Source organism: Streptomyces sp. LUP30, assembly GCF_001746365.1.
In the GTDB taxonomy this organism is placed as follows: Bacteria; Actinomycetota; Actinomycetes; order Streptomycetales; family Streptomycetaceae; genus Streptomyces.
Window position 1 is genome coordinate 113,641 of record NZ_MJAJ01000010.1, and the last position, 52,833, is coordinate 166,473.

At 72.2% G+C, this 52,833-nt stretch carries 36 protein-coding genes, 3 pseudogenes and 1 riboswitch (1 of these 40 only partly in view); of the genes and pseudogenes, 19 read left to right on the top strand and 20 right to left on the bottom strand.

Going from position 1 to position 52,833, the window contains the following annotated elements:
• Together BG482_RS11725 and BG482_RS43870 are read right to left on the bottom strand one after the other, a co-directional pair.
• On the bottom strand, positions 1-669 hold the 5' portion of the coding sequence (locus tag BG482_RS11725; protein ID WP_069768905.1) for an amino acid ABC transporter permease. The gene continues 312 nt to the left of window position 1, outside the view; the window shows 669 of its 981 coding nt (coding positions 1-669); the start codon lies at positions 667-669; its stop codon lies off the left edge, out of view.
• 162 nt (positions 670-831) lie between these two features.
• Positions 832-981: a hypothetical protein gene (locus BG482_RS43870; protein ID WP_176741355.1), complete on the bottom strand. Its 150-nt coding sequence runs from the start codon at positions 979-981 to the stop codon at positions 832-834.
• A 30-nt stretch (positions 982-1,011) separates the two neighbouring features.
• A riboswitch (SAM riboswitch) is annotated at positions 1,012-1,120 on the bottom strand.
• Between the two features lie 403 nt (positions 1,121-1,523).
• Here BG482_RS43870 and BG482_RS11730 point away from each other — a divergent pair.
• On the top strand, positions 1,524-1,991 hold the full coding sequence (locus BG482_RS11730; protein ID WP_069768906.1) for a cupin domain-containing protein: 468 nt from the start codon (positions 1,524-1,526) through the stop codon (positions 1,989-1,991).
• 293 nt (positions 1,992-2,284) lie between these two features.
• Positions 2,285-2,701 carry an FKBP-type peptidyl-prolyl cis-trans isomerase gene (locus BG482_RS11735; RefSeq protein WP_069768907.1) on the top strand — a complete coding sequence of 139 codons (417 nt, stop codon included), beginning with the start codon at positions 2,285-2,287 and terminating at the stop codon, positions 2,699-2,701.
• Between the two features lie 100 nt (positions 2,702-2,801).
• Here BG482_RS11735 and uvrA read toward each other — a convergent pair whose 3' ends face one another.
• The 3 genes and pseudogenes from uvrA to BG482_RS42515 form a co-directional block, all read right to left on the bottom strand.
• Positions 2,802-5,270: an excinuclease ABC subunit UvrA gene (gene uvrA, locus BG482_RS11740; RefSeq protein ID WP_069768908.1), complete on the bottom strand. Its 2,469-nt coding sequence runs from the start codon at positions 5,268-5,270 to the stop codon at positions 2,802-2,804.
• Between the two features lie 270 nt (positions 5,271-5,540).
• A pseudogene (locus BG482_RS11745) lies at positions 5,541-6,553 on the bottom strand (NADP-dependent oxidoreductase).
• Between the two features lie 13 nt (positions 6,554-6,566).
• Positions 6,567-6,755 (bottom strand): hypothetical protein, encoded by a 189-nt coding sequence (locus BG482_RS42515; protein ID WP_069768909.1) that lies wholly within the window; start codon positions 6,753-6,755, stop codon positions 6,567-6,569.
• Positions 6,756-6,875: 120 nt separating this feature from the next.
• Here BG482_RS42515 and BG482_RS11755 point away from each other — a divergent pair, with 120 nt between their 5' ends.
• The gene (locus BG482_RS11755; protein WP_069768910.1) at positions 6,876-7,385 is read left to right on the top strand and encodes a helix-turn-helix domain-containing protein; all 510 of its coding nucleotides are present in this window, start codon (positions 6,876-6,878) and stop codon (positions 7,383-7,385) included.
• A 249-nt stretch (positions 7,386-7,634) separates the two neighbouring features.
• Here the strand turns inward: BG482_RS11755 and BG482_RS11760 are convergent, their stop codons facing one another.
• The 5 genes from BG482_RS11760 to BG482_RS11780 all read right to left on the bottom strand — a co-directional run bounded on the left by BG482_RS11760 (position 7,635) and on the right by BG482_RS11780 (position 11,984).
• Positions 7,635-8,696: an LLM class flavin-dependent oxidoreductase gene (locus BG482_RS11760; RefSeq protein WP_069768911.1), complete on the bottom strand. Its 1,062-nt coding sequence runs from the start codon at positions 8,694-8,696 to the stop codon at positions 7,635-7,637.
• Positions 8,696-9,229: an SRPBCC family protein gene (locus BG482_RS11765; protein ID WP_069768912.1), complete on the bottom strand. Its 534-nt coding sequence runs from the start codon at positions 9,227-9,229 to the stop codon at positions 8,696-8,698. The genes BG482_RS11760 and BG482_RS11765 overlap by 1 nt, the downstream gene beginning before the upstream one ends.
• A gap of 114 nt (positions 9,230-9,343) precedes the next feature.
• Positions 9,344-9,841, bottom strand: a complete 498-nt coding sequence (locus tag BG482_RS11770; RefSeq protein WP_069768944.1) for a helix-turn-helix domain-containing protein — start codon at positions 9,839-9,841, stop codon at positions 9,344-9,346.
• Positions 9,842-9,993: 152 nt separating this feature from the next.
• Complete coding sequence (locus BG482_RS11775; RefSeq protein ID WP_069768913.1) at positions 9,994-10,563, bottom strand: TetR/AcrR family transcriptional regulator; 570 nt, start codon at positions 10,561-10,563, stop codon at positions 9,994-9,996.
• A gap of 101 nt (positions 10,564-10,664) precedes the next feature.
• Entirely contained in the window at positions 10,665-11,984 is a 1,320-nt protein-coding gene (locus BG482_RS11780) for an MFS transporter (RefSeq protein WP_069768914.1), read from the bottom strand.
• Positions 11,985-12,302: 318 nt separating this feature from the next.
• On the opposite strand from BG482_RS11780, the gene BG482_RS11785 reads away from it, so the two are divergent.
• The 4 genes from BG482_RS11785 (at position 12,303) to BG482_RS11800 (ending at position 15,655) form a co-directional block, all read left to right on the top strand.
• Positions 12,303-13,004, top strand: a complete 702-nt coding sequence (locus tag BG482_RS11785) for an SDR family oxidoreductase (protein WP_069768915.1) — start codon at positions 12,303-12,305, stop codon at positions 13,002-13,004.
• Between the two features lie 24 nt (positions 13,005-13,028).
• On the top strand, positions 13,029-13,907 hold the full coding sequence (locus BG482_RS11790; RefSeq protein WP_069768916.1) for an alpha/beta fold hydrolase: 879 nt from the start codon (positions 13,029-13,031) through the stop codon (positions 13,905-13,907).
• A 322-nt stretch (positions 13,908-14,229) separates the two neighbouring features.
• Positions 14,230-14,625, top strand: a complete 396-nt coding sequence (locus BG482_RS11795) for a MerR family transcriptional regulator (RefSeq protein WP_069768917.1) — start codon at positions 14,230-14,232, stop codon at positions 14,623-14,625.
• Between the two features lie 106 nt (positions 14,626-14,731).
• Entirely contained in the window at positions 14,732-15,655 is a 924-nt protein-coding gene (locus tag BG482_RS11800; RefSeq protein WP_107450493.1) for an NADP-dependent oxidoreductase, read from the top strand.
• A gap of 182 nt (positions 15,656-15,837) precedes the next feature.
• On the opposite strand, the pseudogene BG482_RS45115 reads toward BG482_RS11800, so the two are convergent.
• Positions 15,838-16,035 (bottom strand): annotated as a pseudogene (locus BG482_RS45115) (oxidoreductase); the annotation flags it as partial.
• A 196-nt stretch (positions 16,036-16,231) separates the two neighbouring features.
• On the opposite strand from BG482_RS45115, the gene BG482_RS11805 reads away from it, so the two are divergent.
• From BG482_RS11805 to BG482_RS11815, 3 genes are all read left to right on the top strand, one after another.
• Positions 16,232-16,672 (top strand): DUF5707 domain-containing protein, encoded by a 441-nt coding sequence (locus BG482_RS11805; RefSeq protein WP_256096331.1) that lies wholly within the window; start codon positions 16,232-16,234, stop codon positions 16,670-16,672.
• Between the two features lie 345 nt (positions 16,673-17,017).
• On the top strand, positions 17,018-29,770 hold the full coding sequence (locus BG482_RS11810) for a hybrid non-ribosomal peptide synthetase/type I polyketide synthase (protein WP_069768919.1): 12,753 nt from the start codon (positions 17,018-17,020) through the stop codon (positions 29,768-29,770).
• 312 nt (positions 29,771-30,082) lie between these two features.
• Positions 30,083-30,949 carry a hypothetical protein gene (locus BG482_RS11815; RefSeq protein ID WP_256096332.1) on the top strand — a complete coding sequence of 289 codons (867 nt, stop codon included), beginning with the start codon at positions 30,083-30,085 and terminating at the stop codon, positions 30,947-30,949.
• 168 nt (positions 30,950-31,117) lie between these two features.
• On the opposite strand, the gene BG482_RS11820 is transcribed toward BG482_RS11815, so the two are convergent.
• Positions 31,118-31,873, bottom strand: coding sequence for a hypothetical protein (locus tag BG482_RS11820; protein WP_069768921.1), 756 nt, complete (start codon positions 31,871-31,873; stop codon positions 31,118-31,120).
• Between the two features lie 836 nt (positions 31,874-32,709).
• Between BG482_RS11820 and BG482_RS11830 the strand changes: the two genes are divergently transcribed.
• From BG482_RS11830 to BG482_RS11840, 3 genes are all read left to right on the top strand, one after another.
• The gene (locus BG482_RS11830) at positions 32,710-33,906 is read left to right on the top strand and encodes a M4 family metallopeptidase (RefSeq protein WP_069768923.1); all 1,197 of its coding nucleotides are present in this window, start codon (positions 32,710-32,712) and stop codon (positions 33,904-33,906) included.
• A 54-nt stretch (positions 33,907-33,960) separates the two neighbouring features.
• Positions 33,961-34,278 (top strand): protealysin inhibitor emfourin, encoded by a 318-nt coding sequence (locus BG482_RS11835; protein ID WP_069768924.1) that lies wholly within the window; start codon positions 33,961-33,963, stop codon positions 34,276-34,278.
• Between the two features lie 357 nt (positions 34,279-34,635).
• Positions 34,636-36,045 (top strand): MFS transporter, encoded by a 1,410-nt coding sequence (locus BG482_RS11840; RefSeq protein ID WP_069768925.1) that lies wholly within the window; start codon positions 34,636-34,638, stop codon positions 36,043-36,045.
• A gap of 154 nt (positions 36,046-36,199) precedes the next feature.
• Here the strand turns inward: BG482_RS11840 and BG482_RS11845 are convergent, their stop codons facing one another.
• From BG482_RS11845 to lnt, 4 genes are all read right to left on the bottom strand, one after another.
• Positions 36,200-38,131, bottom strand: a complete 1,932-nt coding sequence (locus BG482_RS11845) for a GAF domain-containing protein (RefSeq protein WP_069768926.1) — start codon at positions 38,129-38,131, stop codon at positions 36,200-36,202.
• 76 nt (positions 38,132-38,207) lie between these two features.
• Positions 38,208-39,011, bottom strand: coding sequence for a 3-hydroxybutyrate dehydrogenase (locus BG482_RS11850; RefSeq protein WP_069768927.1), 804 nt, complete (start codon positions 39,009-39,011; stop codon positions 38,208-38,210).
• Positions 39,012-39,065: 54 nt separating this feature from the next.
• Positions 39,066-39,545: an NUDIX domain-containing protein gene (locus tag BG482_RS11855; protein ID WP_069768928.1), complete on the bottom strand. Its 480-nt coding sequence runs from the start codon at positions 39,543-39,545 to the stop codon at positions 39,066-39,068.
• A 26-nt stretch (positions 39,546-39,571) separates the two neighbouring features.
• Positions 39,572-41,182, bottom strand: coding sequence for an apolipoprotein N-acyltransferase (gene lnt, locus BG482_RS11860; protein WP_069768929.1), 1,611 nt, complete (start codon positions 41,180-41,182; stop codon positions 39,572-39,574).
• A 327-nt stretch (positions 41,183-41,509) separates the two neighbouring features.
• Here lnt and BG482_RS11865 point away from each other — a divergent pair, with 327 nt between their 5' ends.
• On the top strand, positions 41,510-42,589 hold the full coding sequence (locus BG482_RS11865) for an O-antigen ligase (protein ID WP_069768930.1): 1,080 nt from the start codon (positions 41,510-41,512) through the stop codon (positions 42,587-42,589).
• A 24-nt stretch (positions 42,590-42,613) separates the two neighbouring features.
• On the opposite strand, the gene BG482_RS11870 is transcribed toward BG482_RS11865, so the two are convergent.
• Complete coding sequence (locus tag BG482_RS11870; RefSeq protein ID WP_069768931.1) at positions 42,614-43,189, bottom strand: hypothetical protein; 576 nt, start codon at positions 43,187-43,189, stop codon at positions 42,614-42,616.
• An 87-nt stretch (positions 43,190-43,276) separates the two neighbouring features.
• Complete coding sequence (locus tag BG482_RS11875) at positions 43,277-44,062, bottom strand: glutamate racemase (RefSeq protein ID WP_069768932.1); 786 nt, start codon at positions 44,060-44,062, stop codon at positions 43,277-43,279.
• Positions 44,063-44,119: 57 nt separating this feature from the next.
• On the opposite strand from BG482_RS11875, the gene BG482_RS11880 reads away from it, so the two are divergent.
• On the top strand, positions 44,120-45,295 hold the full coding sequence (locus tag BG482_RS11880) for a glycosyltransferase (RefSeq protein WP_176741356.1): 1,176 nt from the start codon (positions 44,120-44,122) through the stop codon (positions 45,293-45,295).
• Positions 45,296-45,314: 19 nt separating this feature from the next.
• Here BG482_RS11880 and BG482_RS11885 read toward each other — a convergent pair whose 3' ends face one another.
• Positions 45,315-46,631 (bottom strand): TerD family protein, encoded by a 1,317-nt coding sequence (locus tag BG482_RS11885; RefSeq protein ID WP_256096335.1) that lies wholly within the window; start codon positions 46,629-46,631, stop codon positions 45,315-45,317.
• Positions 46,632-46,927: 296 nt separating this feature from the next.
• Between BG482_RS11885 and BG482_RS11890 the strand changes: the two genes are divergently transcribed.
• The 4 genes from BG482_RS11890 to BG482_RS11905 all read left to right on the top strand — a co-directional run bounded on the left by BG482_RS11890 (position 46,928) and on the right by BG482_RS11905 (position 51,579).
• Entirely contained in the window at positions 46,928-47,368 is a 441-nt protein-coding gene (locus tag BG482_RS11890; RefSeq protein ID WP_069768934.1) for a DUF6643 family protein, read from the top strand.
• A gap of 43 nt (positions 47,369-47,411) precedes the next feature.
• On the top strand, positions 47,412-48,236 hold the full coding sequence (locus tag BG482_RS11895; protein ID WP_069768935.1) for an MOSC domain-containing protein: 825 nt from the start codon (positions 47,412-47,414) through the stop codon (positions 48,234-48,236).
• A 182-nt stretch (positions 48,237-48,418) separates the two neighbouring features.
• Positions 48,419-49,024: a hypothetical protein gene (locus tag BG482_RS11900; protein WP_069768947.1), complete on the top strand. Its 606-nt coding sequence runs from the start codon at positions 48,419-48,421 to the stop codon at positions 49,022-49,024.
• A 107-nt stretch (positions 49,025-49,131) separates the two neighbouring features.
• On the top strand, positions 49,132-51,579 hold the full coding sequence (locus tag BG482_RS11905; RefSeq protein ID WP_069768936.1) for a right-handed parallel beta-helix repeat-containing protein: 2,448 nt from the start codon (positions 49,132-49,134) through the stop codon (positions 51,577-51,579).
• Positions 51,580-51,598: 19 nt separating this feature from the next.
• Here BG482_RS11905 and BG482_RS11910 read toward each other — a convergent pair.
• Positions 51,599-52,833 (bottom strand): annotated as a pseudogene (locus tag BG482_RS11910) (lipase family protein); the annotation flags it as partial.

Sequence of the window (52,833 nt, forward strand, 5' to 3'; positions counted from 1 at the left end):
GATCGACCTGAGGGCCTGCGGGAAGACGATCCTGCGGAACTGGTAGCCCTTGGGCAGGCCGAGCGCGGCGGCTGCCTCGTGCTGGCCCTGGTCCACGGAGAGAATGCCGCCGCGGACCACCTCGGCCGCGTAGGCGGCCTCGTTGAGGCTGAGGCCGATGACGGCGATCACCATGTCGGTCGCGAGTTTCGACTCGTCGAAGGAGAAGAAGGCCGGCCCGAACGGGACTCCGACGCTCAACGTCTCGTACAGGGCACTGAAGTTGTAGAGGAAGAGCAGCACCACGATGAGCGGGACCGAGCGCAGCGTCCAGACGTACGTCCAGCTGACCGCGCGCAGCACCGGACTCTTCGACAGCCGTGCCAGAGCGAGCAGGACGCCGCCGACCAGGCCCAACACGGCGCTGTAGGCGGTGACTTCGAGGGTGATCATCAGGCCGTCGAGGATGGTGGGGCGCAGGAACCAGTAGCCCCAGCGGTCCCACTGGTAGAAGGGGTTGGAGACCAGCCCGTGCACGAACTGGGCGACCAGGACCACCACGACCGCGGTGGCGATCCAGCGCCCTGGCCGCCTCAACGGCAGAACTCTCTGGGCAGTGAGGGCTTTCGGCGGTTTGTCGGCGGTCGGCGCTTCGGGAAGGGTGACGGTGGCACCAGGGGGTTCACTCATAGTGGGCTCCGGCTGGGTGGGTACACCCCGGAGGCGCGGCGGCATGCGGCGGCGCACACGACGGCGAGGTACCGGGGGCAGGGAGGGCAACGGCACACCGCGGGCGCGGTGTTCGTCAGGAAGTGCGGGGGCTGCGGGGGCTGCGGGGGCTGCGGGGAAGTGTCAGCCCCGACAGCGGGCACGGCCCGGTGCGGTACACAGTGCGCTGCTCACGCGGAGCAGGTCGACGGCCCGGTCGGCGACGAACACGTTCGCGTACGACGGCACGCAGCCCTGGGAGCGGCGTGCGGCCGTCCTCGGAGCTGCGTACATGGCGTCACCGTCTCTGTTCCGGCCCCAGGGGCCTCGCGCTTACCGAAACTTCATCGGCCGGGTCGTCACCTGGGGCACCCCACCGCGGTGGGAGGGTTGCCGGTCAGCAAGCCAGGGCTTGTCGCTGACGCTCATGACCTTTCTGGGCGGTAGTTAAGACAACGGCCCGAACATTTGTCAACGCCGGTCCAGCAGGTGGCGGGCGAGTCGGGCGGCCGGGCCCGGCGTTGTGTGACGACAAGCGACCCATCCCTCCCCAGCGCGTGGTCTGCCACGGACAACTCGTCCGTGGATAAGTACGGCCTTCATCCGGGCTGTGGTTCACGCGATGCTTGATCAGCCGAACAACAGGAATGAGGATCACATGACGCTCTGGACCCCGACTGCTGTCGGCGTCGCCGGCATCCAGGCCGGACTGCGCACATGACCCGGCGGTTGCCGCGTTCTCAACGGCGCAGCTCACAAGGCTGCCTTGCCCAGGCCCCTCTCACTGCCCGCCTTGCGTGGGTGCACCGCACCCTGGGAGTGCACAGGGCCGAGTCATGACGATGGCCTATCTGGCGCAGCCCGAGCAGCAGCAAAGACTCGAATGGCTCGACGGGGGAACGTTCTCCGTGCTGCTCGACAAGGAAGCCACCGAGGGCAAGCTGACCGTGGGCCGCTTCGAGGTCGCCAAGGGCGAAGCCCCGCCGTTCCACCTGCACACCCGCGAGGACGAGGTGTTCATGCTCATCAAGGGCACGGCCCTGGTCTGGTCGGGCGAGGAGGAACACGAACTTCGCGAAGGCGGGATCGTGTATCTGCCCCGCAACGTCCCGCACGCCTACCGCATCACCTCCGACCGCGCAGACCTCCTGATGATCGCCACACCCGGCGGCATCGAGGGCATGTTCCGTCACGCCGGACGCGACCTCACCACCCCGCGCCCCCGCGGCTTCGAGATCCCCAAGTCCCTCCTGGCGGAAGCATCCGAACTCTACGGCGGCGCCATCCTCGGCCCGCCGCGCTGAATCCGAGGACCCACGGCGCCCTCGTCGCCCTCGTTTGCCCTCGTTGAAGGATCCCGGCGGGTGGCTGAGTCCTGGCGTCGGCGGCGCGCTGATGGGCCCGCACCGCGGTGGAGTCCACCGACACGTCCCGGTCGATCCGACCCGCGGCGCCCTCGGCGCTATCTGACACATCGTCAGGCCGGTCGGGAAGCGAAAGCGCGGACAGGCGCTCTCGATAGCCTGACCATCTGCCGCATAAGTGCCCAGGTGTCCGGCCGGTCCGACGGCTTCCGACGGAAAGTGACAAGGCTGCAATGAGTGAACTGACAAAGCCCGAGGTCGACGTTCCGGAGGGCGACGCCCCTACCGAGCTGACCATCCGGGACCTGATCGTCGGTGACGGGGTTGAGGTCAAGCCGGGCATGGTGGTCAGGGTCCACTATGTCGGGGTGACTTTCGAGTCAGGGAAGGAGTTCGATGCGTCCTGGGACCGAGGCGAGCCGTTCAAGTTCGCCTTGGGCAGTGGCAAGGTCATCAGGGGCTGGGACCGCGGGGTGAGAGGGATGAACGTCGGCGGCCGGCGCGAGATCATCGTTCCTCCGCGTCTTGGATACGGCGGTCAGTCCCCCTCGCCGTTGATCCCGCCGGGTTCGACCCTGATCTTCGTGGTGGACCTGCTGGACGCGTATTCCAGCGCAACCGGGTGGAGCAGCGCCCAGCGGGGGCACTGAGTCGTCCCGGAGCGGGTGGAACGCTGGTGCTTGGGCGAAGACCAGGCGGGCTCAACGCGACTCAAGATCGATAAGTGCCGAGTGCTACGAGCTGCCGTCGTCAGGAGCGCGCGAGCCGCGCCGCGAGATAGGGCGCTGTGGCGCTGCGGCGAGCCCTCGCCACCTTGGCCGGCGGACCCGCCACGACCACCCGCCCGCCTGCGTCGCCGCCGCCCGGCCCGAGGTCGATGACCCAGTCGGCGGTGGCGATCGTGTCCAGGTCGTGCTCGACGAGGACGACCGTGTTGCCGGCGTCGACGAGCCGGTGCAGCTGTCGCAGCAGCAGCGCGATGTCCGAGGGGTGCAGCCCCGCCGTCGGCTCGTCGAGCAGGTAGAGCGCGTGCCCGCGGCGGGCTCGCTGCATCTCGGTGGCCAGTTTGATGCGTTGCGCCTCACCGCCGCTGAGTTCCGTCGCGGGCTGGCCCAGCCGCAGGTACCCCAGTCCCACCTCGCGCAACGTCTCCAGGCTGCGGGAGGCGGCCGGGACGGCGGACAGGAACTCGGCGGCGGTGTCGACGGACAGCGCCAGCACGTCCGCGATGTTCTTGCCGCGGTAGGTGACTTCCAGCGTCTCGGCGTTGTACCGGGCGCCCTCGCAGGCCGGGCACGGCGCGTAGGTGCCGGGCAGGAACAGCAGTTCCACCGCGACGAATCCTTCGCCCTGGCAGGTCTCGCACCGCCCCTCGGGCACGTTGAAGGAGAACCGGCCGGCCGAGTAGCCACGCGCCCTGGCCTCGTCCGTCGCCGCGTACAGCTTGCGCACCGCGTCGAACATCCCCGTGTACGTGGCCAGGTTGGACCGGGGAGTCCGGCCGATGGGCCGTTGGTCGACCCGGACCAGCCGGTCGAACGACTCGATCCCCGACGCGTCCTGGACGTCGACCTCCAGCTGCGCCTCGTCGGGCTCCTCGGGTACGAGTCCGAGGTGGCCGCGGACGACCTCGGCGAGCACCTGCGTCACCAGCGTCGACTTTCCGGAACCGGACACGCCCGTCACCGCCGTCAGTACGCAGAGCGGTACGTCGACGGACACGTCGTGCAGATTGTGGCGGGAGACGCCACGCAGGCGCAGCCAGCCGTGCGCTGTGCGCGGGCGGTGATCGAGCGGCCGGGCGCGCCCGAACAGATACCGGCTCGTGGCCGACTCCCCCGCCCGCTCAAGACCGGCGACCGGGCCGCTGTACAGCACGCGTCCGCCGCCCTCGCCCGCGCCGGGGCCGATGTCGACCACCCAGTCCGCCCGGCGTACGACGTCCATGTCGTGCTCCACGACGAACAGCGAGTTGCCGGCCGCCTTGAGACGGTCCAGCACGTCCAGCAGCGGTTCCGCGTCGGCCGGGTGCAGGCCCGCGGAGGGCTCGTCGAGGACGTAGACGACGCCGAACAGCCCCGAGCGCAGCTGGGTGGCGATCCGCAGGCGCTGCGCCTCGCCGGGCGACAGGGTCGTCGAGCGGCGCCCGAGGCTGAGATATCCGAGACCGAGGTCGAGCAGTACCTCGACGCGCGCGACCAGATCGCCGCAGATCCGGACAGCGACCTCGGTCGTCTCCCCGGAGCGGGCGGTCGACGTGGTGGCGTCGGCCTCGGACCGGCCCGCGACGGGCCGCAGCAACGCCACGACCTCGGCGAGCGGCATCGCGTTGATCTCGGCGATGGAACGTCCGGCGAAGGTCACGGCGAGCGCCTCGGGTCGCAGTCCGCTGCCGTGACACTCCGGGCAGGGCACACTCCTGACGAACCGGAGCGCCCGTTCGCGCATCTTCTCGCTCTTGGAGTCGGCGAGGACGTGCATGACGTGTTTGCGGGCGCTCCAGAACTTGCCCTGGTAGCCGTAGTCGACGCGGTCCTCCTCCGGCTCGATGTACACGGAGGGCTGCTCGTCCGTGTACAGCAGCCAGTCCCGGTCCTTCTTCCTGAGCCTGCGCCACGGTCGGTCGATGTCGATCCCCAGGCCGCTCACGACGCTGCGCAGGTTGGCGCCCTGCCAGGCGCCTGGCCAGGCGGCGATCGCTCCCTCGCGGATGCTCAGCGAGGGGTCCGGGACGAGCAGGTCCTCGGCGACGTCGTGCACGACGCCCAGTCCGTGGCACTCCGGGCAGGCGCCGGCCGCGGTGTTGGGTGAGAACGACTCGGCCTCCAGCCGTGTGGCCCCGGGCGGATAGGTGCCGGCGCGGGAGTACAGCATGCGCAGCAGATTGGACAGCGTGGTGAGGGTGCCGACCGTCGAGCGCGAGCTGGGCGACCCGCGTCGCTGCTGCAGGGACACGGCCGGTGGCAGTCCGGTGATTTCCTGCACGTGCGGTGCGCCGACCTGCTGCAACAGCCTTCGGGCGTACGGTGCGACGGACTCGAAGTAGCGCCGCTGGGCCTCCGCGTAGAGCGTGCCGAACGCGAGCGAGGACTTGCCCGAACCGGAGACGCCGGTGAAGGCGACCATCGCGTCCCGCGGAACGTCGACATCGATGTTCCGCAGGTTGTTCTCACCGGCGCCCCGGACATGCACGAAGGCGTCGGTCGCGTCCTTCTTCACCCTTCCTGATTACCTGATGCCGCCGGAAACCGCGCGACAGGCGTCGTCACCGAGCATGCTCAGACGAGCGGGACGACGCCTCGGCGTTCGAGCACCTGGACCGGGTGCCAGGGGGGCTCCTTCGAGGGGCGGGCGAGACCTCGGATGCGGCGCCTGGCAGGAGGCGTACGACCGGGCGGGACAGGAACCGGTCCGCCCCAGGGGTCCGACGTCGCAGGATGGCTTCGTCGCCTCACAGGTCGTCGCCGGGCGGCGGCCGACCCGGCACTCTCACTCGCTGTCGGGCTCCATCGACACCACGACCTTGCCGGCCTTGGTGCGGCCCTGCTCGACGTACGCCATCGCCTCCAGCGTCCGGTCGAACGGGAAGGTCCGGTCGATGACCGGGCGGAGCTTCCCACTGTCGTAGAGAGCGGCGAGCGTGCGCAGTTGTGAGCCGTTGGCCTGCATGAACAAGAACCGGTAGCGGACGCCCAGCGACTTGGCCTGCTTGCGGACCTTGCGACTGAGGATGTTCATGATCAAGCCCATGAACGAGGGGGCGCCGAGCTGCTCGGCGAACCCGGCGTCCGGCGGACCGACGACACTGACGGCCAGGCCGCCGGGCTTCAGCACGGTCAACGACTTCTCCAGGTTCGCTCCGCCCACGGAGTCCAGCACCAGGTCGTAGCCGGACAGCACCTTCGAGAAGTCCTCCCTGGTGTAGTCGACGACCACGTCGGCGCCGAGGTCCCTCACCAACTTCTCGGAATCCGTGCCGGCGGTCGTCGCCACGGTGGCGCCGAGGTGCTTGGCGAGTTGGATGGCCGTGGATCCGAGGCCGCCGGCACCGGCGTGGATGAGCACTTTCTGGCCCGGCTTCACCGCGGCGCGGTCGACGAGAACCTGCCAGGCGGCCAGGGCCACCAGCGGCACCGCGGCCGCCTCCTGAAGGGTGAGCGAGGCCGGTTTGGGCGCGACGTCGCCCTGGTCGATCGCGATGAACTCCGCGAAGCCTCCGATCCGCAGGTCGCGCGGACGGGCGTAGACCTCGTCGCCGACCTCGAAGCCGCGGACGGCGGAGCCGACCCGTGTCACGACCCCGCCACGTCGTGGCCGAGCACGAACGGAGCCTTGTACTTCAGGAGCTGCTTGAACTCCCCGTTGCGGACCATCTTGTCCAGCGGGTTGACACTGGTGGCGCTCACTTTGACCAGCACGTCACGGTCCCCGACGGTGGGCTCGGGCACCTCTGCGGCGCGTGCGCCGTCCTTGCCGTACTTCTCGACGACGAATGCCTTCATGTCAGTCAGCTTTCTACGTGATCTTCTTCGGGCTCGGTCCCCTTCGGACACTCGCCCCGCGCCCAGGGATGAAGGAGTGCTGCCCTTCAGGCATGGCGTGGACTTCGGAGGTGACCTTGAAGTCCGCGAGTCGGTGGCCGAGGGCGGCACCGTCGTCGGCGAGGACCTCCGCGCACTCGTGCGTCTGCCGGCTGACTGCCATGGTGACGCTCCTTGCGAGGGGTCCGCGCCCGTGTTCGGTGCGCGGCGAGGTCGGCGTGTCGGTGATGACGCTACGGGCTGAGTATGGAAAAGTAAACTCAGGTGCGGTTAGTATCACCCCATGGACGCATTGAGCGAAGCACCGGCAGACACCGGCTCGGACCCCCGACTCGACCGGGACACGTCGAACTGCTCGATCGCCCGGACCCTGGAGATCGTGGGCGAGAAGTGGACGATCCTGATCCTGCGCGAGGTCTGGTACGGCTCGTCCCGCTTCAGTGACTTCGAACGCGTCCTGGGCTGTCCCCGCAACCTCCTCGCCACCCGGCTTCGCATGCTCGTGGAGGAAGGGATCCTGGCCACCGAGACCTACAAGGAACCCGGTTCGCGCAGCCGGCCCAAATACGTGATCACACCCAAGGGCATGGACCTGGTGCCCGCCGTGATGGGGCTCCTGCAGTGGGGCGACCGCTACCGCGCAGACCCGGAAGGACCGGCCATGCTGACCCGACACCGCGGATGCGGCGCCCACGTCCACGCCCAGATCCGCTGCTCGGAAGGCCACCCCGTCCCGGCCGACGACCTCGAAAGCGTCCCCGGCCCCGGGTTCCGCATGAAACAGGCGCAGTGAGATCTTTTCCATGCGCCGGCGGCGCGGACAGGACCGCGTCCCGAGGGCTGTGCGCGGCGAGGTCCCCGGTGGACCAGGGGAAGGCCTGGCATCCCGCCCCGGCCGCCTCGCGCACCGTGTGAGCGTGAGGAACGGGCAGAGCACCCGGGCCGTGCAGACACCGCGGCCCAGGTGTGCGCCGCCCCCTGCATGCTGATCATGTGGGTGGCGCGGCCCGTGACAGCCCTCCCGTGCGGGACGGCCGTGTCGCTATCGCGCCGCCGTCTCGTCGTCGATGTCACGGACCAGCTGGATGGCCCGGCCCAGCGTGGTGACCCGGTCATCGAGGGTCTCTCCGGCGGGATAGAAGCGGACGGTGTCGACGCCGGCATCGCGCCACACGCGCAACCGCTCGCGCACCATGTCCTCGGTTCCGATGAGTGTGGTCGCCAGCACCATCTCGTCGGTGACCAGACCGGCCGCGCCGTCCCGGTCCCCGGCCTGCCAGCGGGTCCGAATCCCGGCCGCAACGTCGGCCCAACCCTGGCGGCTGTAGGCGCTGTTGTAGTAGTTCGTGGTCGCGGAGCCCATGCCGCCCAGGCTGAAGGCCAGCTCCTTCTTGCGTCCGGCCACCATCGCACGCAGCTCGTCCTCGTCATCGACGAAGGCGACCTCGGCGCCCTGGCAGATGTCGAGGTCGGCACGCTTGCGACCGGCCGCGGCAAGCCCCGCGTCCAGGTGATCGAAGTACGCCTCCTTGGCGCCCTCGGGCACGAAACTGGTGCCCAGCCAGCCGTCGGCGATCTCCCCGGTCAACTGGAGCATCTTCGGCGAGAGGGTCGCCAGGTAGACGGGGATGTCGTGCTCGGCACGCATCGACAGGCGCATCGGCTTCGCCTCGCCGGGCAGCGGGATCTGGAACTCCCGGCCCAGGTGGGAGACCTTCTCCCCCGAGGCGGCCTGTCGCACGATCTCGACGGTCTCGCGCATGCGGGACAGCGGACGGGCGAACGGCACGCCGTGCAGTCCTTCGATCACCTGCGGCCCGGAGGGGCCGAGCCCGAGGAGAAAACGCCCCTGGGAGATCTGCGACAGCGTGATCGCCGCACGGGCGATGGCCATGGGCGTGCGGGTGCCCAGCTGGATGATTCCTGAGCCGAGCAGCATGCGCTCGGTCGTCGCAGCGAGGTAGCCCAGCGGTGACGGCGCCTCGGAGCCCCAGGCCTCCGCGACCCAGCAGATGTCCAGACCGACCTTCTCCGCCTCCTTGACGTAGTCGACGATCTCCCGCCAGTCGCCCCCGGAAGCCTCGATCGTGGTGGACGTACGCATCAGAGGCTCGCCTTTCCCGACGTCGGAGCACTCTCGGCCAGCTTCTTGATCGATCCGAGAGTGGCGGCCATGCCGGCCTCGAACTCCCGCATCCGTACGAAGACGATCTTCTGTTCCTTCTCCGGCATGCGATCAATGGCGAAGGAGAGGCCGGAACGGGCCGGCCCCATCTGCATCCATTCACCCAGCGACGTGCCGCCGTCCTTCGGCTCCAGGGTGAACCGCCAGATCGCGGTGGGATGTTGAGGATCCTCGACCGCCCAGGTCAGCACCCTCGGCGGGTCGTACTCGACGATGTGGGAGGTGGTCTCCCACTCCCCCAACGCGTCGTGCTTGCTGCGGCCGACGAACCGGGCGCCGAGAGCAGGGCCGCTCCGGCCGTCCAGCCATTCCACCGACTGCAGCTCGGCGCTCAACCGCGGCATCAGTTCGATGTCGGCCACCAGCGTCCACACCCGGGCCGGCGGAGCGGCAATCCAGGTGCTGACCTCGACCGTCGGCTTGTCCGCGTAGCGCGCACCCGTCCACTCCATACCCAGACGCCTCCCGTACACAGCGAGTCCCCTTCAGCATGAGGGGCCTGACCAGTAAAGTTGCGTAGATAGACTCACTTGTCAAGGACAGGCGGGGCCACCACGACCGTTGGGTCAGCCGGCGAACCGTTCTTGTACGTCCGGCCGTTCGGCCAGATGCGGCGGATAGCCCGGCCCCATCCGGGAACTGGTGTTGTCCGCGGTCATCGGCTCTCCGCAGGCCGCGCACACCACCTCGGCATGACTCTCCTGCCCGCACACGTCGTGGTGCACGACCACCGGCGGTCCCGCCTCACCGGCCAGCCAGCGGTCCCCCCACCGGTTCATCACCAGCAGAACGCCGTAGAAGTCGCGCCCCTTCTCGGTGAGCACGTAGTCGTGACGAACCGGCTCCGTCTGGTAGAGCCGCTTCTCCAGCAGCCCCTCGTCCACCAGCCGCCGCAACCGGTCCGTCAGGGTGTTTCGGGCGATCCCGAGCGACTGCTGGAACGCGTCGAAGCGCCGGATTCCGTAGAACGCCTCACGCAGCACCAACGGCGTCCACCAGTCCCCGAGCAGGTCCATGGTCCGCGCGATCGAACAGGGCCACTGCGCAAAGGATGTCCGCCTCATGACTGCCAGCATACGTTCGTCCGGTCGTGAGACCCAGCAGGTGAGACACCGGGCGAACGCCCTGCCGGGTTCCCCGAACCCATGGTCGGCAACGACGCCCGGCAGCCTGCCGAGCGCCGGCAAGCAGGGAAGTGCCGCACAGAGGCGCTCGGTCAGCGCATGCCTGCCGCGTCGAGCAGGGTGGTCACCATGGGCGTGATGAGTCCCGTCAGTCTGTCGACTCCGATTCCCGCGCGGGCGCTGGCCCCGTCGAACACCAGACTGAGCTGACGGGCCAGCAGATCGGGATCGCCCGCACCGCCCTGCTCGGCCTCGGAGCGGAAGAAGGCGGTCAGGTTCGCCTTGACCTGCCGGGCCACCCGGCTCGCGGGATGGCTCTGCTCCTTGAGTTCGATCTGCACGGCCAGATAGCGGCAGCCCCGGAACTCGGCCGCGCCCGCCTGTGATTCCATCTGCTCGAAGACGTGCAGGATCCGCTCGCGGGGCGAACGGACATCGTCCGCCGCGGGAAGAAGCGTCGCCACGTAGGCGGAGGCGCGCTCCCTCAGGCTTGCCGCCAACAGTTCGTCCTTGCTCTCGAACAGCTGGTACATGGAGCGCTTAGACACCCCCGCCGCCTTGCACAGCGCGTCGACGCCGATGCCGACACCGTCTCGGTAAGTGAGCGCGGCCGCCGCCTCCAGCAGCCGCTCTCGAGGACTTGGCTTCGCGTCGGTGGTCATATGGCGAGATTAACTCGAATCCACCCCATTGAAAACCGATCGGTTTACAACGCTTGCCGAGGGTGTTCCCACCCGCCGCCCCACCCACCGTGGATCCAGGTTCAGTGGGCGATCACGGGCTCGCCCTCCGACGACGCAAGAGGCGCATTCGGTATCAGGAGCGCGGAGAGGACGGCGCCGACCACGAAGAACCCGGCGCCCCAGTGATGGATGCCCGCGGTCGCGCCCTGGAACGCGGTGGCCATCACTCCGCCGAGGCCGAGACCCAGCAGGATCAGACCGGGCATGATGTCGGCGACGTAGGCGCTGTCGAGCTCGAGCCGGGTCAGCAGGGCCATGCCGGATCCGGCGACCAGGAACCCGGCGCTGATCACGATCTTCGGGCCGACCCTGGGCAGCAGCAGCGAAGGCGCCGTGGTCGACGCGGCGACGATGCCCGCGACCATCGGCAGGAACGCCAGACCGGTCCTGATCGGCGAGTAGCCGATGCTCGCCTCCAGGTAATAGGTCAGGAACAGGAAGATCGAGAACATCCCCATGCCGATGACGAACACCGCCAGGAACGAACCACCGCGGGTCCGGTCCTGCACGAGTCGCGGCGGCAGCAGCGGATGCGCGACCCTGGACTCCAGCCGGACGAACACCGCCAGGAGCACCGCACCCACGGTCATCGAGCCGAGACTGACCGGGTCGGTCCAACTGGTGGATTCGACGTGCGCGAAGCCGTAGACGACGGCGAACAGTGCGGCGCTCACCACGAGGGCGCCGGGGATGTCGAGCTCGGGCCGCTCGGTGACCGCGGGCTTGGCCAGCAGCAGCACCGCGCCGGTCAGCGCTACGGCCGCGAAGACGACGTTCACGTACATCACCCAGCGCCACGACGCCCATTCGGTGAGCATGCCGCCGAGCAGCAGCCCGATCGCTCCGCCCGCGCCGGCCAGCGCGCTGAAGACGCCGAACGCCTTCGGCCTCTCGGCCGGGTCGGTGAAGGTCACGCTGAGCAGCGAGAGGGCCGCGGGGGCGAGCAGCGCGGCGAAGAGGCCCTGGGCCACACGTGCCGTGACGAGGATGTCGAAGCTGGTGGCCGCGCCGCCGAGGACGGACGCGCCCGCGAAACCGATCAGGCCGGTCACGAAGGTGGTACGTCGGCCGAACAGGTCGCCGAGCCGTCCGCCGAGCAGCAGCAGGCTGCCGAACGCCAGGGCGTACCCCGTGATGACCCACTGCCGGCTGCCGTCGCTGAAACCGAGGTCGTGCTGCGCCGCGGGCAGCGCGATGTTCACCACGGTCGCATCGAGCGTGACCATGAGCTGCGCCGTGCCCAGTACGACCAGCACCCACCAGCGCACGGCATGTGAGCCACGGCGGCCCGGATCTGATGTCCCGGAGGCGGGCGCCCCGCGATCGAAGGTGGTACTCACTTCTCCCCTTAGCCGCCGGCCATGGACCGGCCATAGGAAACCGATCTGTTTCACCTTAGGGAAACAGATCGGTTTCCGCGGCGCAAGCGAGCGGGCCGCTTCCGGCCCAGGGGTGACGGGACAAGCCGGGGCCCGCACAGGACGACTCCCCGGCCGGCGCGTCGACGCCGAGACCGGCCTGCGGCCACGAGAGGGGGCGGACCCGGCACTCCGACCCACCTGGCCGACGCGACCGATTCCGCGTTGGCGCTTGCGCTGGGAAACCGATCGGTTTACTTTGGTTGAAACCGATCGGTTTTTCATTCTGTGGAGGCAGTCATGACCGCTCTGAAGGGCGCGAACATCTTCGTCACCGGCGGCAGCCGGGGCATCGGCAAGGCACTGGTGGAGGAGCTCTACGCACGCGGCGCCGGCAAGGTGTACGCCACGGCCCGCGACCCGCGCAGCGTGACGCACCCGGACGCGGTTCCGGTGGCACTGGAGGTCACCGACCCCACCTCCGTGGCGGCGGCCGCCGCACAGGCGGGGGACGTCACCGTACTGATCAACAACGCAGGCGCCTCGGTCGGTGCGTCCTTCCTCGATTCCCCCGTCGACGACGTACGCCGGGAGTTCGAGACCAACTTCTACGGCCCGCTGCTGCTGGCGCGTGCCTTCGTGCCGGTCATCGAGGGCAACGGCGGAGGCCACCTCCTCAACGTGCACTCCGTGCTCTCCTGGATCGCGCTCGGCGGCTCCTACAGCGCCTCCAAGGCCGCGCTGTGGTCACAGACCAACTCCCTGCGCCTGGAACTGCAGCCGCGCGGCATCGCCGTCACCGGACTGCACGTCGGCTACGTGGACACCGACCTGGCGTCCGGCGTCGACGCCCCCAAGTCCGACCCCCGCGAGGTCGCCGCGCTCGCCCTCGACGGCATCGAGACCGGCGCCCACGAGGTGCTCGCCGACGACATCTCCCGGCAGGTCAAGTCGGGCCTGGCCGGGGACCTCACCGCCCTGTATCCCCAGCTCGCCAAGTAGCAGGCAGGACAAGGAACCGACGAGATGCCCATCCACGAGTCACGTCCCACGATCCACGTCCCCGGGACCACCACCCACACCGTGGCACCGCGCCCCGGCCGCCGCGGGCACGAGGGAACGCTGCGCTACCTCAAGGCGGGTACCGGCGCTCCCCTGGTCCTGCTGCACACCGTGCGCACGCAGGCCGAGCACTTCCGTCTCCTCGTCCCGCTGGTCGCGGAGCACTACACCGTGTACGCCCTCGACCTGCCGGGGATGGGGTACTCCGAGATCGTGCCCGGCGCCTCGTACGACGAACCGGCCATGCGCGCGGGCGTCGAACGGCTCCTCACCGAACTCGACCTCCACGACGTCACGTTGGTCGGCGAGTCCATGGGCGCGGTGCTCGCGCTGACCACCGCGGCCGATCTGCCGGAACGGGTCCGACGCGTCGTAGCGGTCAACACCTACGACTTCCCGGGCGGGATCGCCCGTTCCAGCCTCCTCGCCCGTGCGGTGGTCAGCGGTGTCCTGGCCCCCGGAGTGGGGCCGGTGATCGCCGCGGTGGAGCCCAAGCCCGTCCTCCGCGCGATCCTGCAGGGCGGTCTCGGCGACAGGAGCGCACTGCGGGAGGACTACGTGGACGAGCTCCTCCAGGTGGGCAGCCGCCCCGGATACCCGGCCGTCGCACGAGCCGTGTACCAGGCCCTGCCCAGCCTCATCGCGGCCCGCTCCCGCTACTCCGAGGTCAGGGCCCCCGTCCACCTCGTCTACGGCGAGAAGGACTGGTCCCGACCCTCCGACCGGGAAGCCGACAGGAAGCTGCTGCCCTCCGCCGACTTCACGCAGATCCCGAAGGCCGGCCACTTCATCGCCCTGGAACGGCCCGACGCACTGGCCGACCTGCTGACCCCTCCGGCGTGACCGCCCCGGGAGTGCCGTGTACGCACCGAGCATGAGGCCGCCGGGACCAGACCGGTCCCGAGCCGGTCGGCCCCCTCACGCGGACCCGGACCTCGGTCGTCGTCCAGCCGCGGAATCGCGAAGGGAAATGCCTCTACCGCGACGAGTCGAGGCTCCGGGCCGGCTCCCTGCCGACCTCCCGCACCAGGTGCTCAGGCGCGTACAGGCGAACCTGCTCACTCGTGGGACCGGGACGACGACTCTGCGGCCGTGGCGGCGTCCGCAGGTGTCCATGACTCGTCGGCGGTCTGCACCTGGAGCGTGCGAGCGTAGGCTCTCAGGAATGCGGATCGGCGAGCTGTCCACGCGCACGGGCGTGAGCCCGCGCTCCTTGCGGTACTACGAAGAGCAGGGCCTGCTGACCAGCTCACGTTCCGGCACCGGGCAGCGTCACTATTCCGCTGCGGCGGTCCAGCGCGTGTCGCTCATCCGGCAGTTGCTCGACGCGGGTATGTCCAGCCGGGTCATCGCGACTGTGCTGCCGTGTGTGGACGTCCCGGGTGACCTGGGCGTCGCCGAGGAGACGTTCACGACGATGATGCGCGAACGCGACCGGATCGACGCCGACATCGCGCACCTGGTCGAGACCCGGGATGCGCTCGACGTGCTGATCAGGGCCAACAGCCGGCACCGGGCGGAGCTGTCCACGTCGCCGGAGCCGGCGGCACGGTCGGCCTGATGCTGTGACCTGCATCTCAGTCGGTTGCCCCTGACATCGATGTGAGAGGTGAGGATCTCTGCAGAGCCCGGAATCACCGGGTCGCTCACACGGGAGGCGGCAGAAGATGGGGCAGGCGTGGGGTTTCGGCGGGTATGGCGGGCCCGAGGTGCAGGAGTTCTTCGATCGTCCCGATCCCGTCCCCGGTCGCGGCGAGGTGCTGATCCGGGTCGACGTGGCCGGCGTGAATCCCCTCGACCACATGGTGCGTTCGGGTCTGGTCCCCGGGCTCGACGGCGGGCGTCCGTTTCCCCGCGTGCTGGGCATGGAGGCAGCGGGAACCGTTCTCGCCCGGGGCGAGGACGTCGACGGGCTCGAGGTGGGTGACGCGGTCTTCGGCTTCGCTCTCACCGGTGGCGGCACCTACGCCGAGACGACGGTGCTGTCCGCGCCGAACACCGCGCGTATCCCTGCGGGCCTGTCCGCGACCGTGGCGGCGACACTGCCCGTGACCGGGACGACCGCGGTGGACGTGCTCGACCAGCTCGGCCTCCCAGCCGGTGCCACGGTCCTGGTCAACGGGGTCGGGGGCGGGGTCGGCCTCGCCGTCGCCCGGCTGGCCGCCGGGCGCGGGCTGCAGGTGATCGGCACCGGGAGTACCGCCAAGCGCGAGCAGGCCGAGGCCGTCGGGGTGCGGTTCGTCGACTACACCGCCGGGGACGTCGTCGCCGCGGGACGCGAGCTGGTTCCGGACGGCTTCGACGGGATCGTCGACCTGGTCGGAGGCGCCTCGCTGCGGACGGTCGCTCCGCTGGCCCGGGATCCTCGCAACGTCATCGCCGTGGGCGACATGTCCGTGCCCGATCTCGGTGGGCGTTTCGTCGAGCGTCGCCTCGACCGGGAGAGCCTGGAGCGGTCCGCCCGGCTGGCCCTCGACGGAATTCTCGCACCCGTGATCACAGCGGTCCATCCGCTCTCCGACGCCCCGGCCGCCCTCGCCACCGTCGAGGACGGTCACGCTGCGGGAAAGGTTGTCATCGCGGTGGCATGAGAGGTGCCCGGCCGCCCGGCGCCGTCGACCGTCTTCAGCCGACACTCGCTGCCGATGCCGACGGCGAGGTTCCGGCAGGAAGCCGGAGAACGTCCGCGTGGCGGGGCTGGTGTCGAGGACGCGTGGCCGCTCTCGGCCGTCCAGGGAAGGGGTGGGCGAGGAGGCGCCGATCGGGGGGGTCGGCCTTGGCGGCCGGGGAGCATGGCCGCCAGGGCCTGGGAGCGCTGTGCGACCGGGTCGTCGTAGGTGCCGTCGCGCTCGGCCCAGCGGTGCACGAAGACGCCTTCACGAGGATTGCGTGGGGGGGTGGGGTCGTGCGAGAGCAGGTGCACGACCCCGGTGGCGAAGTCATCGAGGAGCAGCGCGTGCGGGTGCACCCTTTACGTTCCTCTCCGCCGTCCGCGGTCGCGGCGTCGCGCCGTGTGGGGGGAGCCGGCACGCGTACTCATCCCGAGCTGAGTACGTTCCCTCATGCCGGGCGGACCTTCGCGGCGCGAGTATCGGTGCAGCGGCGCAGACCACCCGCGCCGGCCGGATCCAGTTGAGACAGTTGCGGAGAATCTCATGTCCCGACGTATGGCTCTTTCTGTCGCTGCCGGCGCCGTCGTCCTCGTGGGCGCCGGTGCGTACGCTCTCGCCTACGCCGGCGAGCAGCCTCCGGCGCTGACGCACAGCGCCGCCCGCTACACCGCCCCCGAGGGCGGCCGCGACGGCTCGCTCACCTTCACCACCTCCGTCACGGCGTCCTCCGGCGTGAAGAACGTGAAAGTGCTGGCATGGCCGCAGAACTCGTCCTTCGCCAAGAACAAGCTGACCGCCAAGGACATGGCCGCCGTGGAGTCGGCCGTCTGCAAGCCCTTCAAGAAGCACACCTCGAACTGCACCTACACCATCAAGACCAGCGCTTCCGACGCCGCGTCGTCCCCGCGGGGCGTCTGGCACATCGCCGTTCTCGCCACCGCGCGGAACGGCACCACCACCCTGAACGCCAAGGCGGCCGACTTCATCGTCAGGTGACCCGAACACGCGCACCTCGGCATCGGTAGCGATCGCAACATCGCACCGGCTCACCACCGCTCCACCGTCTCAGCGGCAGACGTGGCGCGGGCCCGGGCTCGTGCTCACTCGATGTGGCCGGTGTCGGGGTGCACCTGCGACAGGAAGTCCCGGACGGCTTCCTCGAGATGAGCCCTGTCGACCTGGGTCGGAGGATGGGCGCGCAACCCGAACCCATACCCAGGCTGACCTCGAACTCCTCCCCGTCGACCGGCATCGGTCCGCACAAGGACACACGCGGGCGCTCCACGGCGAAACCGGGGCCCGACGGCCCCCTTACAGAGTCCGCACCTGGAGAGATCGCATATGGGCGTGAACGACGTACCCGCGTCGACGCTGCTGGACATCCTGCTCGACGCGGCGCGAGAGGCCCCCGGCCAGACCGTCGTACACGTCCGGGGCGACGGCGGCGAGCGAGCGGTCACCTTCGCTCAACTCCGCGACGACGCACTGCGCGTGGCCGGCGGACTCGTCGCGGCGGGCGTGACGCCGGGCACCCCGCTGCCGCTGGTCGCCGACCGGGGAGACGCCTTCCAACCGATGTTCTGGGGCGCGTTGGCCGCAGGAGCCGTGCCCGTCCCGCTCGCCACGGAGCCGCGCCGGATCGGGCCGGTGTGGGAACTCCTCGGCAGGCCGCCCGTCATGGTGGACGAGGCGACCGCGACCGCGGCCGGCGCCATCGGCTCCGGCGACGGACCGCACGGCCAACCGGGCCGCGCCGTGCGGCTGTTGCGGTGGGACGCCCTCCGCCGCAGCCGCCCGCTGGAGTCCGCTCACCGGCCCGCCGCTCACGACGTCGCCTTCCTGCAGTTCTCCTCCGGCAGCACCGGGGCTCCCAAGGGCGTGGAACTGTCGCACGCCGCGGTCTTCGCCAACCTCCGGCAGATCCGTGCCGCGATGGCCATCACCTCGGACGACGTGATCGCTACCTGGATGCCGTACTTCCACGACATGGGCCTCATCGGCACGCATCTCGTGCCCATGGCCGCACGTCTGAAGCAGATACGGATCGAGCCGCTGTCCTTCGCCAAGCGGCCCGCCCTGTGGTTCGAAGCCGTCGCCCGCCACCGCGCCACGCTGCTGTCAGCCGCGAACTTCGCCCTCGACCTCGCGGTACGCCGCGTTCCGGCCACCGCGCTCGCGGGCCTGGACCTGAGCTGCGTGCGTCTGCTGCTCGTCGGCGCCGAGCCCATCTCACCGCGCGTCTGGCGGGAGTTCACGGCGAGGGTGGCTCCGGCCGGGCTGGACCCGCGCGCCCCGCTCCCGGTGTACGGCCTGGCCGAGGCGACCCTGGCCGTGACCGTGCCGCCGCTCGACGAGACCGCCGCGCCCCTCCTGCTGGACCGAGCCGCGCTCGGTCGGGGCCGGGTGGTGGAGACCGACCCGGGTCCGCACACGGTGGAGTTGATGGACCTGGGTCGGCCGGTGCCCGGGTGCGAGGTCCGGATCACCGATGAGTTCGGGGATCCGGTGGGTGAGCGGCGGGTCGGGCATGTGCAGGTACGGGGACCGCAGTTGGGGGGCGGGTACCGCCGGGCGCCCGAGGCGAGCGCGGCGGCGTTCGGCGGTGACGGCTGGCTGCGCACCGGCGACCTCGGCTTCCTGCGGGACGGGCGGCTGTGCGTCACCGGTCGTCACAAGGACGTGGTGTTCGTCAACGGCCGTACGTTCCATGCGTCGGACCTGGAGTCGACGGTCGCGGCGACGCCGGGGCTGCCGTCCGGGGCGGTGGCGGTCGTGGGGTCCACGGATCCGGACGGCGGGGGCGAGCGGGTCGTCGCGTTCGTGCAGTGGGCGCGCCCCGAACCCGCCGCCGCAGCACCGGTGCTGCGCGCGGCAGCCGGCCGGCTGCGGGAGATCCTCGGCCACGACGACGTACGCGTGCTGCCGTTGCCGCCGGGGGCGTTCCCGCGTACCACCAGCGGGAAGATGCGCCGCGGGGAGCTGCGGAAGCGCTTCGAGGACGGGCGGTACGCGACGGTGCAGGACCGCTGGTCCGACGCGGCGGCCGCGACGGCGGGCGGGTCGACGGTGGGCGGATCGGCGGGGGACGGATCGGCGGGGGCGGGACAGTTCGCTGCCCGTCGTTCGCTGCGTGAGGTGCAGAGGTCGGTGCAGCGGATCTGGGCGCGCGAACTGGGGCTCCCGGTGTCCCGAGTCGGGCTTCAGGAACGCTTCTTCGACCTCGGCGGGTCCTCGCTCAAAGCGATGGCCGTGCTCGCCGGACTGGAGGAGGCGTTCTCCTTGACGGTGGAGCCGGGCGCCCTGCGGGACCACGACACGGTGGCCGGGTTGGCCGGGCACGTGCTCGCGCTGCTGACGGAGTCGGATGCGGAGGGGCGCCTCGTGGCTCGGGGGGAGCCGTCGGGCGTTGACGCCGGGCACCTCACGGCTGATCGCGCACTCCCCCACTCCGTCGAACGGCCTGCGGCCGCGGCGGGGTCCGTTTCGCCGGGCGGAGCCCTCGCTGTGCTCTCCGCTGCCTGCCGGTTCCCCGGCGCCGACACGCTCGAGTCCTTCTGGGAGTTGCTCACCGCCGGAGGCGAGACGTTCGCTGAGGTCCCCGAAGGCCGACGGGAGGCCGACGGGCCCCGTCCGACGCCCCGCGTCGGTTCCTTCCTGCCCGATCCCGCGGCCTTCGACGCCGGTTTCTTCGGCATGGACGAGGCGGAGGCACGGGCCACCGACCCTCAGGCCCGCATCTTCCTGGAACTGGCCCACGAGGCGCTGGAACGAGCCGGATACGCGGGTCCCCGCCGGACGGGCCGCCGGATCGGGGTCTTCGCGGCGGCCGGCGACAGCGGCTACCGCGAGATCCTCGCCGAGGCCGCCGCCGGGGATCTCGCCGCCCACCCGGGCGCCCTCGCCGGCAACCTCCCCAACCTGATCGCCGCCCGCGTCTGCCAGGCGCTGGACCTCGACGGCCCCGCCCTGGCCGTCGACACGGCCTGCTCCTCCGCGCTGGTCGCCCTGCACCTGGCCCGGCGCAGTCTGCTGGCCGGCGAATGCGACCTCGCGGTGGTCGGCGGTGTCAACCTGAGCCTGACCCCCACCGGCCACCGTCTCCTCGAGGCGACGGGCGCGCTGTCGCCGACCGGCCGGTGCCGCGCGTTCACCGCGGACGCGGACGGCTTCGTGCCCGGAGAAGGCGGCGCGGTGATGGTCCTCGCCCGCCTGGACGACGCCCGCGCCGCCGACGACCCGGTCCTCGCACTCGTCCGGGGCACCGCGGTGAACAACGACGGGCACTCGCTCGGCCTTCTGGCCCCCACGCCGCGCGGCCAGCGCGAGGTGATCGGCCGGGCGTACGCGGAGTGCGGCGTCGATCCGGCCGACGTGTCGTACGTCGAGGCGCACGGAACGGGCACGCCGATCGGCGACCCCGTGGAGGCGCAGTCGCTCGGCCAGGCCTTCCCGCCCCGCACCGACGGGTTCCCGCGCCTCGTCGGCTCGGTCAAGACGAACCTGGGGCATCTCCTCAACGCGGCAGGGATGCCCGCCCTGGTCAAGGTCGTGCTCGCCCTCTCCCACCGGAGGCTCCCGCCTTCCCCCCACACCGCACCCGCTGCCTTCCTCGCTCACAGCGCCCCCGGCTTCCGGCTGGTCACCGGCAACGGGGAGTGGACGGGAGTGAAGGGGGGCCCGCTGATCGCCGGCGTCAACTCGTTCGGTTTCGGCGGCACCAACGCGCACGCGATCCTGGAGGAGGCGCCGGGGGATGCCGAGAAGGCCCCGGACGCGACCCTCGTGGCGACGGACGGCCCACACCTCCTGACGCTGTCCGCGCGCACCGAGGACGCACTGCGCGTGGCCGCCGCCGAGCTGGCCGCACATCTGCGGGCCCACCCCGAACTGGACGAGGGTGAGGTGTGCGCCACCGTCAACACCGCCCGGGACGCGGGACCGTACCGGCTGGCCGTGGTGACGCGAGGGGATCTCGCGCACAGGCTCGAAGAGTGCGCGGCGGACGTCACGGCGGCGGCGGTGCGTCGGCCGAGCCCGGCCTGCGCAGTGACGGGCCCCGTACGGACCCGGCCCCGGACGGTGTTCGTCCTTCCCGGCCAGGGGACCCAATGGGGCACAGCAGGAAGGGAGTTGTACCGCTCGGCAGCCGTGTTCCGTGACCTGCTGGACGAGGCCTCGTCCCTCACCGGGCCGGTGCTCGGCCGTACCCTGGCCGCCTGGTGTCTGGACGAGGAGGCCGACCCGGCCGACCTGGCCCGCACCGAGGTGACGCAGCCGCTGCTGGTCGCCTTCGGGGTGGCGCTGGCCGGGCAGTTGGCCGCGTGGGGTGTGACGCCCGACGCGGTCGTGGGGCACAGCGTCGGCGAGATCACCGCGGCGTGCGTCGCCGGTGCCCTGCCGCCGGCCGAGGCGGTCGCTTTCACCGCCGAGCGCGGACGCCTGGTGGGCGAGCTGGCCCCGCCGGGCGCCATGGCAGCCGTACGGGGCGACGAGGACACCGTCGCCTCCGTGATCGCGGCATCCGACGGCTCGCTGTGCGTCGCCGCCGTCAACTCCCCCACCCAGCTGGTACTGGCCGGCGAGGCCGCGATCGTCGACCGGGCGGTCGCCGACCTCACCGCACGCGGCGTGACCGCCCGCCGCCTCCGCGTCTCCCACGCCTTCCACTCCCCGATGCTGCAACCCGTGCTCGACCCCCTCCACAACGCGGCGAAGTCCCTGACGGTCGGCCCGGCCCGCGTCCCGATGCTCAGCACGGTCACCGCCCGTTGGGACCCCGACCTGACCCCCGGCTCCGGCTACTGGCGCGCCCACGCGATACGCCCGGTCCGCTTCGGCTCAGCCGTCTCCCGGCTCCTGGAGGAGGGGTACGACCAGTTCGTCGAACTCGGCCCCGGCGGCTCGCTCTCCGGCCCCCTTCACGCGGCGGCCGCAGCGCATGACGGCGACATGCCCTCCGAGGTCGCGGTCCTGCCCGCGCTTCCCGCCTACGCCGCGGCGGGAGCCGATGCCCTGCTCGCAACCGTCGGCCGCCTCTGGAGCCGCGGGACACCGCTGTCCTCTTCGTCTCCGGCCCGCAGCACGAGCCGTCGACGCGTCCCCGTCCCGACGTACCCGTTCCAACGCGTCCGCCACTGGCCGGACAAGCTCGGCACGACGCCCCGGCCCGGTCCGGCACCGGCACCGGTTCCGGAGCCGCGCCCGACGCTCCCCTCGCCCCAGGACACGGCCGCCCCGCAGCCCCTCCGCTGGCGCGACGCCCCCCTGACCGTCGGCCCCGGGCCTCGTGCCGTGCGGCTGACCGGCGCCGACACTCCGCTGCGACGATCCCTCACCGAGCGCCTCACCGGGCGCGGAGTGACAGTGGAGGGATCGCGATCAGCCCCGGCTCCGGACGGGGACGAAACGGCGGTCGAAGCCGAGACGACGGACTCCCCGGAGACCGTCCTGTGGTTCGCCGGAGGGAGCACGGGGCCGGAGCCGGACACCCGCGCCGCCGTCTGCGCCCTGCGCGAGGCGCTGACAGCACTCGGCACGCGCACGACCCGGCTGCTGGTGGTCACCGAGAACGCGTACGTCACCGGCAGCGGCGACGCCCTCGCCCGCACCCGCCCCGTCCAAGCCCTGCTGCACGGCTTCGCCCTGGCCCTGCCCGAGGAGATGCCGGTGCTCTCCTCGCTGAGCGTCGACCTGTCCTCCGAGGACCGCATTGACGAGCAACTCCGTTTCCTCGAAGCCGAGTTGTGCGCCTCCGCTCCACCTCCCGGCGTCCGCGGGGGCGCGGACGGCACCGTCGCCTGGAGGACGGGCCGACGACTCGCCCGCACACCTGCCACCGCCACCCCCGCCCCGCCGAACTGCCCGCCACCCCTGCCCACCGACGGCAACTACCTGATCACCGGCGGCGCAGGCGGCCTGGGCTCCGCCCTCGCCCGCGACCTGGCGGAACGCGGCGCCCCCACCCTCGTCCTGACCGGCCGGACCCCGACCCCACCGCGCGCCCTGCTCACCGAACTCCGCGCCCTCGGCGCCCACGCCCGCTACCAGGCGGCCGACGTCTGCGACGCGGACGCCGTCGACGAGCTCATCGCCGGGCTGCCGCCCCTGGACGCGGTGTTCCACGCGGCGGGCATCGTCCACCCCGGCAGCCTGCGCGCCAAGCCGGACGACGAGATCGAGGCCGTGCTCGCCGCGAAGGTGCACGGCACCACGCTCCTTGCCGAGGCCCTTCGCAGGCACGGCCGACAGGAGACGGTCTGTCTGGCCTTCTCGTCCGTCTCCGCCGTACTGCCCGGCCTGGCCGGCGCCCTCGGCGACTACGCCGCCGCCAACTCGTTCCTCGACGCCTTCGCCACCGCGGAACGCGCGGCCGGCCGCCCCTGGCAGACGATCGCCTTCGGCCCCGTCACCGACACCGGCCTGGCGAGCGGAACCGGCGTGGAAACCCGACGCCGGTCCCGCGGTCCCGCGGGCGTTCCCGCCCCGATGACGGCACGGGCCGCTCTGACGGGACTGCACACGGCCGTCGGCCTGGACGCCGCACACATACTCGTGACGGGCGCGGACGTCGCTGTCCCCGTTCCCGTTTCCACGGCGGCCACCCCCGCCATGGCCCAGCTCCGCGAAGGCGACCGTCGCGTCGACCCGGACGAGCCGCCCGCGCACACCGACCGGGCCGCCACCGACGACACACCGAACAACCGCGCCTCCGCCACCGCCACCACATCGTCGTCCACGTCCACGTCCTCGCACACATCCCTCATACGCCGCCTCCTGGCCGACGCTCTGCACCGCTCCCCCCAGGACATCGGCGTCGACGAACATTTCCTCGGCCTCGGCCTGGACTCGCTCAGCGCCGTCGACCTCGCCCGCCGCCTGGAACACGAACTCGGCCGGCCCCTGCCCGCCACCCTCTTCTTCGAGCACCGCACCATCGGCGAACTGGCCGCCCATCTGGCGACCGCCCCACCGACACCGAGCCCCGCCCCGGCCCCGCCCTCCCCGACGGCCAAGGCCGACGGCCGTCGCGCCCTCCCCGTCGCTTCCCTCCCCCTCACCCCCCTGCAGCTCGCCTTCCACACCACCGAAACCCTCCATGAGGGCGTCACCGCCTACGGCTACGTACGCCAGAGCGTCCGCGGCCCCCTCGACACGGCCCTCCTCGGCAGGGCCCTGGCCCGCCTCGCCGCCCGCCACCCCATGCTGCGGATGCGGATGACCGGCGACGCCCGCCCCCAGCAGTACGCCGCACCCGCCGGGCCCACCGACCCCGCGCCCCGCTGGTACGAGGTCCGCGAGCAGCTCGACATCGCGCGGCTGGAACAGGAGCTGTGCAACCGCCCGTTCGACCTGAAGACGGAGGACCCGGTACGAGCCGTCCTCGTCCACGACGGAGACGACGCACACCTGGCCCACCTGCTCCTGGTCGTCCATCACGCCGCCGCCGACGGCTTCAGTCTCAAGCTCGTCTGCGAGGAACTCTGGTCGCTGTACACGGCCTTGACGCGAGGGGACGAACCCGGGCACGAGAGCGCGGACGGAGGCGTGGGCGAGGGTGAGAGGGACGCCTCACCGGCCGCCCCCCGGGCCGAGTTCGCCGACTACGTGGCCGCTCTCACCGCCGAACGAACGTCTCCGGTGTTCGCCGAGGACCAGCGGTACTGGCGCGAGCGACTGGCCGAGCACACGCCCACGACACCGACGTCGCGCTTCTCCCTGCCGTACGACGCCGACCCCGAAGCAGCCCCCGCCCCACCCCTCAGCCACCACGCCACCGGCATCGACGAGACCCTCACCGCCGCACTGCGCGAGACCGCCGCGCGGAACGGGGTCTCGCTGTTCCATCTGCTGCTGGCGGCATACGGCCGATGTCTGGCCAGGTGGAGCGGGCGGCGGACCGTCGCGGTCAACGTGGCGCGGGCCCGCCGCGAAGCACGCGTGCCAGGCATCGACCGTCTGGTGGGGCCGCTGGCCGACACACTGCCGGTGTTCGTGGCAGTCGACCCCGACGAGCCGGTCGGCACGCTCGCCGAGCGACTCCGGCTGATGTGGCGCGAGACCGAGGCCCACGCGACCCTGAGCAGCGCGGACTTCGCCCGGCTGCTGTCCGAACTGCGGCCCGCCACAGGCCTCGCGCCGCGCACCGCAGCCGAGGCCGGGTTCAGCTTCGCCCGCTTTCCGGTGGTTCACGGCCCCGACTGGCCCGTCACGGTCACGCCCACCGCCGCGGCCACCGCGTCCGCCGCCACCCGGCTCGGCCTGCTCTGCTGGGAGGCGGACGCCGCTCTGCGCCTGTCGTGGAACTACCCGGCCCGGCTGTTTCGCCCCGAGACCGTACGCCGCCTCGCCGACGAGTACGTCGCCGAACTGCGCGCCGCCGTCACCGGCCCCGCGCCCACCGCGGTCTCGGTTGCACACCCCGTCGGCACACCGGTCCGCGCCCTGAGCCGTGCGGACGGCACAGACGCCGCGGCCGGTGCGGCCATCGCGGCCGGTGCGGCCGGTGCGGCCGGTGCGGTCATGGGGGACGACGGCGTCATGGGGGACGGCGCGGTCCTCGGGGACGGTGACGGGATAGTGGCCCGGCTGTGTGCTCGGTTCCGCGCCACACCGCGGTCCGTCGCCGTCGCCGGGGACGACGGGTCCACGCTCACCTACGCCGCCCTCGACACCGCCTCCGCCGCCCTCGCCGCCCGGCTTCACGCCCACGGCGTACGCAGCGGCGACCTGGTGGGGCTGCTGACCGAGCCGGGCGGCACGGACACGGTCACCGCGGTCGTCGGCGTCCTTCGGGCCGGCGCCGGCTGGGTTCCGCTGGACGCCACCCACCCCGCCGCGCGGCACCGGGACCAACTGGCCCGCACGGGGGTGCGCGTGCTCGTCTGCGACGCGGCGAGCCGTGCGGCGACCGCCGATCTGGACGGCGTCACAGCGGTCTGCCTCGCCGATCCCCTGGACGAAGCGGCGATCGCCGACCCCGGGGACGGCGCCACGGACCCCGAGGCCATCGCCTATGTCATCTTCACCTCCGGCTCGACCGGCCGTCCCAAAGCGGTCCCCATCACCCACCGGTCGATGACGAACTACCTCGACTGGTCGCTGGCCGCCTTCGGCTACCGCCCGGGCGACCGGCTCGCGCAGACGGCGTCGGTCTGTTTCGACGCCTCCGTACGGCAGTTGCTCGCCCCGCTGTTGAGCGGGGCCACCGTGCACACCCTCTCGCGGGACCTGCTGCGCGATCCCGACGCGCTGCTCGACCATGTCGTCGCGGACCGGATCACGGTCTGGAGTTCGGTTCCGACACTGTGGGAACGCCTGCTGACCGCCGCCGAGGAACGCACCCGCCGCACCGGAGCAGCCCCCGACCTCTCCGCCCTGCGCTGGGTCCACGTGGGCGGCGAGGCCCTGCCCGCCGCCCATGTGCGCCGTTGGTTCGACCTCCTCGGCGCTTCGGCGGATCACAGTCCCCGCACCCCGCGCCCCCACCGGATCTCCAACCTCTACGGTCCGACCGAGGCCACGGTCAACGCCACCTGCCACGTCATCGAGGCCCGGCCCGCCGACGACGTGCGCCACCTTCCCATCGGCCGCCCGGTCGCCGGCGCCGAAGTGATGGTGATCGGTGAGGACGGCCGCGCATGCGCCTCCGGCGAATCCGGCGAACTCCTCATCGCCGGAACCGGCCTCACCCCCGGCTACCTGGGCGAACCCGGGCTCACCGCCGCCGCCTTCACCGAACGGGACGGTCGCCGCTGGTACCGCAGCGGCGACCGCGTCCGCCGCGGGGCCGACGGAGTACTGGAGTTCCTGGGCCGGCTCGACGACCAGGTCAAGGTCCGCGGCCACCGCGTCGAACTCGGCGAGGTCGAGGCCGCCCTGCTCGCGCACCCCCGTGTGGCCCGCGCGGCCGTACTGCTGCGCGACGGAAGGCTCGTGGCGTTCGCCGAGCCCAGGACCGGGGCGGACGCCCTCGACCCCCGCGAGGTGCGCGCCTTCCTCTCCCGCACGCTCCCCCCGTACATGCTCCCCGGCCGCATCCACTCCTTCCCGGCCCTGCCGCTCACCGGCACAGGCAAGATCGACCGCAACAGGCTCGCCCCCGGAAGGGAATCCACGGACACCGAGCCCGGAAGCACCCGACGCACGCACACCGGGCCTGCCGGCGCCCGGCACGAGGACACCGAACCCACGCGCACGGCTCCCGCCACCCCCACCGAGCTTCTGCTCGCGCAGGCCTGGTCCGAGCTGCTGGACGTCCCGCAGTCCGGCATCAGCAGCCGGGACGACTTCTTCGCACTCGGCGGCGACTCCATCGCCGTGCTGGAACTGTTCTCCCGTCTACGCCGGGAACGCCCCACACTGCCTCGCCCGACCGCCGTCTACACGCACCGCACCCTGAGCGCCCTGGCCGCCGCGATCGACGCCGCCGCCAAGGCCGCGCCGACGGGGGGCGGCTCGGACGACGGCACGGCCACCGCCGAGCCGACCGGACGGCGACGTCCCGAACGAGAGGCGGCCGCGGACCTCCTCACTCCCTACCCCCTCACCCCCTCACAGCAGGGCTTCCTCCTCGCCGACGCCATCGCCTCCGGGACGCCCGGAGCTGCCGGTCCTTCCGGCGGCTCCAGGGGCAATCCCGCCTGGCTGGCCCGTTTCCGCATCCGCGGCCGCCTCGACCCGAACCTGTTCCAACGCGCCGTCGACGTCCTCGTGGCCCGGCACGCCATGCTCCGCACGGTCTTTCCGGCAGGCGCCCGCCCACCCGTGCAGCAGGAGCTTCCCGCCTCGCTGCGACTCCCCGTCCCGACGGAAGTCCTCGCCCATCCCGGCCTGCTGGAGACACGCGCGGCCGAGGAGGCGAACCGCCGCTTCGAACCCTGGGCGTGGCCCCTGCTGCGGCTGCGCCTGTTCACCGTCGCACCGGACGAGCACGTCCTCCTCGTCCACGCCCACCACCTCATCGGCGACGGGTTCAGCGCGGCACTGCTCACCCGCGAACTCCTCGCCGTGTACGGCCGTTTCGCCCGCGGCCTCCCCCATGGCCTGGAACCCCTGCGCTCGACCTTCCGCGACCACGTCCTGCACCGCACCGCTCAGCACCAGCCGACGGCCCCCCAGGCTCCCGACCCGCAGACCGAGGAGTACCGCGCCCGCCATCGCACGCCGTACACCGCGCCCGTCCTGCGCGCGCTCCCTCCCGACGGCGCCGCCCGCGGCTTCCACCTCACCGCCTTCACCCTCGATGCGCACCGCGCCCGCTCTCTGCGCCACCTCGCCCGGACCTGCGGCACCACGCTCCACGCCCCGGTCCTGACCGCGTACTTCCGCGCCCTCGCCGCCCTCACCGGACGCAGGGACCTGGTCCTCGGCATGGCCGTCACCGGCCGGGACGACACCACGCCGGACGCCCACCGCGTCTTCGGCCCGTTCAGCGAGGCGGTGGCCCTGCGCCCCGGCCTCACCCCCGCACCCTCGCCCCACGGCGTCTCCACCCCCGGCTTCGAAGACGACCTGCGCCGTGTCGCCGCAGAGTCGGTCGCGGCCCGCGCCACCGGCCCCCTGGACCTGCGCACGCCCCAAGGCCTGCCCCGCACCGCCCAGTTCTTCTTCACCTTCCTGGACTTCACCGCTCTCGGCACGCCCCCCGACACGGCCCTGACCCTCCAGGCGGACGACGCCGAACTCGCCCCGCCGCCGATGGGCACCGACGTCTTCCTGGCCGTGCGCCCCTCCCCCGACGGCGAAGGCCTGCGCATCACGGCCCGCGCCTCGGCGACCGCCCTCACCGAGGACGAACTGCGCGACTTCACCACCGAGTTGAGAAGCCGGCTCGAAGAACCCGTCCGTCCCGGGAGGAACTCCGCACCGACCTTCGCCCCCCTCGACGCCGCACTCATCGGCTACCTTCCCGCGCCTCACCACCTGGCCGCACTCGCCGGACTCCCCCCGCACACGGGCCCCGGCCGCGAACACATCCGGGCCCTCCTGTTCCCGGACGGCAGGGCCAGACTTCTGGAACACCTCACCACCCCTCTGGGCAGATCCGGTTTCGTCTCTCTGCCGCTGTTCGCCGACGAACTGACCGGCCCGCTTCGCGCCGGTGACCCGACCACGCTGGCCGGTCTCACCGCGCGCGCCGTCGAACACGCCGCATCCCTCGGCGCCCGCTGCGTCTCTCTGGCCGGCATGATCCCGTCTCTGACCGGCTACGGCTACGACGTTCTGCGCGCAGCACAGGCGACCGCCGCCAACCCGACGCTCACCGCCCTGACCACCGGGCACGCGGCCACGACCGTCGCCGTCGTCAAAACCGTCCACGCCGCGCTCGCCGCAACCGCCCGCGACCTCGGCGAACTCACCCTCGCCGTCGTCGGCTGCGGGTCCATCGGCACGTCGTCGCTGCGCCTGCTCCTCGCTCGCAGCCCCCGTCCACCGGCCCGCGTCCTGCTCTGCGACCTGCCCGGCAGCGCGCCCCGGCTCCACGAGCTGGCCGCCGAACTGTCGGCCGGGCACCCGCGGACGCCGGTGCAAATCCTCAAGTCGGAGGACGCCAGGAACCTGCCCGCCGAGATCTACCGGACAGCCGACGTCATCGTCGCAGCGGTCAGCGGCAGCACGACGACCCTGGTGGACGTGGACCTGCTGCGGCCCGGAACGATCGTCGTGGACGACTCCTTCCCGCACTGCTTCGACACCGCACGAGCGCTGCACCGCATGCGTGAGGTCCAGGACGTGCTCATCCTCGGAGGCGGCCTGCTGGCCCTGGACGCCACCGAGACCCACCTGGCGCCGGACCTCCCGGCCGCCGCCCTCACCGGCCACGCCGCCGCCCGCACCCAGCACCATCCCGCACTCCACCTCCCCGGCACCCTCGCCTCCTGCCGCCTGGAGTCCCTCCTCCACGCCCACCTCTCCGACGGGCACTCCGACACCGAACTCCCGCTGATACACGGCCTCGTCGACCTCCCGCGAGCCCTCGCCCACTGGGACGCCGCCGAAGCCGCCGGAGTCCGCCCGGCCCCCCTCCATCTCCTCGACCACGCCGTCCCACCGGAGGCCCTGCGCGTGCTGCCCCCACCAGGGCGACTCCGCTGAATCGTCCCGACTGCCGGACGTCGAAGGACGCCCGCACAACGGCGCTCCCGCCCCGGCCTCCGAGCGAAACGGCCGAGGATTGACGCGCGTTGCGGAACATGGCGAGAATGCAGCTCACTTCACTGCTCCCGCGGTCAGCGGATCGGTCGCAGGACGCGGTCGCGCCTGCCTCGCCGCCGGGCCGCCTTCTCGATGAACCCCTCCCCACCCCCCACCCTCACCTTGAACCAGAGGCTCCCTTTGTCGCGTTCACAACACCTCAGATCCCTGGCGCCCCTGGCTGCAAGCGCGTTCTTCGCAGCGGCCCTTCCCGTGCTCGGAGCGGGAACGGCGTACGCCGGGACGGACGGCGCCTGCCAGTCGGCCACGGTCCAGTACCGGATCGTCGGCGCCGACGGAAACGTCGTAGGCGCCGACTGGACGTCCCAGGGCGGCTTCCACGCCTGGGAGACGGTGCCCGGCACCGTCGAGGTGCGGCTCGCACCTCACCAGACCGTCGGAGAGGGCTGCACCTACCCGGTCTCGCTCGCCGAGTACACCACCGAGGGGCCCAACTGGTTCGTCTCGGGGCACCAGACGCTGGTCGACAAAACCACCGTCCACCTCACCGCGGCGGACGTCGCCGGGAGCGACGACGCCAAGCGCACCTGGCAGAAGCTCATCGTCCAACCGCCCACCTGCTACGGCCAGATCGACCTGTACGGCGATGACGTCAGCTACGACGGGAAGGAGGGGGACGGACACGGCCCCGCCCCCTACGAGCCGGACAACATCGTCACCCCCTACCACCTCATAGCGGCGTGGAACGGCGGGGACAAGCCGTGCGCTCCCGAGGCGCCGGAGTCGCCGTCCCAGCCGACGCCGTCCGCCCCCGCGACGCCTACCCAGCCGGGGGGCGGTGCGCCGCCGTCGAGCAGCCCGACGCCGCCGGAGACTCCTCAGCCGTCCACCACGCCTCCCACCACGTCGAAGGTCCCGCCGGCGCCGCAGACGCCGTCGACGCCGTCGACGCCGTCCGACTCTCCGGAGCCGTCGCCCAGCGGCAGCAAGCCGCCGCTCGCCGAGACGGGGACCTCCGCGCCGGTCGGACTGATCGCAGGATGCGCGGCCGTCGTGGTCGCCCTGGGGGCGGGCTTCACCATCACGGCCGGCCGGGCGCGCCGCAGCCGACGAGGCTGACCCCTTCCTGCAGCCCCGGCCACGCGCCGACGGCAGGTGCCCGCTTCGCAGGAAGCGGGCACCTTCGAGGAAGCCGGCGAGGCAGCGGTGTGCGAGGCCGGTGCGGTCGGCGGCGAGGCCGGGGCGGACCGCTCCGGCTTCGCCGCGGGCTCCAACTCACGCACCGTCTCAGCTGGTTCGTACCGCCTGCGCCAAGGCGGTGAGAGTGCGGCGAGTCTTGTTCTCCGAATTATCGGAGAGGGTCACCCCGCGCTCGCGCACCGCTTCCTCCAGCTTCCGCTGTTTACGCTCCGCCCGGTCCGTCAGCTTCTCGGCATCGTCCTCGTCCTTGGGCTTCACTCGCAAGGACACCTCCAGGAACTCGAGACCGGCGGCCGACCACGTCTCCAGGTCCACTTCCAGGTCGTCCAGCGGGACGTCGTCGGCCTTCGCCGAGAGGACGGGCCCCAGCGCGACCAGCCCGTCGAGCGGAACGGCGGGCCCGCAGGCGGACAGGAACCGCTTCTGCATCGCGTCCATCGCAGCGGTGGGATCCGCTCCGTGCTCCACCGCGCCCGACAGAGTCCCCGGCGGACACGTACGCCCCGCGGAGGCGGCGAGCACCCGGCCCCCCGCCGACCAGTCCTCGTCGATCTTGTAGGTGAAAGGTTCCTCCTTGAAGGCCGCGGAGAACCGGCCGATCAGTTGCTCAACGGTGCACGGGCGCAGCTTTACGGTCAGGTCGTCCGCAGCGGCACCGATTCTGAACCGTATGATCCCGCCGCTGGTCAGCAGCGGAAGCCGCCCCTCGGCCACGCCTTTCCCCTCTTCGGCGAACCAGATGAGACGCGTCGCCATCGCGTCCCGGGTCCCCCCGAGGGCCGACAGCGCCGCGGAAACGTCGCCCTCCACGTTGACCTTGATCTCGACCGGCCGCAGGTTCATCGCTTGGCTCCTGTTCACCTCGGTGGCGTGTGCGTCTCCCATCGAGGACGGGGTGCCTTCTCCCCGTCACGGGCAACTGGTCGTGTCGGACCGGAGTGGCTGGATCGCACGGACCCCGAAGAGCGCGGGCGACTCCGAGCGGTCCGTCAGGGCCGAGCGCGACGCATGGAGGCGGCGGACGCCTTCTCCCGTCCGTTCGTCTCGGTGACCCGTTCTCGCCGAGTACGCCGGCATCCACGTGCCGGCATCCACGTGCAACTCGTCCCTGTGGACACGGGCGCGGGTCCGGCACCAGAGGCAGGGCCGGTGCGCATTCATGCCGCTGATCTTCGCCGCCTCAACGCCCGCCGCGTGAAGACGTGACATGACGCCACGCCCCGCTTTTACCTCACATTTCCACTGTCTGCCGACGACAAGCCCCCCGCAACTGGACAGCCACACGCGAATCCTCGCCCTGTCGGCTCGTCAACCCTGCGCCGCCCGCGGCCCCTCACGTCCAGAAGCTCGGCCTTGAAGCGATACCCGCCCCCACCCAAAGAATCGGGGCGAATGCGGGGAGTTATGTGAAATCGAAAAAGTCAACACCCTTCCTGTAACTGGTCGGTGATATGTGGCAACGCGCCCGGAACCCTGCAATGCTGATATCGAGAGAAAACCCACACCGTGACCACATGAGAAGTGGTCGACGGTCAGGCCGCTTTGATCGGCCACATCTCACAGCCCAGCCCATCCGGACGCTCCGGCAAGTCCGGTTATCGCCTTGCCCTGGGCGGTCTCGGTGGACGGCAATCGGAGAATCATCAACAAACCTTCGTCTTAGGATCACGGAGTCCCCCATGACGAGCGTACTTCGAGTGAACTGCGCGATTCCCCCGTACATCCTCGAGGAACTTCTGGAAAGCGACAACGTCGAGGTGCGGAAGGCGGCGCTGAACACGCTGCTCACCACTGCCCGCCTGAGGGGCGCGCGGACGGTTCTGGCAGCCTTCCCCGGCGCCGCCACGCCCGGGAACGGGCGCAGGACGGTCTTCGACTGCCGAAACGGCACGGATCTCGCCTTCGCGGTACTGGCCCGGTCCGAGGACGGCCCGCCGTCCTCGGACGGCGCCGCCAACCGGGCGTTCGACGCCCTCGGCAGGACTCGAGACTTCTACCAACGAGTGTTCGCCCGGAATTCCATCGATGGCCAGGGAATGCGCCTGGACGGCTACATCCACTACGACGAGAAGTACAACAACGCCTTCTGGGACGGGCGGGAAATGTGCTTCGGCGACGGTGACGGAATCATCTTCTCCGATCTCACGGGCTCGCTTTCCGTGATCGCCCACGAATTGGCGCACGGAGTGACCGAGCACACCGCGGGACTCGTTTATCGCGACCAGTCCGGGGCTCTGAACGAGTCCATTTCCGACGTGTTCGGGACGCTGGTCGAGCAGTGGACGCTGAACCAGACGGCCGATCAGGCGGACTGGCTCATCGGCCGCGAGGTCTTCACACCCATGGTTCAGAAGGACGCTCTGCGATCGATGAGGGCCCCTGGACACGCCTGGGCACGGGATCCGCAGCCCGACCACATGTCGAACTACGTGCACACGTCGGAGGACCACGGTGGGGTGCACTACAACTCCGGAATCCCGAACAAAGCCTTCTACCTGACGGCGGCAGCCATCGGCGGACACGCGTGGGAGGCCCCGGGAATGATCTGGTACGAATCGCTCAAGGCGTCCAACAGCGAGACGCGGTTCCAGGAATTCGCCGACACCACCTACCAGAAGGCAGGGGATCTCTACGAAGTCGGCGGCCTCCAGCAGCAGGCCGTGCTGGGCGCGTGGCAGCAGGTGGGCATCACCGTCACCGGGGTGCCGACCGGGATCGCGAGGGAACAGGGCCTCATGGTCGACGAGAACAGTGACGCGGGCCAGCAGGATTCCGTGGCGGCAGTGGCCAGGCGGGTTCAGGCGCTTGCGGGCCAGGTCCAGGAACTGAGCAACGACGTGGCCATGCTGAAGGGTGGTGTGACCAGCGGCCGTTGATCTGCTGCGCCCTCCGCCTTTCCGGCGGAGGGCGCTCGACGGCCGTGAGGTGCCATGAAGATCACCCTGAGGACAGACGGCGGGCTGGCTGCCACAGTTCTCGCCGGCCTTCCGCCGCAGGTCCTGGACACGGACACCCTGCCCCGAGGAGCCGCTGCCGAAATGCACCGCTTGGTGTCCGCAGCCGCCCGGTCGGTGGCGGAAGCGGAAGGGACCGGGGAGCCCTCCAGCCTCGCCAGGGACGCCATGAGCTACTCGATCACGGTTGAGGAGGGCGGCCACGCATCCGTCCTGGTGCAGTCGGACACGACCATGTCGACGGAGTTCGCGGCGCTGCTGCGACGGCTCAGGCAACATACCGCGCGGCAGTGACGGGTCTCCCGTCGAAGCGCTGATAGGGCTCGTTAAGGACCGGCAACCTGCGGATCGTGCGTGAGCGCGATCCGCAGGTTCGGCTTGTGTCGCGTTCCGCCACCGAGCTCGCCGACCTGCTGTCGCCGGTAGGCGGTCGGGGCCGGCAAGCCGGGGCGGCCTCTCGGTCAGGCCTCCACCACGCAGCGGCCCTGAGGCGATGAGCCCCAAGACGTCCTGCTTCAGGGGCCGGCATGGTGGCCCCACGCATAGCCGACCCTCGAACTATGTCGCCCCGCCACATGTGCTCCTGACCTGCGTCTTCCTACCGTGTGCCGACACGTACCCGTCCCCACCGCACACGAGGAAGTGGCGTCCATGGCATCAGCAACAACCGCTCCCCCACCCCCCGCCGGCCTCAAGCGCATCGTCGCCGCCAGCCTGATCGGCACCACCATCGAGTGGTACGACTTCTTCCTCTACGGCTCCGCCGCCGCCCTCGTCTTCAACAAGCTGTTCTTCCCGGACTCCGATCCGCTCGTCGGCACGCTCCTGTCGTTTCTGACCTACGCGGTCGGGTTCGCCGCGCGGCCGCTCGGGGCGCTCGTCTTCGGGCACTACGGGGACCGGCTCGGGCGCAGGAAACTCCTGGTGCTGAGCCTGCTGTTGATGGGCGGGGCGACCTTCGCGATCGGGCTGCTGCCGACCCATGCGACCGTCGGGGCCGCCGCGCCGGTGCTGCTGACCACGCTGCGCCTGATCCAGGGCTTCGCGCTCGGCGGCGAGTGGGGCGGGGCCGTTCTGCTGGTGTCCGAGCACGGAGACGCCCGGCGGCGCGGGTTCTGGGCCTCGTGGCCCCAGACCGGCGCGCCCGCGGGGCAGTTGCTCGCCTCCGGCGTGCTGTCCCTGCTGACCGCCCTGCTCTCGGACGCCGCGTTCGCGTCCTGGGGTTGGCGGATCCCCTTCCTGCTCTCCGGAGTGCTCGTGATCGTCGGCCTGTGGATCCGGCTGTCGGTCGACGAATCGCCCGTGTTCCGGCAGGCGTTGGCGCAGGCCGAGGCCCGCAGGACGGCGGCGACGGCGGCGACGGCGGCGACGGCGACGGCGGACACCGAGCAGTTGCCGCTGGTGTCCGTGCTGCGGCACCACTGGCGTGATGTGCTGGTGGCGATGGGCGCGCGCATGGCGGAGAACATCTCCTACTACGTCATCACCGCGTTCATCCTCGTGTACGCGACCACCTCGGCCGGGGTCTCCAAGCAGACCGCCCTCAACGCCGTGCTCGTCGCGTCCGCCGTGCACTTCGCGGTGATCCCCGCCTGGGGTGCGCTGTCCGACCGGATCGGGCGGCGGCCCGTGTACCTGGCCGGGGCGGTCGGCATCGGGCTCTGGATGTTCCCCTTCTTCTCGCTCGTCGACACCGGTGACTTCGGCAGCCTCGTGCTCGCCGTGACCGTGGGCCTGGTGCTGCACGGGGCGATGTACGCGCCGCAGGCGGCGTTCTTCTCCGAGATGTTCGCTACCCGGATGCGCTACTCCGGCGCGTCGATCGGCGCCCAGTTCGCCTCGGTCGCGGCGGGCGCCCCGGCCCCGCTCATCGCCACCGCCCTGCTCGCCGACTACGACAGCTCCACGCCGATCGCCCTGTACGTGATCGCCGCGGCCCTGTTGACGGTCGTGGCCGTGGGAGTCGCCAAGGAGACCCGGCATCGCGACCTGGCCGACGTCGGGGCCGCCACGGAACACCGGCCCGAGCAGGCTCCCGCCGCGGATGCGCGCGCCGTCTGATCCCACCCGGGCGCCCACCGGGCGTGCGCCTGCGTCCCGTTCCGCTCTCCCAGCCCCGCTCCCGCCCCCGTACGCCGCTCCAGCGTGCGGGGGCGTCGAGGCGAGGGCGGGGCCGGCTGTGCCGACGCCTTCGTGGCGGGTGGTCCGTCCGCGGTCAGTGCCGGGTCGGATCCGCCAACCGGTGCAGGCGCAGGGCCAGTTGGGTCTCCAGGGCACGGGCCGGGCTCTGCCAGTCGTCGCCCAGGAGCCGGCCGACGCGCTCCAGGCGCTGGGCCACCGTGTTGACGTGGACGTGGAGCGCGTCCTTGGTGCGGGCCGGGCTCATGCCGGAGGCGAAGTACGCGTCGAGGGTGCGGAGCAGGTCGGTGCCGCGCCGTTCGTCATAGGCGACGACCTTGCCTATGGTGCGGGCCACGAAGCCCGTGACATCGCGCTCGCCGGCCAGCAGCAGGCCCAGGAAGCCGAAGTCCTCGGCGGCCGCCCCGTCACCGCGGCGGCCCAGCAGTCTCAGCGCGTCCAGGCACCGGCGGCCCTCCTCGTACCCGGCGACCACCGCGTCCGGCGCGGCGGCGAGGTCGCGCACCGGGCCGGACGCGCCCACCGTGACCGTCTCGTGGACGGCGTCGCCCAGGTGCAGCGCCGTACGGCGGGCCAGTTCCGTCGCGCTGTCGCCGGCTTCCAGCGGGAGCAGCAGGACGGTGCCGCCGTCGCGGGAGGAGGACAGGCCGTGCCGGGTGGCGGCCAGGTGGGAGGCGGCGGCCGACAGGCGGCGGCGGGCGGCCGCCTCGTGGTCGGCGTCGGGTGCGACCACGTCGAGGCGGGCGGCGAGCACGACGTGGGTCGCGTCGAGGTCGGCGCGCAGCCGGGCGGCGCGCTCGCGCAGCAGGCGCGGGTCGCGGTCGCGGGCGTCGAGCAGGTCGTCGAGGAGTTCGCCGCGCACACGCTGTTCGGCCTCTGCCGCGGATCGTCTGGCCAGCAGCAGCAGGGAGGTCACCATCGCGGCGCGTTCCAGCGTCAGCTGGTCGACCGGATCGAGTCCCGGATGGCCGCGCAGCACCAGCGCGCCGAGCAGTTCCCCGCCGGCCGCCACGGCCGCGACCCAGTCGTCCCGGTGACGTACGGCGTGCCCTTCCGCGCGGGACGCCTCCAGGGCGTCGGCGGGCGCGCTGTCCGTGAACTCCACTGCTCCGTCGAGTACTTGGGAGACCGCGGCGGCCACGTCGTGGACCCCGCCACCGCGCAGGACCAGTTCGGCCAGCCGGTCGTGGACGTCGGAGGCGCGCTCGATGACCGCGCTGCGGTCCCGGATGATCTCGTTGGCGCGCTCCAGACCGGCCAGCGCGGAGCGGGTCTCGGTGAGCAGGTTGGCGGTGTCGATGGCGGCCGCGGCGAGCGCCGCGAAGGAGCCCAGGAGGGCTATCTGCTCCCGTTCGAAGACCCGGGCGCGCCGGTCGGCGGCGAACAGCACGCCGATGACGTTCGGTCCCAGGGTGAGCGGCACGCCGAGGATCGCCACCAGGCCTTCGTCGCGCACGCCCGCGTCGATGGCCGCCGTGTGCCGGAAGCGGTCGTCGCGGAAGTAGTCGTCGGTCACGTACGGACGGGCCGTCTGGGCGACCAGACCGCCGAGCCCCTCCCCCATTCCGAGGCGCAGCTGCTGGAAACGGGCGGCGACGGAGCCCTCGGTGACCCGCATGTAGGTGTCGCCCCTGGCCGGATCATTGAGGCTGAGGTAGGCGATGTCGGTGCCGAGCAGGGAGCGGGCCCGTTGCACGATCGCCTGCAGGACGGCGTCCACGTCGCGCGGGCCGGCGAGGTCGTGGGCCGTCTCGAAGAGCGCCGAGAGCTCGGCCTCCCGGCGGCGCCGGCCCTCCAGTTCCGCGCGGACCCGCAGCGCGAGCAGCCGGGCGTGTTCGAGTGCCGCGATCCGCTCGTCCGACCCTCCCTCTGCGCGGGCCAGCAGCACGGGCCGGTCATAGGCGTCGGCGGCCGCGCCGCGGGCGAGCAGTTCCAGGAACGGCGCGTCGGCGTCGTGGGCGGCGGTGCCGGGGGCCGTCACGGCTCCGTGCAGGTGATCGCGGGACATGGTCACAGGATTCCTCATCACCCGGCCGGCCCGTCAGCCCTGTGGAAAACTCCGCGGGCGCGGTCGGCGGGCACGCTCAGTGCGCCGTCCAGCCGCCGTCCAGGACCAGTGAGGCGCCCGTGACGAAGGAAGCCTGGGGGCCGCACAGATAGGCGACGGCCTCGGCGACCTCGTCCGGTTCGATGAGCCGTTTGACGGCGCTGTCGCGCAGCAGGACCTCGGCCAGCACGCGTTCCTCGGGAATGCCGTGCGTCCGCGCCTGGTCGGCGAGCTGTCGTTCGACGAGCGGGGTGCGCACATAGGCGGGGTTGACGCAGTTGGAGGTCACGCCGTGAGGCGCGCCCTCGAGCGCGGCGGTCTTGGACAGCCCCTCGAGTCCGTGCTTGGCCGCCACGTACGCCGACTTGTAGGCGGAGGCCCGCAGCCCGTGGACGGACGACACGTTGACGATGCGGCCCCACCCCTGCCCGTACATGTGGGGCAGGGCGCCGCGGATGAGCCGGAAGGGCGCCTCCAGCATCACGGTGAGCACCGTGTGGAAGACGTCCGGCGGGAAGTCCTCCAGGGGGGCTACCCGTTGCAGTCCGGCATTGTTGACCAGGACGTCGGTCCCGGCGGCGGCCTGCTCGGCGGCGTCCAGGTCGGTGAGGTCCAGGGCGTACGGCTCGACCGAGCCGGGCAGTCCGACGGCGCTCTCGATGAGCCTCGCCAGACCCGCCTCGTCCCGGTCGACGGCCCGTACCTCGGCCCCGGCTGCCGCGAGGCGCACCGCACAGGCGCGTCCGATGCCGCCGGCGGCGCCGGTGACGAGGGCGGTGCGACCTCCGAGGTCGAGCGAGGGTGCGGCGGGGCCGAAGGCGGCGACCTGGGGCGAAGTCATGCTTCGACCCTAGGCAGAGGTCGACCCCCGCCCTATGTGGTCACCGCCCACAGTTCACTGGGATGCCGTGGTCTCGAACCACGTGGGTTCGTCGGAGAGCGCCTGCTTGATGCGGAACACCTGCCGTTCGCGCATCGGCGGCAGGGCGTCCAACTCGAACCAGCCCACGGCGACGGACTCGTCGTCGTTGACGCGTGCCTCGCCCCCGACGGCCCGGCAGCGGAAGGTGACGTCCATGAACTGGCACTCGTCACCGTTCGGATACTCCACACGCCTCCCCGCGCGCACCAGGACGACGCGTTCGGGGACGCAGTGCACGCCCGCCTCCTCGTAGACCTCGCGGACCGCGCAGTCGGCGGGCTGCTCGCCGGGGTCCGGGATGCCGCTGATCACGGTCCACTGACGGTTGTCCGCGCGCTGTCCCAGCAGCACCCGCCCCTCGTCGTCGAAGACGACGGCGCTGACGCCGGGAAGCCAGAGCAGGTGATGTCCCGCGGAGGCCCGGATCTCGGTGATGAAGTCAGGAGTCGGCATGATCCGACCCTATCCGGGTGGGCCGGCTAGCTCGCCGGGTTCCGCCGGGTCCGCACGCCGGCGGCGACCGCCCATCCCAGGCCGCCCGCCGCGACGAGCACCAGGAGCATCTCGGGCAGGATCCCGAGCTTGGTGGCCGGCGTCTCCGAGGAGCGGAGCGGCACCTTCTGCACCAGGGAGTCCGCGACGAACATGCCGGTCTTCTGGGTGATCTTCCCGTCGGGCATGATGATCGCGCTGACCCCGCTGGTCACGGGCACCGTGACGGTCCGGCTGTGCTCGACGGCGCGGACCCGGGACATGGCGAGCTGCTGGTAGGTCATCTCGCTGCGGTCGAAGGTGGCGTTGTTGCTGGGCACGGAGATCAGCTGGGCGCCGTCGGTGACCTCGGAGCGCACGGCCCAGTCGAACGCGGCCTCGTAGCAGGTGACCAGGCCGACCTTGGCCCGGTCCATGGCGAACACGCCCGGCTTGGTGCCCCGGCTGAAGTCCTTGCGGACCATCGACGTCCAGTCGCTGTTGATCGCTCCGATGAGGGAGCGCATCGGCAGGTACTCGCCGAACGGCTGGACCTGGCGCTTGTCATACGTCTGGGTGGGTCCCTCGACCGGGTCCCACAGGATCTGCTCGTTGTAGAGCTTGCCGTGGCGCTCGACGACTCCGCCGACCGAGATGGGCACGCCGATCGCCTTGGCCGCGCGGTCGATGACGACGGCGGCGTCGGCGTTGGCGAAGGGGTCGATGTCGGAGGAGTTCTCGGGCCACAGCACGAAGTCGGGCCGGGGCTCCTTGCCCGCCGCGACCTCGGCGGCCAGGCGCTCCGTCTCGCGCGCGTGGTAGTCGAGCACGGCCCGGCGCTGGGCGTTGAACTCCAGGCCGAGCCGGGGGACGTTGCCCTGGACGAGGGCGACCGTCGCGGTGCCGTCCTCGGCCTTGTCGCTGACCAGCGTGCGGGCGGCCACGGCCGCCACGACGGGGACGGCCATGCTGAGCAGGGCGACGGCGGCCGCCGACCGACGTACCTCGCCCGAGCGCCGCCGGTCCAGGACGAGACGCACGATCTCGTAGAGGCCGAACCCGCACAGGACGACCGCGAAGCCGAGCACGGGGGTGCCGCCGAGCGCGGCGAGCGGCAGGAAGACGCCGTCGGCCTGGCCGAAGGCGATCTTGCCCCAGGGGAAGCCGCCGAACGGCGCACGCGCGCGTGCCGCCTCGCCGGCGGTCCAGAGCGCCGCCGCCCACACCGGCCAGGCCGGAAGCCTGGAGACGGCGGCGATGCCCACGCCGACCAGTGCGATGAAGACCGCCTCGATGGCCACCAGGGCGAGCCAGGGGCCGGGTCCGACCTCCACACCCGTCCACACCAGCAGCGGCAGCAGGAAGCCGAGGCCGAAGAGGTAGCCCAGGCCGAAGGCCGCCTTCCAGCCGCGCCCGCGCAGCACCCAGCCGAAGACGGCGAAGGCCGGCAGCGCCAGCCACCACAGGGTGCGCGGCGGGAAGCTGACGTAGAGCAGCACTCCGGAGAGTGCCGCTGCGGCGGCCGGGACGAGACGCAGGAGCCGCCCGCCGCGCGTGGCGGGCGCGGTCGAAGGCTCCAGCTGGTCCGGCTGGCCCACGGAAGTTGCGGTGACGGTCACTCCGGGAGTGTACGGCGGGTGACCTTTTGGCCGACAGCGCGGTCTGAGGGGCGGACCGACCGGCCCCTCGCCCTCGTCCGGTCCCGGGCTTGGCGCTCTCGTGCGCCCGCCGACCGCCGGGCGCGCGCTGGCGTGGCGGTGGTCGTACAACCCGGCGCAAGTCATCCACAAACCGCCCATCAGCCGTTACGGTGAGGCAGAGCTCCGGTCGCGCGCGAGCGGCCGGGGTCCGTCACGGTTCAGGTCCGTCACGGGTTCAGGCTCACGGTCGGGGGGCGACCGGGTTCGGGGGGCGGGGTGGGTTCCACAGGGGCGACGTCTGCCGGCATGCACGCGGCCGGGGAAAGACGAAACGTTTCGGATGCGGTGGGCGTGACTGTCCTGGCGGGCTGCGCCGTCTGGTCCCTGGTCACCGCCGCCGTGCACGACGGACGCCCCGAGGGCGTGCTGCTCGCGGTGCTGGCGCTGGCCGCCGGGTACGCGGCGGGGCGCATCCTCGGCGTGCTGATGCCGGTCGCCGCGCCGTGCGCCGCAGCCCTGGCCGGGCTCGCGCTGGCCGTGGCCCTGCCCCGCCTGGGCCCGGGGCCGGAGATCGTCGCACCGCCGGGCCACACCGGCGCCACCGCCGCGGCACTGGCCCTGTCGGCCGGCGCCGCGTGCTGCGCCGCCTGGACGACGCCCTTACCGGTGCTGCGGCTCGCGCTGTGGCTGCTCGCCGGGGGCGTCGCCGTCGCGGGCGCGCTGCTGGGGTCGACGGCGGCCGTGGTCGCCTGTTGCGCCGTGCTGCTGTGCTCGCTGGCCGCCGGCCGGGCGCAGCAGCGAGGGCCGGCGCTCGCCGGGCTGGCGGTCGTCGCCGCCACGGTGGCCGGTCTGACCTGGGCGGTCGCCGGGAACGTCCTGCCGGGTAGTCTCGCCGACGCGGTGCGGGACCGGCTGACGTCGCGGCGGGTCGGTCTGTGGCGGGACGCGCTGGGCATGGCCCACCGCGAGAGCGGCCTCGGCGTGGGTCCGGGGCGTTTCGGTGAGCTGAGCGAGACGGCTGCCCGGTCGACGCCGTCCGACGGCAGGCCGCACTCGGCGCCGCTGCAACTGGCGGCCGAGCAGGGCGTCGTCGGTGTGCTGCTGCTCGCCGCGGTCTTCTACTGGGTGCTGTTCGCCCTGTGGCGTGCGCCGCGTCCCACGCCGGTCGTCCTCACCGCGGGCGCCGCGCTCACCGCTCTCGCCGTCGTCGCCACGACCGGCAACGCGCTGAGCTTCACCACGGTGACGGTGGGAGCGGGACTGCTGGCGGGCCTGGCCACGGCCCGACCGCTCGCCGAGGAGCCCGCGGCGTCCGAGTCGTCCGAGTCGTCCCGAGCGCCGTCGCGGTGCGAGCAAGGCGTGCACGGCGGCCGCCCGGCCGCCTGAGGGAGCGCCCGCCGCGCGCGGGCCTCAGTGCGCCGCGCCCGCGGCGCCCGTCCGCAGCCGGTCCCTGATGACGCGGACGGCCGACTCCGCGTCGTCCACGGTGATCGTGAACGTGTGCCCGTCCCAGAGCCGCAGCACCACGCCCTCCCCCTTGCGCACGACGACCGCGGTCCCCTTCTCAGGCCGCCAGCGATAGCCCCACCCGCCCCAGTGGCGCGGGGTGACGAGGGGCTCGAAGTCGGCGCCGGCGACGTGCGCGAGCGGGATGCGGCGGCGCGGCAGGCCGATGTGGCCGCAGCGCACTTCGAGGCCCTCCCCGTCGAGCTTGAGGTCGACGTGGACGAAGGCGAGGGTGCCGAAGAGGACCAGCAGACCGGCGGCGATGCAGCCGAAGACCGACATGGCGAGGGGAGCGATGCCGGACGTCCACGCGGAGTCGATGGCGAGCTCGACGCCGAGCCCCATACAGGCGGCCCCGACGAGCGCGAGCAGCCACTGGAACCGGTTGGTGGCGCGGCCCGTCCAGACCTCGGGACGGGGCGCGTCGCCGTGCGGGACGTCGGGCAGCGAGGTGCTCTCGTCGTGGGGGTGGTCCCTCATATCCATGAGGTTACTCAGGTTTCGCTGCGCCGGTACCTCGTGGCGCAGGGTGACTGCTCCGCCCGGTGGAGCGCCCGGGCGCCTCGATCACCGGGCGGGGGCGACGGCCTGGAGCAGGCGGCCTTCGGCGTAGGCCAGGGCGGGCGCGGGGAGGCCGCCCACGCGGCCGCTGAGGATGACGGTCACGGTGCCGGGCGCCGTCGTCCCGGGCTCGGGGCGAGCGCCGATCCTGCGCAGCGCCTGCGCGGCCACGGCGTCGGCGGAGCCGTGCAGGACCGGCGCCGGGCGCCCGGGACGGCGCACGGCGGCACGGATGCGGTCGGCGACCAGCTCGTAATGGGTGCAGCCCAGGACGACGGTCGTCGCCTCAGCGGGGGTGAGGGCGGCGGCCGCGGCGATCGCGGCGTCGATCGCCGTCTCGTCCGCGTGCTCCACCGCCTCGGCCAGCCCCCAGCAGGGCACCTCGGCGACGGCGACTCCGCCGGCGAAGTCCTCGATCAGACCCCGCTGGTAGGGGCTGCCCGTGGTGGCGGGCGTGGCCCAGATGGCGACGGGACCGCCGCCGGCCGCTGCGGGCTTGATCGCGGGGACGGTTCCGATCACCGGGACAGCGGGTTCGAGAAGGGCCCGCAGGGCCGGCAGGGCGTGCACGGTCGCCGTGTTGCAGCCGACGATCAGGGCGTCGGGCCGGTGGGCCGCGGCGGCCTCGGCGACGGCCACGGCCCGCTCGGTGAGGTCCTGCGGAGTGCGCGGGCCCCAGGGCATGCCGTCGGGGTCGAGGGAGAGCACGAGATCGGCGTCCGGCCGCAGGCGTCGCACCGCGGCGGTGGCCGCCAGCAGGCCGATTCCGGAGTCCATGAGCGCGATCTTCACCCGGCCACCATAGACGATGTGCCCGTGCGGCCCGGCCGGGTGGGGCAGACTGCGCGCGTGAGCACCGTCGCGTGGATCGCCGCCGTGTCCCTGGCCGCCTGGCTGTGGCTGTTGCTCTGTCAGGGCTTCTTCTGGCGCACGGACGTCGGGCTTCCCGTGCGCACGGCGCCGCGGCGCTGGCCCTCCGTCTGCGTCGTCGTGCCCGCGCGCGACGAGGCCGCCGTGCTGTCGGCGAGCCTGCCCACGCTGCTCGCACAGGACTACCCGGGCCACGCGGAGGTCTTCCTCGTCGACGACGGCAGCGGCGACGGCACCGCGGAACTGGCGCGGACCCTCGCCCGGCGGCACGGCGGGCTCCCCCTGACCGTGGACTCGCCCGGCGAGCCGCCCGCGGGCTGGACCGGGAAGCTGTGGGCGGTGCGTCATGGGATCGCGCTGGCACGCGCGCGGGGGCCCGAGTACCTCCTCCTCACGGACGCCGACATCGCGCACGCGCCCGACAGCCTGCGCGAACTGGTGGCGGCGGCGGACACCGGGGGTTTCGACGTCGTCTCCCAGATGGCGCGGCTGCGGGTGGAGAGCCTGTGGGAGCGGCTGGTGGTGCCGGCCTTCGTCTACTTCTTCGCGCAGCTCTACCCCTTCCGCCGGATCGGCCGGCGCGGATCGCGTACGGCGGCCGCGGCGGGCGGCTGCGTCCTGCTGCGCAGCGACGCGGCCGAGCGGGCCCGGATCCCCGACTCGATCCGGCACGCCGTCATCGACGACGTGGCGCTCGCCCGGGCCGTGAAGGGCGGCGGCGGGCACATCTGGCTGGGGCTGGCCGACCGCGTGGACAGCGTGCGCCCGTACCCACGGCTGCACGACCTGTGGCGGATGGTCTCGCGCAGCGCCTACGCCCAGCTGCGGCACCGCCCGCTCCTGCTGGCCGGCACGGTGCTCGGCCTCGCCCTGGTGTACCTGGTGCCGCCGCTCGCCCTGCTGTGCGGGCTCGCCGTCGGCAGCGTGCCGACCGCCGTGTGCGGCGGCCTGGCGTGGCTGGTCATGACGGGGACGTACCTGCCGATGCTCCGCTACTACCGGCAGCCGCCGTGGCTCGCTCCCCTGCTGCCGTTCACCGCGTTCCTCTACCTGCTGATGACGGTCGACTCTGCGGTGCAGCACTACCGGGGGCGCGGTGCGGCCTGGAAGGGCCGCACCTACGCACGTCCGAACGCCGTCGCCGACGAGGGCTGACCCTTCGCCGCGGGCGGCCCTATTTGCGGCCCGGCGTCCAGTTCATGCCCCACCCGTAGGCGTGGTCGACGGTCCGCTGCGGGCTCACGCCGCGCTCCGGCACGAGGTAGCGGGCCTCGCGCTGGACGACGAGGTCGCCGCCGTGGTTGGTGATGAGCGCGAGGGCGCAGACGGTGGACGGGACCGTGCACTCGTCCAGCGAGAAGTCGATCGGTGCGCCGTACTGGGGCTGGAGTGTGACCGTGGCGTGCAGGTCGGCGAAGGAGCGCGCGCCCTCGTAGATGGTGACGAACACCAGGATGCGCCGGAAGTCGTTCCTGCGGTCGAGATTGACGGTGAGGTTCTCGCCGCTCGACACCGCGCCCGTGCGGTCGTCGCCGTCGAGGTGGATGTACGGCGGCTGGTTCAGGGAGCCGAAGGCGTTGCCGAGGGCCTGGACGACGCCCTTGCGGCCGTCGGCGAGTTCGAACAGGGCGCACAGGTCGAGGTCGAGGTCGTTGTGCAGGGCGACCGCACGGCCGCGTTTGGCGCCCCACCCCGAGAACTGCTTGCGCACCTCCCAGTTGAGGTTGACGCGCAGGGCGCCGGATGTGCCTCCCTGTTTGGTCAGCGACACCGAGGGGGCGGCCTTGGTGAGCGTCACCTTGGTCAGCCGTACCGGCGCGGCGGGCGGGGCCGGCGGCGGAGGCGGGGCCTGGTGGACGGGCGGAGGGACCGTCGCCGGGAAGGCGGGCAGGGTCGGAGACCGGGGCGAGGGCGGCGCGGCAGGGGGAACGGGGGTGTGCGGCAGGGGCGGGGCGGGCGCCGCGGATCGTTGCGGCTCGTCGACGGTGATGCCGAAGTCCGTGGCCAGTCCTTCGAGGCCGCTGCCGTACCCCTGGCCGACGGCCCGGAACTTCCAGGCGCCCTGGCGCCGGTAGAACTCGCCCAGCACGAAGGCCGTCTCGACCGTGGCGCCGGTGCTGTCGAAGCGGGCCACGACGCTGCCCTGGGCGGCGTCCCTCACCTCGATGTAGAGGTCGGGGACCTGGCCGAAGGAGCCGCCGTCCGCAGAAGCGGCCACCACGACGGCCTCCACGGCGGGCTCCACGCGGGCGAGGTCGACGAGCAGGCTGTCGGTCGTCCGGCCGCCGACGTCGCGCTTGCCCTCGTGGCGGACCGCGCCGGAAGAATGGGCCGGCTGGTTGTAGAAGACGAAGTCGGAGTCGGAACGGACCTTTCCGCCCACGAGCACCAGCGCCGACGCGTCCACGTCCGGAACGCCCGGCCCCTGGCGCCAGCCCAGCTCGACCCGCAGTGCCGTGGTCGGCACCGGAGCATTGGCGCCCTTCGGCATGGACATGTACGCCCCCATCGTCGGTCGGTGCGCCGGGCGGCGCGCCGGCACTCCTCGGGTTGTCTACCCGTCAACCTATTGCGCGGCACGACGCACGCCCATCGGAGCACGGGAAGATCCCCCCGCCAACCGCGGGTAACCCGCTCGGAGCTCGGGCTTTACACGATCTACGACGTGTTTGCCGTCCTATTTTCCCAAGTTCGCTCGCATTGGGGATCCAAGGCCACCGCCGACACGGAAATCAACCCTCTTATCGGTCTCCCCAACCAGCACATCGTGGGCTTAACTTATGTGCCATGACCTCCCCCCGCTCCACCTATGGCGGCGGCTACTACTCCGCCTCCTTCCCGGACACCCCGATCTACGACTCGCTCGTCGCCGAGCGGGGCACCCCGCAGATCGCCCCGATCCGGGTGCCCGCCGCGTACGACATGGGCGCGAGCCATCTGCCCGCGCTCCCCTCGGCACTGCCTGCTCTCCCGGCGGGCCCGTCCCAGGCCTCCTACGGCGCCTACGGCTACCCGCAGGCGCAGCAGCCCGCGCCGCTGCAGCAGGCCCCGGCGGCGTACATCCCGCCGCAGGCCGGTCCGCCGCGCGGCTATCCGGGTCCGCAGGCGCAGCAACAGATGCGTCCCGCCGCCCCGGCCGGCTACGAGGCGATGCGTCCCGCCGCGCCCCGGCCGGCCGCGCCCCAGTACCAGGACCCGTACAACAACCAGCAGTACCGGGGGTACTGAACCGCTCCGGGGCGTCCTCGCCGCCACCTGGCAGGATGACCTCATGGGGAATGCGGAACTGCTGTCGATACACGTCCATCCGGTCAAGGCGTTGCGGGGCCAGGCGCCCCGGGAGGCCGTCGTGGAGCCCTGGGGGCTGGCCGGAGACCGACGATGGGCGCTGATCGACGACGGGGGAAAGGTCGTCACCCAACGCCAGCAGCCGCGCCTCGCCCTGGCCGCCGCCGAGCTCGTGCCCGGCGGCGGCGTTCGTCTGTCCGCGCCCGGTCTCGAGCCGATGACCGTGCCGGTGCCCGAGCCCGTCGGCACGGTGTCCATGGAGCTGTTCGGCGACAAGGTGGACGCGGTGCTCGCCGACGCCGACGCGCACCGCTGGTGCAGCGCCCACGTCGGGGCCGACGTGCGACTGGTGCACATGGACGACCCGGCGATCCGCAGGCCGGTCGATCCCGGGTACGCCCTGCCCGGCGAGACCGTCTCCTTCGCCGACGGCTATCCGCTGCTGGTTGTCTCGGTCGCCTCCCTGGACGCCCTCAACTCCCTGATCGAACAGGGGGAGCACTCCGGCGAGGGGCCACTGCCGATGAACCGATTCCGGCCCAACCTGGTCGTGGCGGGCACCGCCCCCTGGGCCGAGGACGACTGGTCGCGCCTGCGCGTGGGCGAGGTCGAGTTCCGGGTGGCCAAGCCCTGCGGACGGTGTGTGGTGACCACCACCGACCAGGACACCGCAGGTCGTGGCAGGGAGCCCCTGTCCACCCTGGGCCGGCACCGGCGCCTCGGCGGCAAGCTGGTCTTCGGGCAGAACCTGGTCCCCCTCGGCTCCGGCACGGTCAGGGTCGGCGATCCGGTGCGCGTCGTCGCGTAGTTCCGGTCCTGCCCGGCTGCCGGACGATCCGCGGGAACCACCGCACGGCTGCGGAACGTTGGGAGTGCGTGAGAAGTTCATGAGAGGTCCCGGGCCCTGGTGAGGTCGCTCTCTCTTTCACCGGGCTCGCGCGTGAACGGCTCCGACGGGGGTTGTCACGGAGCGGGAAGGGGTTGCGGACGGTGCGAGCGATCGGCGGAATCTGGCGCTGGCGACACAACCCGCTGCGCCGGGGCACGGATCTGGCCGAAGCCTGGGTGGCGCTGTCCGCCCTCTTGCTGATCTGCCTGGTCGCGCCCGTGGTGGGCGCTCTGGTCGGCGGCGCGGCGCAGGGCGTCCTGCAGCGGTCCGTCCGCGAACAGCACGCGTCCCGCCACGAGGTGACGGCCACCGTGATGCGCAGGGCGGGCGTCTCGCCGTCGGAGGCGGACCCCGAGACGGCCACCGGCCGGGAGGCGCGCACCAGGGTCGTCGCGCACTGGACGGCGCCGGACGGCGCCGCGCAGCAGGGCACCCTCCTGTCGGGCCTCGAGACCCCGCACCGCGGGGACCGCTTCGGGATATGGACGGACGCACACGGCCGTCCGGTCGCCCGACCGCTGGACTCCGCCACCGCGACCACGCACGCCGTGCTGGCCGGTCTCGGCACGGCCCTGCTCTTCGCGGGCGCCGTCGAGGGCGGCCGGCGAATGATCGTGTGGCGCATGGTCCGCCGCCGGTACGCGCGTTGGGACCAGGCCTGGGACCGGGCGGGCCCGGACTGGGGGCGCACCGGCGCGGGCAGTTGACGGCCTTCCGTCTCTGGTCAACCCACCACCCGCGCGCACGCTACGGTGGTCCGGCCGAACCATTCGGCATCAACCCGCGTACCACGAGGTGGGGGCACAGCAACGCCATGGCACAGGGCACGGTCCAGGTGACGCACACCGGCACATCGCGGTGGCGGCGCCGCACGGGTGAGTACGCATCGCTCGCCGCCGCCCTGGAGGCCGCGGCCGAGGGCGACGTCCTCACCATCGCTCCCGGCACCTACCGGGAGAACCTCGTCGTGGAGCGGTCGGTGACCCTGCGCGGTCCCGAGGGCTCCCCCGGATCCGTGCGCCTTGCTCCCGCGGACGGCGTGCCGCTGACCGTGCGGGCCTCGGCGGTGGTCCAGGACCTGCACGTGGAGGGCCAGGACGCGGCGGCGCCCGCGGTGCTCGTCGAGGAAGGCGCCCCGGAACTGCTGGACCTGCGGATCGTCACGCGGTCCTCGGCCGGAGTCGAGGTGCGCGGCGGCGCGCGGCCGACGGTCCGGCGGTGCACCGTCGACAACCCGGCCGGCATCGGCATCGCCGTGGTCGACGGCGGCGGCGGTGTCTTCGAGGAGTGCGAGATCGTCGCGGCCGGCCAGGCCGGCGTCGCCGTGCGCGGGGGCGCTCACCCCCGGCTGGAGCGCTGCCGGGTCCACCACGCCTCCGGCGCGGGCCTCAGCGCGACCGGCGACAACTCGGCGCTGGAGGCGGTGGGCTGCGAGGTCTACGAGATCCGGGGAAGCGGCGTCCAGGTGGCCGCCCGGGCCACCGCGCACCTCACCGACTGCGATGTGCACCGCACGACCGCCGACGGCGTCACCCTCGACACGGACGCCGTGCTCACCCTGGCCGACTGCCGCATCCACGACATCCCGGAGAACGCGGTCGACCTGCGCTCGCGCTCCGTGCTGACGCTGACCCGCACGACGGTGCGTCAGTTCGGCCGCAACGGGTTGTCGGTGTGGGATCCGGGCACGCGGGTGGACGCCAACCAGTGCGAGATCTTCGACAGCACCGGCGACTACCCGGCCGTCTGGGTCAGCGACGGCGCCACCGCCGTGCTCGAGGCCTGCCGGGTGCACGACGTGCCGGACGCCCTGTTCGTCCTCGACCGCGGCTCGCGCGCGGACGTCGTCGACAGCGACCTCTTCCAGGTGCGCAACACGGCCGTCTCGGTGAGCGACGGAGCGACGGCCCAGCTCGACGACTGCCGGATCCGGGACGCGGCGACGGGCGCGTGGTTCCGCGACCACGGCAGCGGCGGCACCCTCGCCAACTGCACCGTGGACGCCACGCAGACCGGCGTGATCGTCACCAAGGGCGCCGACCCGACCGTGGAGCGCTGCACGGTCGACTCCCCCGCCGAGGCCGGGTTCTATGTGTCGGCCGGCGGCCGGGGCAGTTTCCTGAACTGCCGGGTGACCAACAGCGGGGGCTACGGCTTCCACGTGATAGACGGCGGTCGCACGACGCTGCGCAAGTGCCGTACGGAGCGCTGCGCGCGCGGCGGCTACGAGTTCGCGGACGCCGGGGCGGACACGGCGTCCGGTTCCGGGCCCTTGGTCGAGGACTGCAGCAGCGACGAGAGCGCGGGCGTGCGCACGCCCGGTCTCTCCTCGGCGCCGGAGACTGCCGTGCAGACGACCGCCCAGTCGCCGGGGCTGCTCGGCATGATCCCCGAGCAGCGCGTCACCGCGCCGGAGCCGCTGCAGCCCGAGGGCGGGACGGGAACGTCGGTGCGGACCTCCAAGGACGTGCTCGGCGAACTGGACACCCTGGTGGGCCTGGAGAGCGTCAAGCGTGAGGTGCGCGCACTCATCGACATGATCGAGGTGGGCAGGCGCCGTCAGCAGGCGGGGCTCAAGGCCGCGTCCGTCAAGCGCCATCTGGTCTTCACGGGCTCCCCCGGCACCGGCAAGACGACGGTCGCGCGTCTGTACGGCGAGATCCTCGCCGCCCTCGACGTCCTGGAGAAGGGCCACCTGGTCGAGGTGTCCCGCGTCGACCTGGTCGGCGAGCACATCGGCTCCACGGCGATCCGCACCCAGGAGGCCTTTCAACGGGCCCACGGCGGGGTGCTGTTCATCGACGAGGCGTACGCGTTGTCGCCGGAGGACGCCGGCCGGGACTTCGGCAAGGAGGCCATCGACACCCTCGTCAAGCTGATGGAGGACCACCGGGACTCCGTCGTCGTGATCGTGGCGGGCTACACGGCGGAGATGGAACGGTTCCTGTCGGTCAACCCCGGGGTGGCGTCCCGGTTCTCACGGACGATCACCTTCGGCGACTACGGCCCCGGCGAACTGCTGCGGATCGTGGAGCAGCAGGCCGAGGAGCACGAGTACCGGCTCGGTCCGAGCACCGCGGACGCCCTGCTGAAGTACTTCACGGAGCTCCCCAAGGGGCCCGCCTTCGGCAATGGACGCACCGCGCGCCAGACCTTCGAGGCGATGGTGGAGCGGCATGCGAGCCGGGTCGCGCAGGTGCGCGAGCCGACCAAGGACGACCTGACGCTGCTGTACGCGGAGGACCTGCCCCAGCTGCCCTGACCGGCGCGCGCCGCCCCGCTCAGGTGCGCTGCACGGGAACCTGGGAGCGCAAGCGCCCCAGCAGCAGCTCGCGTTCCTCCGCGAACGCGGGGTCCGCCTGGTAGTCGGAGTGGCCGAGGACGGGGGCGGGCAACGGGTGTGCCGCGTCCCGGCCGTACGCCAGCGGGTCCGCGAGGGGCGGACGGTCGACCTGCGGGCCGCAGTGTTCGCCGGTCAGCCGGACCGGACCGCCGATGGGGTCGGTGAGCCGGTACAGGTTGCGCCAGCAGGCGATGTCCTCGTGCAGCGCGGCGAGCGCGGCCGGGCCGAAGTGGGCCGGGAACCAGCGGCCGTAGAGACGCTCGATCGGAGAGCCGTAGGTGAGCAGGGCGACCCGTTTGCGGTCGGAGGGCTTGAGCTGCCAGGCCGCGGCGGCCGCCAGCACGCTGCCCTGGGAGTGGCCGGAGATGACCAGGCGGCCGCCGGTGGCACGCGTCCAGGTGGCCACCCGCCAGGTCAGGTCGGGCACCGCGCGCTCGGCGTAGCAGGGCGGGGCGAACGGGTGTGCGGCGCGCGGCCAGAAGGTGCCGACGTCCCAGAGGATGCCGATGGTGCGCCGCGCCGAGGCGTCCTTGTACGCGCGCCGGCCCCAGGTGACGAACAGGACGAAGCCGAGGCCGATGAGCCAGGAGCCCAGCGCTTGCGCGGTCTGCGCGGCGCCGTGCACGAAGGGCTGCGCAGACTCCGCGGCCCGGGCCGGTGTCCTGCCGGTGCCCAGGGCGCCGACGACGGCTCCCGCGCCGAGCAGCAGCGTCGCGGTGGAGACGACGGCGACGAGGAGGGGGCCGCGGTCGGTGAGGGCGGCCATCGCGCGGGCCCGGGCGATACGACGGGTGCGGGCGGGGTCGCCGTGCTCCACTCCGTACTCCTGGAGCACCTTGGCCTGCTCAGCCCGGGTGAGCAGCCAGGTCTGCCGGCCGAGCAGTCCGCACAGCACCAGCAGGACGGCGAGCAGCACGGGGATCATGGACGCCTGCCAGGTCAGCACCACCGGCGGTCCGTCGAGGCCGGTCCCGGTGCCGTCCAGCCAGTCCGACACACGCTGTGCGACGCCGCCGGACATCACCCCGCCCAGCGCGCAGGCGAGCATCGCGACGGCAGGGCCGCCGAGTCCGTGCAGCGCGCAGCGCTCCAGCCAGGCGACGGCGCTCCCCTCGGGCGGCCCCGCCGGGGGCGGCCCCGGCGTGCCGGTGCGGGGCGGGCCCGGGTCGGCGG

Bases quoted from the DNA above. Each gene is read 5' to 3' on its own strand.
- BG482_RS11885 (WP_256096335.1), bottom strand. From the start codon at position 46,631: ATGCCGAAGGGCGCCAATGCTCCGGTGCCGACCACGGCACTGCGGGTC.
- BG482_RS42515 (WP_069768909.1), bottom strand. From the start codon at position 6,755: ATGGCAGTCAGCCGGCAGACGCACGAGTGCGCGGAGGTCCTCGCCGAC.
- BG482_RS11850 (WP_069768927.1), bottom strand. From the start codon at position 39,011: ATGACTTCGCCCCAGGTCGCCGCCTTCGGCCCCGCCGCACCCTCGCTC.
- BG482_RS11895 (WP_069768935.1), top strand. From the start codon at position 47,412: ATGGGGAATGCGGAACTGCTGTCGATACACGTCCATCCGGTCAAGGCG.
- BG482_RS11800 (WP_107450493.1), top strand. From the start codon at position 14,732: ATGGGGCAGGCGTGGGGTTTCGGCGGGTATGGCGGGCCCGAGGTGCAG.
- BG482_RS11840 (WP_069768925.1), top strand. From the start codon at position 34,636: ATGGCATCAGCAACAACCGCTCCCCCACCCCCCGCCGGCCTCAAGCGC.
- BG482_RS11805 (WP_256096331.1), top strand. From the start codon at position 16,232: ATGGCTCTTTCTGTCGCTGCCGGCGCCGTCGTCCTCGTGGGCGCCGGT.
- BG482_RS11760 (WP_069768911.1), bottom strand. From the start codon at position 8,696: ATGCGTACGTCCACCACGATCGAGGCTTCCGGGGGCGACTGGCGGGAG.
- BG482_RS11770 (WP_069768944.1), bottom strand. From the start codon at position 9,841: ATGAGGCGGACATCCTTTGCGCAGTGGCCCTGTTCGATCGCGCGGACC.
- BG482_RS11730 (WP_069768906.1), top strand. From the start codon at position 1,524: ATGACGATGGCCTATCTGGCGCAGCCCGAGCAGCAGCAAAGACTCGAA.
- BG482_RS11775 (WP_069768913.1), bottom strand. From the start codon at position 10,563: ATGACCACCGACGCGAAGCCAAGTCCTCGAGAGCGGCTGCTGGAGGCG.
- BG482_RS11890 (WP_069768934.1), top strand. From the start codon at position 46,928: ATGACCTCCCCCCGCTCCACCTATGGCGGCGGCTACTACTCCGCCTCC.
- BG482_RS11795 (WP_069768917.1), top strand. From the start codon at position 14,230: ATGCGGATCGGCGAGCTGTCCACGCGCACGGGCGTGAGCCCGCGCTCC.
- BG482_RS11845 (WP_069768926.1), bottom strand. From the start codon at position 38,131: ATGTCCCGCGATCACCTGCACGGAGCCGTGACGGCCCCCGGCACCGCC.
- BG482_RS11830 (WP_069768923.1), top strand. From the start codon at position 32,710: ATGACGAGCGTACTTCGAGTGAACTGCGCGATTCCCCCGTACATCCTC.
- BG482_RS11755 (WP_069768910.1), top strand. From the start codon at position 6,876: ATGGACGCATTGAGCGAAGCACCGGCAGACACCGGCTCGGACCCCCGA.
- BG482_RS11820 (WP_069768921.1), bottom strand. From the start codon at position 31,873: ATGAACCTGCGGCCGGTCGAGATCAAGGTCAACGTGGAGGGCGACGTT.
- BG482_RS11790 (WP_069768916.1), top strand. From the start codon at position 13,029: ATGCCCATCCACGAGTCACGTCCCACGATCCACGTCCCCGGGACCACC.
- BG482_RS11835 (WP_069768924.1), top strand. From the start codon at position 33,961: ATGAAGATCACCCTGAGGACAGACGGCGGGCTGGCTGCCACAGTTCTC.
- BG482_RS11905 (WP_069768936.1), top strand. From the start codon at position 49,132: ATGGCACAGGGCACGGTCCAGGTGACGCACACCGGCACATCGCGGTGG.
- BG482_RS11785 (WP_069768915.1), top strand. From the start codon at position 12,303: ATGACCGCTCTGAAGGGCGCGAACATCTTCGTCACCGGCGGCAGCCGG.
- BG482_RS11855 (WP_069768928.1), bottom strand. From the start codon at position 39,545: ATGCCGACTCCTGACTTCATCACCGAGATCCGGGCCTCCGCGGGACAT.
- BG482_RS43870 (WP_176741355.1), bottom strand. From the start codon at position 981: ATGTACGCAGCTCCGAGGACGGCCGCACGCCGCTCCCAGGGCTGCGTG.
- BG482_RS11735 (WP_069768907.1), top strand. From the start codon at position 2,285: ATGAGTGAACTGACAAAGCCCGAGGTCGACGTTCCGGAGGGCGACGCC.
- BG482_RS11870 (WP_069768931.1), bottom strand. From the start codon at position 43,189: ATGAGGGACCACCCCCACGACGAGAGCACCTCGCTGCCCGACGTCCCG.
- BG482_RS11810 (WP_069768919.1), top strand. From the start codon at position 17,018: ATGGGCGTGAACGACGTACCCGCGTCGACGCTGCTGGACATCCTGCTC.
- BG482_RS11865 (WP_069768930.1), top strand. From the start codon at position 41,510: ATGCACGCGGCCGGGGAAAGACGAAACGTTTCGGATGCGGTGGGCGTG.
- BG482_RS11765 (WP_069768912.1), bottom strand. From the start codon at position 9,229: ATGGAGTGGACGGGTGCGCGCTACGCGGACAAGCCGACGGTCGAGGTC.